Source organism: Streptomyces sp. NPDC102437, assembly GCF_044765565.1.
Classification (GTDB): Bacteria; Actinomycetota; Actinomycetes; order Streptomycetales; family Streptomycetaceae; genus Streptomyces.
The window spans coordinates 56163-113477 of record NZ_JBIWKI010000011.1 but is presented as its reverse complement, the minus strand read 5'-3'; the positions used below and the strand labels follow the sequence as shown (position 1 = coordinate 113477).

Here is a 57315-nt window from a genome sequence, read left to right as displayed (position 1 = left end):
TGCTGTTCATCGCCGCCTTCCAGGCCTTCGACGAGTTCTACAACCTGTTCAACAGCGGCCTCTCCGGAACGGGCACCGCCCCCGTACAGACACCGCTGGTCCACCTCTACAACACCGCCATGGGCAGCCAGAACTACGGCATGGGCTCGGCCGGAGCCTTCGTCCTCACCGCCCTCATCGTCGGAGTGACCCTGCTTCAGGGCCGGTTCGCCGGCTTCGGCCGGAGCGGAGAATGAGACGCGCATGATCACCCTCCCCGGACTGTCCCGATCCGCGCGCCTCCTCGTACGCGCTCTGTTCGTCGGCCTCCTCACCACGGCCTTCCTCGCGCCCTTCTACCTCATGCTCCGCAACGCGCTCATGGACTCGCAGAGCCTGACATCGCCGGAGTGGACGTGGTGGCCCTCGACGATGCACTTCGAGAACTTCACCGCTCTCTTCGCCGACCCCACCGTCTCCATGGGCAGGGCCCTCGGCAACTCCCTGCTCATCGCTGCCGTCACCGCGCCCGTCTCCACCCTTCTCGCCTCCGCCGCGGGCTACGCCCTGGCCCGGATCCCCGTCCCGGGACGCGGCGTGGTGCTCGCCCTGATCGTGGCCACCCTGATGATCCCCGGCTCGGTCACCTTCGTGCCGACGTTCGTCGTCGTCGGCTCCATGGGGGGTGTCAACACCCTGTGGGGCATCATCGTGCCCGGTCTCTTCAACCCGTTCGCGGTCCTGCTCTTCCGCAACTTCTACCTCCAGTTCCCCAGCGAGATCGAGGAGGCCGGCCGGCTCGACGGCCTCGGCTGGCTCGGCCTGTACCGCCGGGTCGCCCTGCCGAGTTCCGGAGCCATGCTGGCCTCGCTCGGTGCGCTGTCCTTCATCGACAGCTGGAACTCCTTTCTGTGGCCGCTGGTCATCGGACAGGACCCGTCCGCCTGGACCGCGCAGATCGCGCTGTCCACCTTCCTCACCTCGCAGACCATCAATCTGCCCGGACTCTTCGCCGGTGCCGTCGTCACCATCACGCCCCTGGTCGTCATGTTCCTCGTCGCCCAGCGGTACATCGTCGAAGGCATCGCCACCAGCGGCCTCAAGGGCTGACCCCACACCGCACCTCCCTGCACCACGCACAAGGCAGACGCACGCACCCCCACCCGTAAGGAGCCCCCGTGACACCCCGCTTCACCTTGCTCCGACGCGCGACCGCAGGCCTCGTCACCTCGTCCGCGCTCGTCCTCGCCACCCTCACCCCCCACACCGCCGCGGCGGACACGGGGACGGCGCCGCCCCCGGCCCTCACCGGCGCGCAACTCGCCGCCTCATGGACCGCCCCGCTGTCGACCCGGGACCGGTACGTCGTCGACGCCGACGGCGACCGGTTCAAGCTCAAGTCAGGAAACTGGGCCGGCGCGCAGGGCACCTGGCAGGGCAGCGGCGACGTAGGGGACGTCGCCAACCACCAGGCGAGGCAGATGTCGAACAACATTCCGCTCGGCCTGGACCGGAAGCCGATGGCCCAGATCCTGGCCGATTTCCACGCCCTGGGCCTCAACAGCATCCGGCTGCCCTTCGCCAATGCGCTGATCCACGACACGAGCGTCGTCCCGGACTCGGCCGTCGCCGCCAACCCGCAGCTCAAGGGCAAGACCCCGCTGCAGGTGCTCGACGCCGTCGTCGGGGCCCTGTCCACGGACGGCTTCGCCGTCATCCTCAACAACCACACCACCAGCTACCGCTTCTGCTGCGGCCTGGACGGCAACGAGCGCTGGAACAGCGGCCAGTCGACCCAGCAGTGGATCGACGACTGGGTGTTCCTGGCCAAGCGCTACCAGGCCGACAAGCGGGTCGTCGGAGCCGACCTGCGCAACGAGGTCCGCCGCGACACCTGGGACGATGCCAACTGGGGCTGGGGCGACGACCACGACCTCAACAAGGCACTGGAAGAGGCCGGCAACAAGATCCTGCAGGCCAACCCGGACATGCTCGTCATCATGGAGGGCATCAACTGGCAGGGAATACCCACCGATCTGACCCCCCACGGCCGCCCGACGCTCACCCCGGTCGCCACCCTGTCCAACACCCTGATCCGCTCCGACAAACTCGTCTACGCCGCCCACTTCTACGGCTACACGGGCCCGAACCACACCGGCGCCACCGGCACGGGCGAGACACACGACCCGCGCTACGAGGAGCTCACCCCCGCACAGCTCGCCCAGGTCGTCGACGACCAGGCCCTGTTCGTCACCCGGTCCGGCCAGCACTTCACCGCACCGGTGTGGATCAGCGAGTTCGGCGCCGCCGGGCGTGGAGAGACCGACGCCAAGGAACGCGCCTGGTTCACCAACTTCACCGACATCATGGTGAAGAACGACACCGACTTCGCCATCTGGCCCCTCGTCGGCTGGACCGACATGAACGGCACACCGCAGGACAACTGGGCCATGGTCAACTACAGCGCGAACGGCACCCGGCTCGGCGTCATGGACGCGGGCGACTGGCGCGCCACCGACTGGAACAAGCTCGTCAACGCCCCCGGCCGCACCGGCCGGGTCGCCCCGACGCCGCGTTGGAACATGCTCGACCTCGACCACGCCGACTACAACGTCTCCGCCACCATGCTCGCGAAGCCGGACTGGTCGCCGGGCAACCGCAAGGCCAACTGCCCGGACGGTCAGCGCGTGACCGGGATGGCCCGGAGCAGCAGCCGAGGACTGTGCACCGACGCCGGGCAGCCGGCGAAGGCGAGCGGCCCCTGGACCGTCGTAACCGACGAGCGGTACGTCACCGGCGGCGACTGGGCGAGCGGCTACAACAAGCTCCAGTGCCCCGGCAACACCTTCGCCGTCGGCTACAGCGTGAGCGGCAACGCCATGGCGGCCCTCCTGTGCGCACCCGCGACCGCCGCCCTTCCCACCACCGGCCGCGCCCTCTGGTTCGACGGCGGCGACAACCGGCCCGCCACCGGAGGCTCGAGGGCCAGCGACTGGGCACCGGGTTACTACAAGGGCCAGTGCCGCGACAACGAGTACCTCGCCGGCGTCGCCTACACCTGGAAGTGGAACCACGGCGGCGTACCCGACGCCCTGCTGTGCCGCCCGCTCGCCTGAGCCTCCCATCGACTTCAGGCCCATCAACGACCGACCTCCGAGCGATTCCGGCCGCCCGACTCCGGACGGCCGGCCCGGCCCGTACCGTCTCCCGGCCCGTACCGTCTGCGTGCCTTCCGCGTGTCAGGGCCCCTCCGTCCGGCACAGGCGCCGCCGACACGGACAGCCTGTACATTCCCGTACCCCTCACCCCGACCCCCGCCCAGGTCAGCAGGAGAGCCCCGTGCCCACCGAACTCCAAGCGGTCCTTTTCGACATGGACGGCACCATCGTCGACACCGAGCGACTCTGGCGACAGGCGGTCGAGGAGGAGGCCCTCGGTCTGGGACTCGTCCTCACGGACGCGGACCTCCCGTTCGTTCTCGGCCGGGCGGTCGAGGACTGCGCAGAGCACCTGGCCGCCCGCGCAGCCGGCCGCGTCCGGTCGGCGCAGCTCGGCGACTCCCTCGAACAGCGCTTCACGGAACTCGTACGCCGACAGGTCGCCCCCATGCCGGGGGCTGTCGAACTCGTCGCAGCGGTCCACGCCGCAGGGGTGCCGATGGCGCTGGTCTCCGCCTCGCCGAGGCCGGTGGTGAACACAGTCCTCGACGTCATCGGGCGGAACCGGTTCGTCACTTCCGTCGCCGCGGGGGAGACCCCCCGCACCAAGCCGTCTCCCGACCCGTACCGGGCGGCCCTGGCCACTCTCGGTGCCGCTCCGGCCCGCTGCGTCGCGGTCGAGGACTCCCCGGCCGGCGTTGCTTCCGCGGAGGCGGCCGACTGCGCGGTCCTGGCGGTGCCCTCGCTGACCGACATTCCCGTGGCACCGGGCAGGACGGTCGTGCGCACGCTGTCGGACGTGGATGTCGCCCTGCTCAGGGCGATGGTGGCGGGGCGATGACGCAAGGGTGGGTCCGGGCGGCAGGCGAGCGGGTCCTACTCCCCGAGCCGAGGATCGGTACAACGCACTGAGCGACCACTTCAAGAACCCTTTCCGGATGCCTGGCCCACGATCCAGTAGTCCGCCCACGCGAGACGCACCCGGGGTCGGACGGGGAGGGACTGCTCACGCGACGTATCCGGCCGCAGATGCCCGCGGCTGTCGGTTCGGTCGCACGACGGCCGTTGTATCAGCCACCGCGACGGGACGGTCGAGGAAGCGCTCTTCTCGGCGACTTGCCGATCCAACGGTCAGAGTTCCGCGTCGAGGACGGCCGGCCACGCCGTGCCTTCCACGCTCCCGTCGGGCCGGGGCAGCGCCATCTCCGCCCAGATGACCTTTCCTCGGGGGGGGTAACGGGTGCCCCAGCGCTCGGCCAGTTGTCCGACGAGGAACAGGCCGCGGCCCCCTTCGTCCATCGCGGCGGCATCGCACAGATGGGGCGAGGTGCTGCTGCCGTCGGCCACCTCACAGGTCAGGGTGCGATCGAGCAGCAGGCGTACGGTGACCGGTGCGGAGCCGTAGCGGATGGCGTTGGTGATCAACTCGCTGAGCACCAGTTCCGTGGCGAACACGAGCTCGGACAGACCCCAGTCGTCGAGCTTCTCGGCCACGACAGCACGCATTCCCGCCACGGCAGCGGGATCGAACGGTACGTCCCAGTCGGCGACACGGTCGGGCGGGATCGCCCGCGTCCGGGCGATGAGCAGTGCCACATCGTCCTTCGGCCGATCCGGCAGGAGCGCGTCGAGGACCGCCTGGCAGCTCTCCTCCGGCGACCGGTCGGGGTGGCACGCCAGGGTCTCACGCAGCAGCTCGATCCCCACGTCGATGTCCCGGGTGCGGTCCTCGATGAGCCCATCGGTGTAGAGGATGAACTGCGTGCCTTCCGCCACTTCCAGTTCCGCCGTCTCGAACGGCATACCGCCCAGGCCCAGGGGCGGGCCGGCCGGCAGGTCGGGGAACGACACACTGCCGTCGGGCCTGACCAGTGCGGGCAGGGGATGCCCCGCCCGAGCCATGGTGCAGTGGCGGGAGACGGGATCGTAGATCGCGTACAGGCAGGTGGCTCCGATGATCCCCGCGTCGGCACCGGACTCCGTCTCCTCCTGGTCGATGCGGCCGATCAGGTCGTCGAGGTGGCGGAGGATCTCGTCGGGTGGCAGATCGAGTGTGGAGAAGTTGTGCACGGCCGTGCGCAGCCGTCCCATGGTTGCGGCCGCGTGCAGGCCGTGGCCGACGACATCCCCGACGACCAGCGCCACCCGGCTGCCCGGGAGCGGGATCACGTCGAACCAGTCGCCGCTCACCCCGGAGAATGCGGGCAGGTAGCGATGAGCGACGTCGAGCGCGCTCTGTTCGGGCAGGGCCCGCGGGAGCAGGCTGCGTTGCAGAGTCATGGCCATGGCGTGCTCACGGGTGTAGCGGCGGGCGTTGTCGATGCTGACGGCCGCCCGTGCGACGAGTTCTTCGGCCAGGGACAGGTCGTCCTCCTCGAACGGCTGGGGCTTCTCGGAGCGCCAGAAGTTGGCCATGCCCAGGATGACGCCCCGTGCCTGGAGGGGCACCGTGATGAGCGAATGGATGCCGTAATCGACGATCCTCCGTGTTCGCTCCGGGTCCTGGGCGAGCCAGCCGGGAGCGTCGGACAGGTCGGGCACCAGCTCCGGTCGGCCTGAGGCGAAGGCCCCTGCCTGTGGCGTGGAGGGGAGAAAGCTGATCAGCTGACCGAGTTCGTACAGGGGATGGTCGTCCTGGATGCCGCATACAGCGGTGCGGCGCATGCCCGTTTCTGTGTCCGTACCGGTCGGCTCGTCCCCGTGGAGGACCGGTTCGGCCAGATCGACGGTTGCGAAGTCGGCGAGCCGGGGAACCGCGACCTCGGTCAGTTCCTCGGCCGTGCGCACCACATCGAGCGTGGTACCGATGCCGAGACCGGCGTCGTACAGCAGGCGCAGCCGCTCGCGGGCGTTCTCCGCCCTGCCGGACAGTGCCCGCAGCTCTGTGGAGTCACGCAAGGTCACGACTGTCCCCCGGGGCCCACCGCTGCGCCCCGTCGGCCGCTGGTTCACCGCGAGCAGTCGGCTCCCCACGAGGTGCACTTCGTCCGTGGCCGCGCGCCCCGAGTTCAGCAGCTCCACCATGCCGTGATCAAGGCTGGACAAGTCCGGGACGCGTCGTCCCTCGGCGTCGAGCGGCAGATCCAGCAGCCGTCTGGCCTCGTCGTTGGCCAGCAGCAGTCGACCGCCTACGCCGACGATGAGTACGCCTTCGCGCACGGCGTGCAGCACCGCGTCGTGATGCTCGTACATGCGATTCATCTCAGCAGGGCCCAGACGGTGGGTCTGCCGCCGCAGCCGCCCGGTCACCAGGGCCGTCCCGCTCGTGGCCACTCCGAGCGCAACCGCTCCTGCGCCGAGGATGATCGGCATCTGCCGGGCCACCACGCCGGTCACGCTCTTGATCTTCATGCCGGCAGCCACCAGGGCGACGACCTTCGCATGATCGTGTACGGGGACGACAGCCTGCACCTCGCGGCCGAGCGGGCCGTTGACTTTCTCGGTGTACACGTGTCCGGCCAGTGCCGGCGCGAGGGTGGCGACGGCCTTCTTCCCGATCAGCTCCGGACGGGGGTGCGTGTAGCGGATCCCGTTCGTGTCCATCACCACGATGAAGTCGACGCCCGCCGCCTTCCGCCCCGCCTCGGTGAGCGGCTGGAGCACCCTGGAAGGATCAGGAGACTTCAGAGCGGTCAGGAGGCCCGGTGAATGAGCGAAAGCCTGCGCGACGGCGACAGAGCGCTTTCTCGCCTCCGTACTGCTGTCGTGCCGGGCCTGCACTACGAGCGCCAGCACCGAAGCGGCCACTAGGAGGACGACCACGACCACCTGCAGGGCGAAGACCTGGCCTGCGAGGCTCCGGGGGTACTTGCCCGTGAGTGACCGCATTTGAGCGCTCCGGAATCGGCCGAAACGACTAACCCAGTGCCCTTTGTAACACCGTGAGGTCGAAGGTGCGTGCGGTCGGGGCTCGCTCGGAGGCGGTACCGCGCGGTGGCCCGACGACAATCCGGCAGCAGTGGAACAGGATCGGCGCCAGGACGGTACGGATACGGCGTGCGGCCGCGGTGCTCCGTTCCGCGGTGAGCGTTTGCCGTACCTGTCGGCCGGCGCGAGGCTGGGAACATGGTTGGTGTGCCGGCTTCGGAAGTGCTGACCGGGTGGGCCGTGGAGAGCCCTGGTCCGATCCAGGATGGCCCGCTGGTGCGTGTGAGGCGAGCGGTGGCCTCGCCGGGGCCGGGTGAATTGTTGCTGAGGGTGGAGGCGTGCGGTGTGTGCCGTACTGATCTGCACCTTGCCGAGGGCGACTTGCGCCCGCACCGGGCGTCGACCGTTCCGGGCCATGAGATCGTCGGCCGGGTGGCTGCCGTCGGCGAGTCCGTCACGGGGTTCCGGGTCGGTGACCGGGCCGGTGGGGCGTGGTTGCGCAGTACCTGCGGCCACTGCCGCTACTGCCGGGCCGGTCGCGAGAACCTCTGCCCGGCTTCCCTTTACACCGGCTGGGACTCGGACGGCGGGTTCGCCGACGTCGCTCTCGTACCGGCCGACTATGCCTACCGGCTTCCGGAGGATCAGGATGCCGTGCTGCTGGCGCCGCTGCTGTGCGCCGGGATCATCGGCTACCGCGCCCTGCGCCGCAGCGCCCTGCCACCGGGCGGCCGGCTCGGGGTCTACGGTTTCGGGGCCTCGGCGCATCTGGCGGCGCAGGTCGCCCTGGCCGAAGGAGCGAGGGTGCATGTGCTGACCCGTTCGGCCCGGGCCCGTGAACTCGCTGCCGGTCTGGGGGCCTCCTCCGTGGGCGGCGCCTACGACCGTCCGCCCGAGCCACTGGATTCGGCGATCCTGTTCGCGCCGGTCGGTGATCTGGTGCCCGTGGCGCTGGAGGCGCTGGACCGGTCGGGAACGCTCGCCGTCGCGGGCATCCACCTCACCGACATCCCCGTGCTCGATTACCGGCGCCACCTCTTCGAGGAGCGGAACCTGCGCAGCGTCACCTCCAACACCCGGCAGGACGGCCGTGACTTCCTGGATACGGCCGCACGGATCGGCATGCGGGTCACCGCCAGTCCGTATCCGCTGGGCCGCGCGGACCAGGCGCTGAGTGATCTGGCCGCCGACCGGGTCAACGGCGCCGCCGTCCTCGTCCCTGGGCCTCGTTCCCGGCCGAGGCCATGGGCCGATCGGTACCTCTCCGGCACGGCTGCTGGGCGGACAGGCATTCGAACCGGTCGAGGCGAATTCGATGAGCGGCCGGCGTGGCGCCGGCCGCTCATACAGAGACAGCCACCAGGAAGACTTCGCCGGACTGCCGGGCGCTGCGCCGGGGTGAGTCACGAAGAACCCGATGGGTCCCGCCGAGTGCATGCACGGGCCGAAGGCAACGGCCATGACCATCGCACGGAGATCACGCACGCCGATGCGACCCGCATCCCAGGGAACGAGACGCTGGAGGACACGGCGCGTTGCATGAGTGGGCAGAGCGATCACCATTGACGCCGGGGCCAACACGGATGAAGTTCTGCGGGCGATGGAGGAGCACAGGATCCGGCGACTGCCGGTCGTCGAGAACCATCGCCCGGTCGCACCTCACGGCCGCTGCCCGACGGCTGCGTGGCGGACGCCGAGGGTTGGACGTGTCCGGAGAACACAGGCCGGCCAACTGCGTCAGGAATCGATGGAGTCGTCGGCCGTCAGCCCGGAGCGTTGTGGATGCCGATGCGCGGTTCAGAGGAAGAGAGGCCCAGGTCGGCGCGTCGCCGCTCCTCGAGGAACTCGATGCACCGGGCCTGCTCGTCGGTGATCACATCGCACACCCAGTCCCAGTGCAGTGCCACCCGGTCGCCTGCGGAGAGACCGTCGAGCAGTGTCAGTCCACCGGCCGAGCAGCGTACGGTCTCCTCCTGCCACGCGCCGTCGGTCAGCCCCGCACCGTCCCAGCGCAGCGGGCGTGACCGCACGGTCGCGATGTCTCTGTCGGCGGCTAGGACCACTCCCGTACGGACGCGGCACCGGTCGAGCACGGACAGGGCGGTCGGATGGCCCATCGATCGCAGCATCGGGGCCCACGGATACACCTCGAACACCTGGAAGCTGTGATGGGCCAGGGCGCGCCGCCCGGCGTCGCGCCAGGTGCCGCCGAGCTGCCCCCGGAACCGGTCGGTCATGCGCTCCACCAGAGCGGCGGGATCGGCACGGTCCAGCAGTTCGTTGCCGATCCAGTACGCCTCGACCACCCGCACGTCCAGCGGGTCCGCCAGGCCGGCCGTCTCCGCGAGGAACTGGAGATAGCACCAGGCCCCCTCGAACTGCCGGGCGCGCCGCTCGATGTCGGCGGTCGCGTCACGGCGCAGGAGCCCCGCCGCGTCGGCCGGGCCGCAGTAGCCGAGCTCGTTGGGCGGATAGGCGTATCGGGCGAACAGCAGGGCACCCTCGGCACTCACTCAGCAGATCCTCGGTAGTTGTTCGCCGATCGGCAGCCCGATCACCCGGCTCCCGCCCAGCCCCGTCCTCGCCACGACCATCCCGGCGTGATCCGGAACGCAGCTGCCGATCCGGCAGGCGGACCTGCCCAGGGGATGGGCCCGCATGGCGGCCAGCACCCGGTCCGCGTCCTCGGCCGGGACGATCGCGATCAGTTTGCCCTCGTTGGCCACCTGGAGCGGGTCGAGCCCGAGCAGGCTGCACGCGTCGCGCACTGCGGACGGCACCGGAATCAGCCGCTCGACCAGTTCGATGCCCACGTCCGAGGCGCGGGCGATCTCGTTCAGCGAAGCCGAGACACCCCCGCGCGTGGGGTCCCGGAGCACATGGAGGTCGCTACCGGTGGCGAGCATGGCGGCGACCAGTCCGTGCAGCGCGGCGGTGTCGCTCTCCACCGGCGTACCGAATTCGAGGCCCTCCCGGCAGCTCATCACGGCCACACCGTGCACACCGATGTCGCCGCTGACGAGCACCGCGTCGCCGGGGAACGCCCGGCGGGCGTGGATGTCGACACCGGCAGCGATCACGCCGATACCCGAGGTGTTGAGGTAGACGCCGTCACCACTGCCGTGCTCCACGACTTTCGTGTCCCCGGTGACCAGGCGTACGCCGGCGTCCTCGGCGGCCCGGCCCACGGCCTGTGCGATCCGGCCGAGGTCGCTCAGCGCGGTGCCCTCCGCGAGGATGAAGGCGGTGGACAGGAACAGGGGCGTCGCCCCCGACATGGCCAGGTCGTTGACCGTGCCGTTCACCGCCAGGTCACCGATCGAACCGCCGGGGAAGAACATCGGCTTGACCACGAACGAGTCCGTGGAGAAGGCGAGGCGGGTGCCGGAGCCGACCGTCAGGACGGCCGAGTCCCCGAGGTCGGCGGCGGCCGCGTCACCGTACGCGGGCAGGAACAGGTGCTCGATCAGCTCACCGGACATCGCACCGCCGCCCCCGTGACCCATGACGACGGACGGGATGTCCCGCAGCGGGACCGGGCAGGCCCACCCCTCGAAGTCGAGCCCGGGCACGTCGTTCACCACGGCGGTCATGTCCTGCATCGCGTCAGTCACTTCGCATCGACCAGTTCCAGGCGGCGGTGGGTGTAGTACGCGGCACACGCGCCCTCGGACGAGACCATGGTCGCGCCGAGCGGATTCCGCGGCGTGCACTCCTTGCCGAACGCCTCGCACAGATGCGGTTTGATCAGCCCCTGAAGGACCTCGCCCGAACGGCAGAGCGACGACTCGGCGGTGTGGATGTCCGTCACGTCGAACCGCTGCTCAGCGTCGAACGCCCGGTACTTCCGGGAGAGTTGCCAGCCGCTGCGGGGAATCGCGCCGATGCCGCGCCAGGTCCGGTCGGTCACCTCGAACACATCGGCGAGCATCTCCATGGCGGGCACATTGCCCTCCTCGCGCACGGCCCTGGGGTAGGCGTTCTCCACTTCGTACCGGCCCGCCTCCAGCTGGACGACGGTCCGGCGGACCCCTTCGAGGATGTCCAGCGGCTCGAAGCCGGTCACCACGATCGGCACCTTGTACTTCCGGGCCAGCGCCGGGTACTCGGCCGTCCCCATCACACTGCATACGTGGCCTGCGGCGAGGAAAGCCTGCACCCGGCACGTCGAGGACTCCATGATCGCGGCGATCGCGGGCGGCACCAGCACATGGGACACCAGCAGGGAGAAGTTCCGCACCCCGAGCCGCTGGGCCTGATACACCGTCATGGCGTTCGCGGGGGCGGTGGTCTCGAACCCGATCCCGAAGAAGACGACTTCGCGGTCAGGGTTCTCCCGGGCGATCTTCAGCGCGTCGAGGGGCGAGTACACCACTCGTACGTCGCCGCCGGCGCTCCGGATGGAGAAGAGGTCCTGGCCGCTGCCGGGCACGCGCAGCATGTCGCCGAACGAGCAGAAGATGACGCCGGGGCGGGCGGCGATCGCCAGCGCCCGGTCGATGGTCTCCAGCGGGGTGACGCAGACCGGACACCCCGGCCCGTGGATCATCTCCACACCGGCCGGCAGCAGTTGGTCGATGCCATGCCGGATGATGGAGTGGGTCTGGCCGCCGCAGACCTCCATCAGGGCCCAGTTCCGCGTGGTGGCCGCGTGGATCTGGTCGATCAGTTTCTTCGCGAGATCGGGGTCACTGAACTCTTCGAGATACTTCACCGGCCGACTCCTTCGGGAGACGCACCCTGCTGGGCTGCGCGTTCGAAACCGTCTCCGAACTCCTCGGCCAGAATGCCGAGCCGCTCGAAGTCGGCAAGGGTGTCCAGCGCCGACCGTTCGTCGAGGCGCTGGATGGCGAAACCGACGTGCACGATGACGTATTCGCCGACGGTCGCATCGGGGATGTACTGGAGGCACACCTCCTTGCGCACCCCGCCGAAATCGACCTCGGCCATCACGGTGCCGTCGACTTCGGCGGTACTGAGGACACGCCCCGGAACAGCCAGACACATGGTCCCTCTCCTCTGTGGATCCCTCTTGAGGTACGTCGGTACGGTCGTGCGGCGGCGTCAGCCCGAGGCGGCGATCATGAGCTGACCGAGGGCGATCCCACCGTCGTTCGGGGGGAGCAGACGCGGCCGCAGGACGGTGAAGCCCCGCTCGGTCAGACGGCGTTGCGTCGCTTCGAGCAGTACGGCGTTCTGGAAGACGCCGCCGCCCAGCGCCACGGTGGAGAGTCCGGTGCGCGTGCGGCAGTAGTCGGCGAGGCGGGCGGTCAGAGCGGCGAGGGCAGTGTGGAAACGCACGGCGATCAGCTCGGCCGGAACGCCGGCCCGTACGTCGGACACCACGGCCCGGACGACGGGACCCGGATCCGCGACGGCGGGTTCCTCCCCTTTCCCGGGCCGGATACCGAAGCGGTAGCCGCCCTCCGCTGCCCCGGCACGGGCCAGCCCTTCCAGTTCCATCGCCGCCTCCGCCTCGTACGCCACCACGTGCCGGACGCCGGCCAGGGACGCGACCGCGTCGAAGAGCCGGCCCACGCCCGACGTGGGCACGCAGCCGAATCCGGTGGCGAACTGATGGGCCAGCACGTCGCGTTCGGCGGGCGGGCAGGCACGGATCGCGGGCATGTCGTCGTCCCAGGGGATGCCGGCCGCGTGCAGATGCGCGAGGGCCATCCGGTACGGCCGCAGCACGCTCGCGTCGCCCCCGGCCAGCGGTACGTAACCCAGGTGCGCGGCCCTGCTGAACGACGCGTAGCCGGCCACCAGGACCTCGCCGCCCCAGGCCGCCCCGTCGGCGCCGTGGCCGGTGCCGTCGAAGGCGACGCCGATCACTCGCTCGTCCGCGCCCATGCCGTGCTCCGCCATCACGGACGCGATGTGCGCGTGGTGGTGCTGCACGGTGCGCAGCGGCCGCCCGGCCGCGTGGGCGCGAGCCCAGTCGCCGGAGTGGTAGCCGGGGTGGCGGTCGGCCACCAGTCGGGTGGGCGCCACCCCGGTGAGGTTCTCCAGATGCTTCTCGGTCCGGGTCAGGGCGTCGACCGTGGACAGGTCGTCCATGTCGCCGATGTGCTGGCTCAGCCAGGCGCAGCGCCCCTCGGCCAGCGCACAGGTGTTCTTCAGGTCGGCTCCCACGGCGAGCGTCGGGGGCACGTCGAAGGGCAGCGCGATCGGTAGCGGGGCGTATCCGCGCGAGCGGCGCAGCGGCAGCTCGGCCCCGGCGGCCCAGCGGCTGACCGAGTCGTCGCACGGCACATGGATGCGCCGGTCGTGCCGCAGCCAGGCATCGACCAGCGGTGCCAGCACGGCCAGCGCGTCGCCGTCGTCGGTGACGATCGGCTCGCCCGACAGATTGGCCGACGTCATCACCAGTGCGTCCGGGCCCGGATCGTCGTCCCCGATACCGAAGAGCAGGACGTGCACCGGGGTGTACGGCAACAGCAGTCCGAGGTGGGGGCTGCCGGGTGCCACGGCGTCGGACACCCCGGCCCCGGGCCCGGCAGGGTGCCGGGGCAGGAGCACGATCGGGCGGCGGCCACCGGACAGGAGCTCCTCCTCGTCCGCCGTGACGGTCACCAGCCGCCGCGCGACGCCGAGGTCCGGCACCATCACCGCGAACGGCTTGCCACCGCGCCGCTTGCGCCGGCGCAGTTCGGCCACGGCCGCGTCGTCGCGGGCGTCGCACACCAGGTGGTAGCCGCCGAGTCCCTTGACCGCGATGATCCCGCCCTCGGCGAGGAGCTTGCGGGCCGTACGCAGAGCGTCCTCGTCACGGGACAGGGACACGCCTTCCCCGCCGACCAGTTCGAGCCGCGGTCCGCAGTCGGGGCAGGCGATCGGCTGGGCGTGGAAGCGCCGGTCGCGCGGGTCCTCGTACTCCGCTCGGCAGGCCCCGCACATCTCGAAGTCCGCCATCGTGGTGGCGGCCCGGTCGTACGGAAGGCCGGTGACGATCGTGAACCGGGGGCCGCAGTGCGTGCAGGTGATGAACGGGTGGCGGTAGCGCCGGTTCGACGGATCGCCCAGCTCCTCCAGGCAGTCCCGGCAGGTGGCGATGTCGGGCGAGACCAGCGTCCTGGCCCGGTCGGACGCGCTGGACCGCTCGATGGTGAAGCCCGTTCCGCCGCGGGTCGGCTGTTCGCTCGTGCGCACGTCCTCGACGACCGCGAGCGGTGGGGCGTCGGAGCGGAGACGGCGGCCGAACTCCTCCACGGCGCCGGCCGTCCCCTCGACCTCGGCGAGCACCCCGTCGCCGGTGTTCGTCACCGATCCCGTGAGCAGCAGCTCCGAGGCGGTGACATAGACGAAGGGCCGGAAGCCCACGCCCTGGACGACGCCGCGCACCTCGAATCTGCGCCGGATCCGCTGCTCCTGGCCGCGGCCCATCATCTCCAGTCCCGACAGGGCCTCCCGTGCCTTCGCCCGGTCGATGAGCTCGACGGCGAAGCCCATGTGGAGAAGCACCCAGTCGTCACGACCGGGCGCTTCGTCGAGCATGCCGATGTTGACGCGGCGCCTGGCGCCCTCCACGTCCACCAGAGCCAGCTGGCCCGCATACCCGTCCACGATCTCCACGACGCGGCCAGGAATGCCTAGGCACATGATCAGGGTCTCCAGGGTTCGGCGCTGTTCACGGACGCGGTCGGTACGGTCGGCACGAGCTGCCGGACCAGGGTGTGCACTGCCTGCATCGCCTCGGGCACCGCCCTGTCGACGGCTTCGCTGAGTCCGATGCCCTCCTCGACTCCGGCGGGCGTGCAGCCGACGAGGTGGGTGAGCGGAAGAGTACCGCCCAGTTGATCCAGATTTGCCAGCACGGCAACCGGATTCATGCCGTGTGGGTCGAATTCACCCGAACCGAGGTCCTCCACACCGATGCGGAGCACCGTCACCTCCCCGGGGGCGCCACCCCCCGGGCAGGCGTCGACCAGAACCAGTGCGTCGTACCCGCCCAGCAGGTCGTACGCGAGATGCATGCCGCGGATGCCGTAGTCCACCAGCCGGACCTGCGGGGGCATCCCGCCGTCGTGGGCCAGCCGGCGCACCACCTCCGGGCCGAATCCGTCGTCGCCGAGAAACAGATTGCCGATGCCCGCGACCAGCACCCGGCCGGCCGCGTCGGGTTCCTTCGTCATCCTCGGCTCAGCCGTCCCCGGACTGGAGGTCGGGCGATTCAGGGTCACGGGCCTTCTTCGGCTGTACGGAGGTGTCGGAGCGTTCGTCCGAGGTGCCGGAGGGGCGTTGGGCCGGGCCGCCCGACGGCCGGTCCGAGCCGGTACCGCGGGACCCCTTCGGGCCCCGTTCCTCCTGCGGCTCTTCCTCGATGCCGCTGTTCTTCTCCGGTGTGTCCGCCATGGGTGCTCCTCACTCATTTCACTCGGATCGGGATTCACATCGAACGGATGCGCAGGTAGCGGCGGATGTCGGGGATCGACCTGATCCCGACCGCCACGGCGACGAGCGCCATGGCCGCGGCCCCTCCGGCGGCGATGATTCCCAGGGTCTTCACGATCGGTTCTCCTCTCGGTGCTGCGCCGTCTCCTCGGCGCTCAGGGGTCTCAGCTCGTCGGGAGCGAAGTAGAAATAGCGGCCGTACCAGTCGTGCAGGTCCGACGCGGGGTCGTCGACGAGAACCAGGGCGATGTGCGTACCACCGTCCACGTCCGAGAGGACCGCGGTCACCCGGGCCACCCGGCCGGCGAAGAAAAGATCCTGGGCGTCTGCCCGCCGGGAGGGGTGGACGCGGACCAGGCTGTCCTTGGCCACCCGGACCCCGTCGATCACGACCGCGTCGCTCCCGGGCCGTACCGAGGCGTCGGCCGCGGGGTCCCACCACGGGGCCCCCGCGGTGTCGAAGGCGGCGGGCGTCACATCCCGGACATCGGCCGCCGGGCCCGCGGTAGCCGCGGGCTCCGGCGGGTGCGGGTCGCGCAGCAGGCCGTGCAGCCGTTGCAGGTCGGCGGGCGACATGCCGTCGCACCGGTCGATGATCTCCCGGGCCCGGGGATCGGTGGCCCTGGCCTCCGCCTTCTCCTCCTCCGTCATGGTCATCACGCGGAGCGTCAGGATCTCGTCGATCTCGGTCGAGTCGAACAGGGCGCCGGGGCTCTGCTCAGCGACCTCCGGGTAGTCGTACAGAATGATCGGCGCGCCGAGCAGGGTGTCCGTCGCCCCCTTCGGCCCGGCCAGCACGGGCCAGCACCTGCGCTGCCGGCAACGGCCGGCGGCCGCCGCCGCCCCGGCGGGCGGTTCGAGCAGCGAGACGAACTCGGCGTCGTGCGCCCGCAGCAGCAGATGCGCGCCGATCAGCGAGGACCGGATCGCGGCGTCCTTGGTGACCACCGGCTCCGGATGCTCGTTGCGTACCGTCACCGACAGTCGTACGTATCCGTCGTCGACGACGGCCCGCGTGCGGACCCGGACCGCCAGTGGCAGCCGCCGTCGCACGATCCGGCCCACCACCGCGCCCCGCGCGTCGGTCACCGGCTCGGTGTCCTCGCCGCCCGGGACCTCGTGGACGGCGTCCGCCGGCTCCCCCAACGGCAGGGCGGGCAGCACGACTTCACGCTCGACGGCCTCGTCCCAGGACATCACCGGCACCCCGTCGACGACGAGCTGCCCGACCGGCACGTCCACGCCGTCCTCGCCCGTGCCGCGCACCTCGCGGACCTGGAGCTGGAGGAAGCGAAGATGCACGGTGACGGCCGCCGGCCCGTCGTGCGGTGCCAGCAGGCACTGCGTCTCCATCTCCGGCTCCTCGCCGAAACTCGCCGCCGCGGCGTGCGGCGGACCGAGGACCCCGAACTGCCAGCGCGACCGGTTCTTGTGCGAGCTCGCCCGGTACGGGTACAGGAGGTACCCCTCGTACAGAACGGCGTCGGCGATCGAACGCACCTGGTCAAGACTCACGGGACCACCTCGTCGTGCTCGGCCAGGAGAGCCTGGACCGTCTCGTCCCAGCTGATCAGCCCGCGCCGGGCCCGGAAGTCCGCGAACCGTGCCAGCACCTCGTGGTCCAGCCGGATCCATCCGGTGTTCGGGTAGTGCGCCGCCATCATGCGCCGCCACACCTCGACCGGCATCGGATGCCGGGCCTCGCAGTCCCACGGCACCTGCTCGACCCCGAAGCCCTTGCTGCCGCGGGTGAAGACCGTGCCGGAGAACATCAGGGCGAGGGGCACCGAACCCTCGCCCAGGGCGTGCAGATAGCGGGAACCGATCACGTCGAAGTCGTAGGTGCAGGGCAGGGCGAGATCGACCTCGGTCGCACCGCTGAACCCCTGTACGGTGGTGTCGCAGCTCATCCACTGGAACGGCTTCAGCGTGTCCGTCCAGCGGTCCCGGCCACCGAACAGCGCCACCAGGCCGCTCTGTTCGGCCTCGTCGTAGTGGCGCCGCTGCGGTTCGATGCGGACCTGGCAGTGGAGTGCGATGGCGTGGATCCGCCGGCCCGTCCGTTCCTCGATCCGCAGCCGCGCGGTCAGCTGCGGGGTGGCCGCGTACGGCTCGGCGACGATGTCGAGCACGGAGAAAGCGAAGTCGTTCACGGCGCCCCGTTCCCTGCGGCGGGCCGACTGCGGTCCGCCACCCGTGCGAAGAAGCCGTCCATCGCGGCACGGACCTCGGGGCCGCCGTCGAACCCGTGCCACAGCGACCGCAGTTGCCCCACCAGCTCGTAACAGGCGTCGATCGGTACCAGATGGCACGAACCATCGCTCTGGGCCGTACGCCGGATCAGCAGCGCCTCCACGTCCGGACGGAGCACGGCGAGCTCCGGGCTCGCCTCGACGACGGCCGCCCAGGCATCCAGCGGCAGCTCCGACTCGGTGGCCCCGGCGGGCCCGGGGTAGAACGCGACCATCCGGTCCTGGACGGAGTTGCGGAACAGGAAGGCGAGCCCCACGGGAATCTGCAACTCGTCCCACGCCCGCCCGTCCACGGCCAGCCCGGCGAAGTGCAGATAGCGCTCCGGGACCGCCCGGTAGCGCAGCTCCGCGTTCTCGTCGGTGAACAGCAGATAGCAGGCCCGGCAGCCGCACATCAGGGCGCGGCTGTCGAGGTTCACCACATGGGGGTGGCTCTCGCCGATCGGTTCCGCGCACATCTCGCAGCGCTCACCGGCGGGCGGCCGCGGCCGGTTGCGCCTGAGCCGCAGCAGCGTGGAGGCCGGCGAGGCGGAACGGCCGGCGGCGATCACGGTGCCACCGCCGCGGGCACCGACACCGAGACCGCGGCACCGTCCGACAGCAGGGGCAGCGGGGCCAGGTGCGCTCCGTCCCCGTCGAGGCAGGCCCCGGCCCGCCGCACGTCGTAGTGCGCGCGGCACCCGGCGCAGCGCAGGATCGCGTCCCCGGACCGTCCGCCCAGCCGCCGTGCCAGCGTGGCCCCCTCGAACGGCCGCTCGCAGCGCGCACACCGGTCCTCGAAGGCAAAGAGATCCGCACCCACCCGGCAGGCCACCACCGGCATCCTGCCGACGCCGAACCGGGCCACGGTGCCGGGCTCCAGCCCCGACAGCTCCGGGACGACCTCCCACGACGCGCCGTCGTCGCCGGCCGTCCCGGACTCCGTGTGCAGCCGGGCGAACAGCGAGTCCACCGGTACCAGCGGCCCCGCCGCCCCGGCGTCCTCGCCGGCCGCGGTCTCGACCTCGATCGAGGTGATCTCCGGCGCCGCCGCCTCCACAGCGCCCTGCACGGCCAGCCTGAGCGTGACCGAGGACGACGGGCAGCCGTCACAACTGCCCAGCAGCCTCAACCGGACGGTTCCCTCGTCGGTGACGGCGAGCAACTCCACATCACCGCCGTGCGAACCCAGGTACGGTCGTACGCTCTCCAGCGCTCGCTCGACCCGGGTCTCCACGCTGTACGGATGCAGCCCGTGCACCAGCAGGACGACGGACACCAGCTCGTCTTCGGCCAGGGCGGCCAGGACGTCGTCGTCCAGCCGCCCCTGTTCGTGCACCAGGTCGAGCAGCCGTTCCAGCCCGGCACCGTAGAAGTCGGCGACGATCCGGACCAGTTCCTCGCTGCGCTCGCGGGCGACCGCGCCGCCCGAGCCGCTGGCGGCGATCAGGGTGTCGATGCGTTCACCGGTCGTCCGCCAGTCGGGCGCGGCGGGGGAATCCTCCCGCGCCATCACTCGCTGCCCGCGGACTGGGTGGGGGAGTGCAGGAGCTCCAGCTTCTTGCCCTCGCCGAGGTACATGTGCACACCGCAGGGCAGACAGGGGTCGAAGCTGCGCACCGTGCGCATGATGTCGATGCCCTTGAAGTGTTCCCGGTCGTTCTCCTCGAAGATCGGCTGGCCCTGCACGGCGTCCTCGTAGGGGCCGGGTGTGCCGTACGTGTCACGGGGGCTGGCGTTCCACGGAGTCGGCGGGTACGGGTGGTAGTTGGCGATCTTGCCGTCCCGGATCACCATGTGGTGGGAGAGGACACCGCGGACCGCTTCGGTGAACCCGCAGCCCACCCCCTCCTCGGGCACCTCGAACTTCTCCCAGGTCTTGCTGTTCCCGGCGCGGATCTCCACGAGAGCCTTCTCCGCGAAGTGAAGCGCGCAGGCGGCTGCGTAGGCCTGGAAGTAGCTGCGTGCCCGGTTGCGTTCGATGGTGTTGCTCCACTTGGGGACGTGCCACTCCAGCTCCACCGGCCCCTTGAGGGCGGTCTTGGGGAGGTTGATCTTCACGCTGTGGCCGGTGGCCCGGATGTAGCCGATGTCGACCAGACCGGCCAGCGCGGTGGTCCACAGCCGCGCGAGCGGCCCGCCGCCGGTGTCGAGCGCCAGGTAGTCCTTGCCGTCGAACCACCGAGGCGACATGACCCAGCTGTACTTGTCGTCCAGGTCCCGCTTCTGCGGCTGCGGGTTGGTGTGCTGGTTCCAGGGGTGGCGCCGGTCGACCGGATTGCCGAGCGGGTCGTGGGAGACGAAGGTCTCCTGCTCGTCCCAGTCGTTGTAGTAGGACGAACCGAGCAGGATCCGGATGCCGAGGTTGATCTTCACCAGGTCGGTGGTGACCAGCTTCCCGTCGACGACGATGCCGGGGGTGACATACATCTTCCGGCCCCAGTCGGTCATGTCCTTGTACTCGAAGTTGCAGTGCTCCGGGTCCTGGAAGGAGCCCCAGCACCCCAGCAGGATGCGGCGGTTGCCGACCTGCTCGTACCCCGGCAGGGCTTCGTAGAAGAAGTCGAAGAGGTCGTCGTGCATCGGCACGACCTTCTTCATGAACTCGACGTACCGCTGGAGACGGGTGATGTAGTCCGTCATCAGCTGGACGGTCGCCACGGTGCCGACCCCGCCGGGATAGAGCGTGGAGGGGTGCACGTGCCGGCCCTCCATCAGACAGAACATCTCCCGGGTCATCCGGCTGACCTGGAGGGCCTCGCGGTAGAACTCGCCGGTGAACGGGTTCAGCGACCGCATGATGTCGCCGATCGTCCGGTATCCGTGCGCGTCGGCGTGCGGGGAAGGGGTGCGGTTGGCCTGTTCCAGCACCCCGGGATTGGTCTCCGCGACCATCTTCTCGCAGTAGTCGACCCCGACCAGGTTCTCCTGGAAGATGTTGTGGTCGAACATGTACTCCGCGGCCTCGCCGAGATTCACGATCCATTCACCGAGGTGCGGCGGCTTCACGCCGTACGCCATGTTCTGCGTGTAACAGGAACACGTGGCGTGGTTGTCACCGCAGATCCCGCAGATGCGACTCGTGATGAAGTGCGCGTCGCGCGGGTCCTTTCCCTTCATGAAGATCGAATAGCCCCGGAAGATGGAACTGGTGCTGTGGCACTCGGCCACGACCTTCTGTTTGAAGTCGATCTTCGTGTAGATACCCAGGCTGCCGACGATCCGGGTAATGGGATCCCACGCCATTTCGACCAGGTCGTTCTTGCCCTGGCCGCCTTCGGCACTTTTGTGCTGCGTCGCGGTCATTGGCCGCCTCTTCTTTCTGTCCGTTTGCGGTGATGTACGAGGTCACTCACCAGGTGCGTGTGGCGCCGGTCGTGAGTTCCTCGCCGGGCCTACGCCATTTCGGTTCGCGGTCCAGGGTGTGGGTGGTGAGGTGGCGCAGGCGCCGAATCGTCGCCCCGTACGGCCCGACCGCGTTGGTCGAGAGCCGTCCGCCAGGGGGCTCGTCCATGAACGGCATGAACTTGTCCGGGAACCCGGGCATGGTGCAGCCGATACAGATGCCGCCGACGTTGGGGCAGCCGCCGATGCCGTTCATCCAGCCGCGCTTGGGCACGTTGCACTTGACCGCGGGGCCCCAGCAGCCCAGCTTGACGATGCACTTCGGCGAGCCGTACTCCGTCGCGAAGTCGGCCTGCTCGTAGTACCCGGCCCGGTCGCAGCCCTCATGGACCGTCGCCCCGAACAGCCACGTCGGCCGCAGCGCGTCGTCGAGCGGGATCATCGGTGCCTGGTCGGTGGCCATGTAGAGCAGGTAGGTGAGCGTCTCCGAGAGGTTGTCCGGCTGGATCGGGCACCCGGGCACGCACACGATCGGGATGCCGGCCTTGGACTTCCAGTCCCAGCCCAGGTAGTCGGGAACCCCCATTGCGCCGGTCGGGTTGCCCGCCATGGCATGGATGCCGCCGTACGTCGCGCAGGTGCCGGCCGCGACGATCGCGGTCGCCTTCGGAGCCAGCCGGTCGAGCCACTCGCTGGTCGTCACGGGCTGGCCGGTGGCGGGATCGTTGCCGAACCCGCACCAGTATCCGTCGTCGTGCAACCGCTCGTTGGGAATGGATCCCTCGATCACGAGAACAAACGGTTCCAGCTCTCCGCGATCGGCCTTGAAGAACCATTCGAGAAAATCGTCGGCGCCGCCGTTCGGACCGCATTCGAAATCGATGAGTGGCCAGTGGACGGCGACCCGCGGAAGTCCCGGCAGGGCGCCGAGCGCGATCTCCTCGATGCTCGGCTGTGTGGCGGCGGTCAGGGAGACGGAATCGCCGTCACAGCTCAGTCCTGCGTTGATCCACAGCACATGGATCAGTGTGTCCTCCGCCTTTACCGCTTCCTCTGTCGGCATGGCAGTGTCGCCTTTCAGGATGACGGCCTACCGGCCATCGGCCCCCACGGGTGGGTATGCGCACATTGCTACCATCACGCCTCGATTCGCGAGCACCGGCAACAGGGGAATTCGCCGCTCCGCCTGGTCACCGGGGCCCGAATGACGGCATGCGGTCGGCCGCTCGGGTGATCCGGGCGAGGGACGGGTCCCGTCGGACGGCGTCACGGTCCTCCCGTGGCCCTACGGTCGGAGCCACCCGCGGAAGGACGAGGCACCTGTGCACGAGCTGGCCATCACACAGAGCGTCGTCGACGCGGTGTGCGAACGCGCCGGGGGGCGTCCGGTCCGGTCGGTCCGCGTCCGCGTCGGCGTGCTCACGGCCGTGGTGCCCGACTCGATGCGGTTCTGCTTCGGCCTTGTCACAGAGGGAACGGCCGCCGAGGGCGCGCGGTTGGAGATCGACCAGCCGCCCGGCGCCGGCCGCTGCCGCACCTGTGCCGTCGCATTCACCCTGACCGACCTGATTCTGCTGTGTCCCTGCGGCAGCGCGGATGTGGAGATCACATCGGGACAGGAACTGCAGATCGTCTCCATGGAAGTGGGCTGAACCATGTGCGGTACCTGCGGCTGTGCCGAGGAGTCCGGCGGGACCAGGATCGTGATGCTGCGGGAGGATGATGCGCCGGACCACGGACATCCGCACCCGCACCCGCACCCTCGTCCGCACGAGGGTCGTCAGCCGGATGGAGCCGGTGGGACGGTCACCATCGAGCAGAAGGTACTCGCCAAGAACGACCTGCTCGCGGAGCGCAACCGGACGTGGATGACCGACCGGGGCGTCGTGGCCGTGAACATGATGAGCTCGCCGGGCGCGGGCAAGACCACCCTGCTGGAACGCACCGTCACCGACCTCGGCGGCCGCCGGCCGGTGGCCGTCGTCGAGGGCGACCAGGAGACCAGGCTCGACGCCGACCGGATCAGACGTACGGGCTGCGCCGTGGTGCAGGTGAACACGGGGGCGGGGTGCCACCTCGACGCGGAGATGATGCGGGACGCCCTCACGGCGCTGTCCCCGGCCGAGGGATCCCTGCTCATGGTGGAGAACGTCGGAAACCTGGTGTGCCCCGCCCTGTTCGACCTGGGGGAGCGCAGCAAGGTGGTGATCATCTCGGTCACCGAGGGCACGGACAAGCCGCTGAAGTACCCGTACATGTTCGCCGCCGCCGACCTGATCCTGATCAACAAGTCCGATCTCCTGCCCCATGTCGCCTTCGACGTCGAGCAGTGCGCGCACCACGCGCGCTCGGTGAATCCGGACGTGCGCGTGCTGACGGTCTCCGCGACCACAGGCGAGGGCCTGGCCCACTGGTACGACTGGCTGGCGGAGCAGCGGTAGCCGCTCCGCCGCCGCGCCGCGGTCAGCCCTGGGGGAACGGGAGCTGTGGGACCGCGGCGCCGGACGCCGGGCGCTCCTTGCGGACGAAGGCCCGGCGCAGCCGGTGGTACGGGTGGTGCGGGTCCGCGAAGATGCGGTGCATGCGGACGAGTTCGGCCTCCCGGTACGCGGCCAGGTCGACCCGGTCCCGCTCCTCCTTCTTCGCGTGGATCCGGGACTGGGTCGCCGGCAGGGCTGCCAGGCGGGTCGCCAGGGCGCCGACCTCCGAGTCGAACGACCGGGGTGCGCACGGGATCACCCTGTCGACCAGCCCGAGCCGGTGGGCCGCGGTGGAGCTGACCGGCAGGGCGTCCCGCATGAGCCGGTCGGCAGCCGGCGCCCCCACCCGCCGCGGCAGCGTGTACGTCCAGTACTCCGATCCGTAAAGCCCCATCAGGCGGTAATGCGGATTCAACACCGCTCCCGCCCTGCACCACACCTCGTCGGCGGCGAGGGCCAGCATCACCCCGCCCGCCGCGGCGTTTCCGGACAGGGCGGCGACGACGAGCCGGTCGGTGGTGGTCAGCACCGCTTCCACCAGATCGTCCATGGCGTTGATGTTGGCCCAGGACTCGGCGCCGGGATCGGCCGCCGCCTCGATCACGTTGAGGTGGATGCCGTTGGAGAAGAAGTCCCGGCCGCCGCCGACCACCAGCACCGAGGTGGGCCGGGAGCAGGCGAACCGGTAGGCGCGCAGCAGGCGTCGGCACTGCTCCGTGCTCATTGCGCCGCCACGGAACGAGAACGACAGAAAGCCGGTTCCGGCCTCTTCCCGGTAGCCGATCTCGGACCAGGTGTCGTCGTCCCCGGTCCGGTGCAGCGGAGCCGGCCGCTCGGGCACGGCGGACAGACGTCCGGCCAGCGCCGAGGTGGCGGGGAGCTTGAAGGTGGCCGGGCCGCCCGGCGCCCGCCGTGGCCGCAGCTCGGGGATCCACACCGCCCCGTCGGTGGTCGCCCGGCAGATCGCGCCGTCCCGGGTGGCCACCACATCCCCCGGACGCCCGCCCGGCCGGGAGTCGGGATACCCGCCGTGCAGGAACCACTCGCCGCCCAGCAACTCGTCGAGCACACCGGGCTGGGAGTCCGCCGCCCTGAGTTTGCGGACCACCGTCGCGGTGGAGTCCGACTGCCAGTCGATGCGACGCAGCGACTGGCGGAACAGGGGGCGGCAGCCCTCGCCGGTGCCGGGGGCCTGCGGCGCCGGGGTGTACGCCCCCGACGCGAAGCGTCCGACCGCCAGGAACACCGCCTCCACGGCGGCGTCCGAGATCTCGTTGCGGTACAGGTCGCTCTTGCCCACCGGGGGCAGCGGACAGGCCACGGACGCCCAGACGTCGCCCGCGTCCATCTCCGCGTTCGCCTGAAGCACGGTGACGCCCCAGCGGTCCGCTCCCTCGTGGACAGCCCAGTCCAGGGAGGAGGGCCCGCGGTCTCCGACCGGCCCCGGATGGACGACGAGACAGGTGTGGACCGACCAGACGTCCCTGGGGATCGCGGTCTTCAGGTACGGCGCCACGACAAGGTCCGGGCACTCCCGGCGGACGGCTTCGCGGACCGGGTCTTCGTCGTGCGCGAGCTGCACGGCAACCGAGTGCCCGTGGTCCCTCAGCTCCGCCTGGACACGTTGGGTAAGGCTGTTGAAGGCGCTTGCGACAAGCAGGATGTGCATGGCGATCTCCCGGTGGCTGCGGTCCGTCCTGATCGAGCGTGGATGTGGGCTCTTGCTCGGAGGGACTCACCCGGCGGGAACATGCCGGGAATTCACCCGAAGCGCACTGGGCGGACAGCGATCCGACGCACTGCTTCGCTCGCCGGATTCACAGCACCGGACCGCACCTCCTGCGGGTGAGGGCCGCCGCCGTGACAGCCGGTGGCGCGGACTCCGGCCGCGGGGGCGACCGCTCCTGCCCGCGGGCGCACAGGTGTGGTGAAGGCGGACCGGTCGCTCGATCTGCGAGACGGTGTCCTCACCCGCCATCAGCTCGGTCGCGTGGCGCGACGCCGAAACCGCGGCACAGGCCACCCGCTCCCGCCCCAGTGCGTGCAGCAGACGGACGGTACCTGGCGAGGCGGCGACGCCGTGCGCACGCACGCTCGCGGTGAGCAGCTCCTCCTTGCGGGCCGCGACGGCCCACACCGTGGCGGTGCCCGGCGCGTCGCCGGGATCGCCGAGCGGCAGGTCCAGCCCCCGGGAGGCGAGGAATCCGGCGGCTCCGTCCAGCCGTGACCGGCCGTCGACATGGTGGAGACAGTCGGCCACCGGATCGAACGCGCGCTGCCCGCCCGCGGCCGACAGACAGGCGTCGAAGGCACCCTGCCAGGCCACTGCGTGGTTCCTGGGCTTGGGCCGTCCGGCCCGTGCCGCCGGCCCGCCCGGTCCCTCCACCGCAGCCTTCCGCGCGCCTCGCGACGCGGTCCGGCCGGATCCCGAGGAGGGCCGAACGTTCCCCGTCCGGGCCGGACCGGCCCTCACCGGGGGCCTGCGCCGGTGCGACTGTGGGAACAGGCGCTCGCTCCATCAGGTGAACGGAAGGCGGCGGGGATGATGAAGCTGCCCCTGGTCGTGGGTGTGGACGGCACGGAGAGCAGTCTGAGGGCGCTCGACTGGGCCGCCGATGAGGCAGCCCTGCGAGGGCTGCCACTGCGGCTGGTGTGCGTGTCCAGGCCGGTGCGGTACGAGGGCGCCGCACTCGCACTCGCTCTGGGCCGCCCTTCGGAGCGGGCGCTCGCCGGCCGCGTTGCCGGATCCGCCGCCGAGCGGGTCCACCGCCGTCGTCCGGAGGTCGATGTCTCGGCCGAGGTGACGCCTGGGGACGCGGTGACAGCGCTGTTGCGGGAGGGGCGCCATGCCGAGGCGCTGATCACCGGGGAGCGAGGCCGTGGCGGGCCAGCCGGACTTCTGCTCGGCTCGGTCAGCCTGGCCGTGGCCGCGCGGGCCCCGTGTCCCGTCGTCGTCGTGCGCGGCGACAGGCCCGGAATCGAAGGCGGGCACGGGCGGATCCTCCTGGGTGTCGGGGATCCCGAGAAAGGACCGGCGGCGGTCCGGTTCGCCTTCCGCGAGGCCGGGGCGAGGGACTGCGAACTCGATGCCGTACACGCCTGGCACTGCTCCTCGCACGACCGCGCCGACCACCCGCGTACCGTCGACGAGCCGCACCTCTACTGCAAGGAACGTGCGGCGACCCTGATCGACGAGGCGGTGGCCGAGGCCGTGCGCGAGAACCCGACGGTCCGGCTGCGCTCGGCGGCGGTCGAGGGAAAGGCCGTGAGGGTACTGGTGCAACGCTCGGCCGCGGCGGACCTGGTCGTCGTAGGGGCACAGCACCGCACGGGCCACCTGGGACCTCGACTCGGCCGCGTCGCCCATGTCCTGCTCCACCACGCCGACTGCCCGGTGGCCGTCGTACCGCTTCCTGATCGGCCCGATACATGAACGCCTCTGACCAGCACCCCCGAAAGGCGAGTCACATGCATCACCGAACCGTTGCAGAGCTCATGACCCGGAACGTCGTGCGGGCGCGACGTGACCTGCCGTTCAAGGAGATCGTCGAACTGCTGGCGGAGAACGATGTCACCGCGCTGCCCGTGGTGGACGAACTGGACCGGCCCATGGGCGTCGTGTCCGAGGCCGACCTGCTGCGCAAGTCCGCCGACCTGACCGATCCGACCGGCCGGACACCGATCCCGCATCTGGAGGCGTGGGAGCGGGCCAAGGCCGAGGGGGCCAGGGCCGAGGAGCTGATGTCGGCTCCCGCGGTGTGCGCGCGGCCGGAGTGGACTGTTGTCGAGGCCGCCCGCCTCATGGAGGTGCAGGACGTGAAACGCCTTCCCGTCGTGGACGAGACGGACAAGCTGCTGGGCATCGTCAGCCGCAGAGACCTGCTACGGGTCTTTCTCCGCCACGATGATGCCATCCGTGAGGAGATCGACCGGGACGTGTTGCAGCAGACGATGGGCCTCGCTCCCTCGGCGGTGACGGCCGAGGTCCGGCAGGGGGAGGTGGTCCTCAGCGGATCCGTCGAGTTCAAGAGCCTGATTCCCGTCATCGAACGGCTGTGCAGGAGCGTCGACGGTGTGGTGTCCGTCGCCGAGCACCTGTCCTACCGGACCGACGACGTACCGAGTTCACCCGACGGCACGTGAGGGCACCTCGGCGCTCGGTGCCGCACTGGACTCTGAGCTGAGAACGGACATGGGGCGGGAGCTCCTCCGTGCATGGGTTCGCCCAGCGTGCGCCCGTTCTCGGCCGGTCGGGTCGGGTGCCGGCGCGTTCTTGGTGCCGCGTGCCGGTCTTTTCCCGAATTCTTGACGGTGACGGCCAGGACGGCGTCAGAGCTGCCCCGAACCAGGCGCTGGTGCGGAGGTGGTCCGCACCGTGTGGTGTCCCACGGCACGGGAGCGGCCCCGGGTTCCCTCTACGTCACCCGCTTTGCCCTGCCGTACTGCCCTGCGGCTAGTTTGTGTGCAGTACGGATACGCAGGCCCGTCGCGGCAGAGCCGCACGGGGGACGGGAGGCAGGGAAGAGTGTCGCTGCGGGGAGGTGACCCGGCCGAGATCGGCGGTTATCCGCTTGAGGCGCGCCTCGGCTCGGGTGGCATGGGCACGGTCTTTCTGGCCCGTACGAGCTCGGGGCGGCCTGTCGCGATCAAACTGATCCATCAGCAGTTCGCGGCGGACGACGAGTTCCGCATCCGCTTCCGGCAGGAGGTGGCCGCGGCGAGGCGGGTGAGCGGCGCGTTCACCGCCGCCGTGGTCGACGCCGCCCCTGAGGCCGAGCAGCCGTGGATGGCGACGACCTACATCGAGGGGCCCACGCTCGCCCAGCGCATCGCGGCGGATGGCCCGCTGAACGGAGCGGAGCTGCGGAGGCTCGGCATCGGGCTGGCGGAGGCGCTGCGCGACATCCACCGGGTGGGGGTCGTCCACCGTGACCTGAAGCCTTCGAACGTCGTGCTCTCCCCCGAGGGCCCGCGCGTCATCGACTTCGGCATTTCGCGCGCCGCGGACCAGCAGACGCTGACGATGACGGGGCGGGTCATCGGCACGCCGCCCTTCATGTCGCCGGAGCAGCTACAGGCACCGCGCGACGTGGGGCCGCGGTCCGACGTCTTCTCGCTGGGCACGCTGCTGGTGTACGCGGCGACGGGCCGCGGGCCCTTCGACGCGGACAGCCCGTACCTGACGGCGTACCAGGTGGTGCACGAGGAACCGTCGCTGGACGCCGTGCCGGAGGCCTTGCGCGCGGTCGTCGAGTCGTGCCTGGCCAAGGACGCCGAAGGGCGCCCCTCGGCGGGCGAACTCATGGTGCTCCTGCGGGACCTGCCGGCCGACCTCGGCGGGATCGATGCGCAGGGGAGCGGCGCCGGCCGCACCCGCGACATGATCACCCAGCATCACTTCGCGACGCCGGCCACCCCGGCACCGACCACCGCCCCGGCCGGTCCCGGCACGGGGAGCACCGGCACCATCGGCCGCCGTCTCCGTCGCCGATGGCGTCCCGTGCTCGCGGCCGCGGTCGCGGTGACGGCGATCGGCGGGGGAGTCGCCGCCCTGCAGGCGGGCGGCTTCGGGGGGAACGGCGGCGGCGACCCGGACGACACCATTGCGACGCCGGGTGCCTCGCTTCCGGACGGCTTCACGTCGTGGCGCACGACTGTGCGGGGCGGCAGCGAGGACACCCCCGACGAACTGCGTTGCGTCGCGCGCGGCGACGCGCTGTTCTGCGGGGGCGGAGGCGTGGTCGCGACCCGTATCAGGGCCTCGGACGGCTCGCGGGCGTGGACGGTGAAGAGTCCGGGCGTCCCCGTCCAGGGCATGCACATGGTGGGCGCCACCGACGACACTGTGCTCGGTTACCGCTTCGCCGCCCAGGGCGCCCCGCAAGGCGCTCTCGACGAGGTGGTGGCCATTGACGCGGACAGCGGCCGGGAGCTGTGGTCCGTGCCGTCCGGCGCCCAGTCGCAGGCCGTCACGGGCCGGACCCAGGACGCCGTTGTGGTCGGCTCCGCCGTTGTGACGGTCGACGCCTCCAACTCCCGCTTCGAGGCCCGGGACGCGCACAGCGGTACGGTCGCCTGGCGGACGCCGTTCCCCGCGGGGACGCAGTGCGCTCCCGTCCCTGTGGGCCCGCAGCTCCTCGCGATGTGCGCGACGGACGCGGAGGTGGATGGCCTGGAGGTGCGCCACTCCACCCTGTACCCGGTCGACCGCGCCTCGGGGACGCTGGGCAGGGCCATCGCGGTCGACGGTCCCGCCGTGCCGATGGGCGTCGCCGACGGCAGGCTCGTACTCCTCAAGGAGCACAAGGAGGGATGGGAACTGGCCGGCTACAACGCGGTGGCGCAGGTCGACCCGGCCTCGCGGAAGGTCACGTACTCCCGGCTTGCCAAGACGTACGAGGGGACGCCCGGCATGGCGGACGGCACCCTCTACGTGAGCGGCCAGACCGGTCTCATCACGGCGCTCGACCCCGCGACCGGCCGGAAGAAGTGGTCCCGGCAGACGAGCGTGGAGGGTGCGTCGGGTCCCGTGGCGGGAGACGGCTCGCTGTATTTCAGCTCGGCCACCGGCCGGGTGGTCGCGCTGTCACCGTCCGACGGCAAGCCACTGTGGACAACCGATCCGCAGGCCGATGGTCTGACGGGTGAGCTGGGCGCGAGCCCGCGCGTGACCGTCGCGGGGCGTGTGGTGATCGTGGCCGCGGCGAAGAACACCCTCTTCGCCTTCGACACGCAGAAGCCGCCGAAGTCGAGCTGACCTCGGCGGGGTTGCGGGGGAGGGCTCGTTCCGTCGGGACGGGCCCTCCCGGTCAGCAGGAGGTCAGACGCGGTCGGCCGCGATGAGCAGGTACTGGAAGGACCCGTCCCTGTAGGAGTTGATGAACGCGTCCTCGATTCCCGTGACCAGCGAAGACGTGGCCCTCAGCTCCCAGTAGGGCAGGGTGTCGGGGGTGAGGTCGACGACGGCCTGTGGCACGAGCCGATTGTCGGCCATGGCGCGCAGGTACTCCCGGCGCGAGTGGATGTTGCACTCGAAGTGCGCGTTGATCTGCGAGACCCACTTCGAGGGCTGGCCGTACCGGGGGTTCCAGCAGCCGGTGATGGTCACGTAGCGTCCGCCGACCGCGAGGACGCGGGAATGCTCGGCGAAGAGGTCGTGCAGATCGACATACATGCTCGACTCGTTGTTCCAGGAGGCCGCGGCCGACCCGGTCTCGAAGGGCATGGCGAGCATGTTGCAGACGCGTGCGCGGACGTGGTCCTGGAGGCGGAGTTCACGGGCACGGTTGTTGGCGAAGTCGGCTTGCCTGGCCGACAGCGTGACACCTTCGACCTTGCATCCGAAGCGCTGGTGCGCCATCACCATCGAGCCGCCGCGGCCACAGCCGGCGTCCACCAGGGTGTCGTCACGCCCGATGTCGCCGAGGTGCCCCAGGAGGAACTCCGCCTGCGCCGACTCCAGCCGGTGGAGTTCGGCGATGAGTTTCTTCTCGCTCTCGCTGTCCTCGGCGTCGCCGAGTGCGGAGCGGTCGACTTCACCGATGCCGTAGTGGTGGTGGTAGAGGCCGTCGACATCGCCGAGACGCAGGTTCACGGGCCTGGCCTCTCCGTCCCAGTAGCGGGCGATGTCGCTCTGGTAGGGCGTCGCCGGGCGGGGGATGCGCAGGGAGGCGGAGGCGGCGGTGATTTGGGTGTCGGTCACGATGATTCCATTCTCTTACCAGAAGTCGGGCAGGCTGTAGCGATAGGTGTTGGACTGGTGCCAGTTGTGGTTGCCGTCGACCCACGCGGCCACGCCCCGCAGGAAGCGCTGCACGTTCGGGGAGGGGCAGGCGGCGGTCAGGGCGGCGGCTTCGGCCTCGAAGTCGTGCATGAGGTCGTTGTGGACCTCGACCGACTTCAGATAGGCGTCCCGGTCGGAGAGGCCCTCACGTTCGGCGATCACGACGGGCAGGTTCAGGTGCCGGCCGGGAGCAGCGAGTTCCTTGGTGTACGAGTAGAGGTCGTTCACGATGGTCGTCGCGTTTCCCGCGAGGGCGATGACCCTCTGCATGCCAGGCTGGGCGTGCAGGTCCGCCGGCAGTTCGTAGCCGCCGACGGTGTCGGTGATGGTGGGGCAGGGACGGAAGTTGTTGAACTGGCGCATCGCCAGGTACTCCCATACCTCCGGAACGTGGTCCAGCTGGGCCCAGGCCGCTTCGGCGAGGTACCCCATGTGAAGCCGGGCCATGTCGTGCCGGAGCCGGTCCGCCTGGGACGGGCTCGCCGCTCGGACGAAATACTCCATCGCGGAGCGGTAGGCGCGCCGGGGCGCGTCCGCGTGGAGGGACTCGGCCCATTGCGGCTGGTACTCCTCAGTCGTGTGCAGGGGGTCGAGGGCGGTGTGCGCCAGCAGAAGGCGTTCGCCGAGGCCGATGGGCGAGCCCCCGTGGTCCTCGCAGTAGCAGTCGTCCACCGCGTTCTCGGCCACCATCAAGCGTGTGGCGACCATCAGGTGGTCGATGGTGGGCGCGTCCGGATGACAGCCGACCATGTAGCGGCCCACGGAGAATCCGTCGAACTGCTCCTCCCAGTCCTCGGGATACAAGGAGACCTCGTCCAGTGCCCAGGACTTGATCCTTCGGCTGACCTCCTCGACCCGCACCGGGTCGGGCTCGGGCACCGGGTGGTGGTAGAGGCCCGGGACCGGCGTGCCTTCCGTCGTATGCGCCGGCGGGGCCGAAGGCGGCGGCGGTTCCTCCCGCAGGCTCAGGCGCAGGCCCGCCGTGCCCAGACCACTGGGGCCGCGCAGGATCCGTTCCAGGCCGGTGCCCGGTGGGGGTACGTCGACTGCCGGGGTGTCGGGAGGAGGCGGGGCGGGCGCGGAAATCGCAGGTGCCGCGGGCAGGGAAGGCGTGGACGGCGGGCCGCCGGTGGCGTCCTTGACATCGCAGGCGCGGGCGGCTGCGGCGAGTACGTACGCACCGAAGCGGGAGGCGGCCTCGGGCAGGCTCGACTGTGGTGGTGGCAGCTCAGGCGTGGGCATCCGTGGCTCCTCGGTGGGGTGGGCGGCTGTCCTGTCCCGAAGACAGGGGTGGGGGCTGTCGCGAAGCCCTTCGGGCACGCGCGACTTCCCCGGGGCGTTCGGGGTGTCGCACCAGGCCCTTCGGACCGGGCCGCTACTTGGGCCAACGGGCGATCTGCACGTTCTCCAGCACGCCGACCGCGTCCGGCACGAGGATCGCGGCGGAGTAGTAGGTACTGACGAGGTAGGACATGATGGCCTTCTCGTCGATGCCCATGAAGCGGACCGACAGACCCGGTTCGTACTCGTCCGGCAGCCCGGTCTGGTGCAGACCGACGACGCCCTGGTTCTCCTCGCCGGTGCGCATGACAAGGATCGAGCTGGTCTTCTCCGATGTGACGGGGATCTTGTTGCACGGGAGGATCGGGACTCCGCGCCAGGCCGGGACCTGCTGGCCGCCGAGGTCGACGTGGTCCGGATAGATCCCACGTGAGTTGAACTCACGCCCGATCGCCGCGATCGTCCGGGGGTGCGCGAGGAAGAACTTGGAACCGCGGCGACGACAGAGCAGTTCGTCCATGTCGTCCGGCGTCGGCGGGCCGGAGTGTGTCTGGATGCGCTGCTTGAAGTCGGCGTTGTGGAGCAGGCCGAACTCCCGGTTGTTGATCAGCTCGTGCTCCTGGCGTTCGCGCAACGCCTCGACGGTGAGCCTGAGTTGCTCCTGGGTCTGGTTCATCGGCCCGTTGTAGAGGTCGGCGACCCTGGTGTGGATCCGCAGAACGGTCTGGGCGACCGAGAGTTCGTACTCGCGCGGACCGAGTTCGTAATCGACGAACGCGCCGGGCAACTCGTGCTCGCCGGTGTGGCCGGCCGACATCGCGATCTCCGCTTCACCGCGGTGGTTCTGCCGCCGGCGGGAGAGCGATGAGAACGCTTCGAGGTGGTCCCGGAGGCTCGGCGCCGTGGACAGCACGGCCGCGAAGTCGGCACGTGACAGCGTGAGCAGTGTGCCCGAGGTCTCGGCGGTGGCGGTCTGCTCCCACCGGGCGTCCCCGTCGAGGAGGACGTTCTCCCCGAATCGGTCCCCGTCGGCGAGTACGTCCAGGGCGACCTCGTCGTCGTAACTTCCCATGGAGGACTGCTTGATGCGGCCGTGGGCGATCAGGTGGAGCTTGTCCGCGGGCGTCCCGCGCTCGACCAGCGTCTCGCCGGCCCGGAAGTCGCGTTGGACGCACCGGTCGGCGATGGCCGTCAGCACCTCCGCGTCGTCGAAGCCGCGCAGCAGAGCCAGTTCACCGAGCTCACGGGGGATCACCCTGACGTCGGAGCCGTCCTGGACGAAGTCCACGCGCCCGTCGCCGACGGTGTAGGCCAGGCGACGGTTGACCCGGTAGGCCCCACCCCGGGCCTCCACCCACGGGAGCATCCGCAGCAGCCAGCGAGAGGTGATCTCCTGCATCTGCGGGGCGGATTTGGTCGTGGTGGCGAGGTTGCGGGCAGCCGCCGTGCCCAGGCTGGATTGCCGGGGCAACTCCAGTTGTGCTTCCGGGCTCGAGTCAGTGGTCATCGGGCGAGCTCTCCTTGATGAGGGCGTTGATGTGCGTATGCGGACGCCGCGGGGCAACAAGAGGGAAAAGGGGTATGTGAACGGGAATCCGTCCAGGTCCACAGGGACACTAATGGCCGCTTCGGCCTCCGGACCAAGGAAAGTTGCCGACATTAACTCGATACGATGATCGTGCTCGCGCGATGTTTGTCCGAGTATCAGCGAGATCCAGCCGCGATCGGCGGCGCGTCCCTGCGAGTGGCCGGTTCGGCTCCAGCGGTGTGGGGCCGACGAGTCAGGGCGGCAGGGGCGCCGGCGTCGACGGGCTGCGGCGCGGCGCCCCGCAACTTCCGGGCGAACCGCCGCGGACGGACCCGCTCAGCCAGCGGTGGAGCGACCCGCCCACGGACTCGAAAGGGGCTTGTCCGACGAGCAGCTACGAAGTGCGGCTGCGGGCAGGCGGGGAGGGTGTTCGGCATCCGGCCGCAACGGCCGGGACGCGGGTCCCGACGCGCGCAACCACGCGCGCAAGGACCCGCAAGGGGGCGCGGGACCAGGCCTGTTGCACCAAGCCGAAGAGGACGGTGCTCGGCCGTCCTTCAGCGCCCTGGAAGCCCCAGCGGTCGGGGCTACGGGCTCTGATAGGTTCCATTGTTCGATCCGCCGGCGATGATTTGAATCCGCCAGTGGTACTGGGGGAGGGGGCTCCGTGGGCCGAGTGCCGTCATGGCTGCGCAAGCCGTTGTTCATAGGGCTGCCGCTCGTGCTGCTCGTCACCGGGGTGGTGTTCTTCTCGGGCGGTGGCGGCCGGTCGGACGAGCGTGGCCATATGGCGGCGAACCGGGCGCAGTTGAAGCGTGCCTGTGCGGGGCTGCTGCCGTACGAGGAGCTGCGGGGCCTCGTGCCCGACGACGTCGCGGGCGAGGTGAGTCAGTACGGCACCGTGCTCGATCCCGGTGAGGACAGCCATTCCCTGGTGAACTGCTCCGTCACCTGGCCGGGGCACGGATCGGTGCGGGTGCGGGCCGTCGCGCTCATATCCGGGATGCCGGTGACATTGCGGGCCAAGGACATCCTGCCCGGCGTCGACAACGACGGGTACGAGGCGCCCGGACTCACCGGCCGGGTGGACGAGCGCGGGCGGACATGGGTCGTCGCCGAGTGCCCCGGCGGGCTGGCGGGGCGGGCCCGCGAGGTGTCGGGGATGTACGTCGCGGCCGATGTCGATCTGCCCGTTCCCGGCAAGGGGAAGCCGGCCGGGTATCTCTACGGCTTCCGTACCGCGGTCCAGGTCGCCAACGGGATCACCGCCGCGCAGAAGTGCGGCGGCTCCCCGCTGGAGCCGCCCACGCGGGTCCTCGACACGCACGAGGCCCATGTCACCCAGGACGCGGACGGCGGCAACATGGAGGTCGTGGGGGTCGACGAGCCGGGTCTGGGCGTGAAGAAGTGCCGCGGGGTCGGCAGGCGAGCGGGTTTCCCGGGCAAGTGGACCGCCGGCGGTGATCTGCAGGACTCACGGCTGGTGAGCGTCTGCACTGCCACCGTCCTGAACCGCGAGGACCCGATGGAAACGGATCCGACACCACCCGACGGTGCGGTCGTCGAGGTCTCGGCGGCGAGCTGGTCCGGGCCGCTCAGGGACCCGGTCGACGCCCAGTACGAACGCTCCGGTGACAGCTTCGGCTTCCGCGACGGGGAACGGACGAGGGACATCCCGGACTCGGGGTCGCGCGAACTCGCCCTGTGGGCAGGGTCGGAATGTGCCGCGGGCAGCACGTACCACCGGGTCACCGTCCGCATGGAGACAAACGACCTCAGTGCGTACACGCTCACTGAGGCTGAGCGGACCAAGTACTCCAAGGACGCCCGCAAGCTGATGGACAGCTATCTCGCCGACCCCGACGGCTGGCCCCGGCAGCAGGGGTGTCATGAATCCAGGATCCTGGGAGAGGTGGAGAGATGGCGGTGAGACGGAACGTCCTGCGGGCGGTCGTGGCCCTGGTCGTAGCGGCCGTCGTCGTCGCCGGGTATCTCCAGGTGCACGGCGACTTCCAGCGCTGGAGCGACGAGTCGGCGCTCGACGGAGCCTGCGACGGCCTGCTCGACCGGAACGTGGTGCGCGGCGTCCTCGGAGCGGGAGCCGTCGAGGTCGAGAACGAAAGACGTGGCACGGCCCTGGTGGGGTGTGAGGTGCACGTCTACGGTGGCGGCGCCGTCGAGATCAGCATCCTCGACACCTCACAGGCCGGACAGTACCCGGACTCCCTCTTCACGGGCTCTCAGGCAGTCTTCGCCGTGCCGGTCGGCCACGGGTGGTCAGGGCTCTTCGGAGCCGGACGGGAAGACGTCGCAAGGGCGGATCTCTTCAGTGCCACCGAGTACGAGGACGTGACCACGAGTCTGGCCCTGAAGTGCACCGGGACACGCAGTCCCAAGAGCTTGTACGTATCCGTCACGACAACCGGCGACGCGTCACTGGACGACCCGGCCGAAAGACCGGGGTTCACCAGGATCGCCACCTCCACCGCGTCCAGGGTCTCGAAGGCCCGGCACTGCGGAGCCGAGCTCGGGAAGCCCGTCAGCAGCCTCGGACTTCCGGTGATCCGGGACGAGTACGAACCGCTCGGCACTGCGCAGGGAACCTGCTCCGGGATTCCCGCCGCACACGGCATGGCGATCGCCACCGAGACGGCCCGCGGGGGCGCCCCGCACGAGACGTGCCGACTCGCTGACGCCGACCGCAGGCCCCGCTACGTGCTGGAAGCGGACTTCGGCCCCTATGCGCAACAGCAGTTGGTTCTCGCCGCGGAGGACTCGTACGAGGACACACCGAACGCCGACACCCCCGCGCACCAGCGCGACCCCGGCGGCCGGATGAGCTGGACATCGGCCAAGTGCCCCGACGGCCAGGCCCTGTTCACTCTGCAGCCGTCGGCCGAGAGGGGCGAGCGCCGCAAGTACCCCGGAAGCGACGCGGACCTTGCCTACGAACGTGCGGCACTGCGGGCCTTCGCCGAGCGCTCGGCGAAGGGCCACGGATGTTCCGCCCCGGCCACTCCGTGACATCGCGAGCAGCCGTCCACCGGACTCAGAGCCCGGTGACCCTGGCGCTCGCCGACACCTCGTAGACCAGGGTGACCGTGCGGCGGCCGCCGGGCGGGAGCGGGACGTCCCAGCGGGCGATGCCCTCGGCGTCGACCGCGTCGGGCGCCGGGGAGCACGAACCCTTCCGCAGCCGGATCTCCACCGCCGAGACCTCGGAGACCGGGACCCGCTCCCGAAGGACGACCATCCGCTCGTCGTGCTCCCCGGGGGCGGAGAACCGGGACAGGTGCAGCCGGACCTTGCGGGTGACCACGGTCCGCTGGGTGATCCCGGTGGAGTCGCGGGACTCCTCGGCACGCCGGACCACCCGGTAGTCGTCGCAGCTGCCGAAGGCCAGCTCGGCGGGTGCGCCGGGGGCGGTGAAGTCCAGCGTGCCGCGGCCGACGAAGCCGCTGCCGCGCACCAGGTCCACGGGCCCGGCGAGCAGCGCGTGGCCGGACAGGTTGTCGAACCGCACCACCTGGGTGACCAGTGGGGACAACTCCGGTGAGCAGGCGTACTCGCTGCGCGCGGCCGCGGTGAAGGCGGAGAGCGGCACCCGGTGGGCGCGGCCGTCACCGGGCACCGAGACCGGCGCGGGGGATCTCAGCACCCGCGCCTCGCCGCCGTCGTCCACTCCCGGCAGACCGAGCACCGGGGCCGGGCCGAGGACCCCGATCTCCTCCTCGCGCAGCTCGACGTCGATCGTGCGGCGCTCCGCCGCGGAGCGGTCCTTGAGGGTCAGCCGGTCCTCGTCCAGCCGTGGCGGATCGGTGGCCAGCGCCGACCGGGCCGTCGACAGTGTCAGCCGTACGTCCGACCAGTCCTCGCCGGTGCGCTGCCAGACCATCGCGTCGGTCTCCAGCGTCAGGGAGTCCCCGTCGAGCACGGCCCGGTAGGCGGGCCGCCACAGCGCACACGGGGTGAGGTGGCTCAGCCGCAGCCCGGCCGGCCCGGCGGCCACGGCCTCCACGGTCAGCTCGACATGGCCGACCAGTTCGGCCGGCTCCTCCTCGGCGAGCCGCATGGCCCGCTCGGCTGCCCCGAGTTCGCTGTTGAGGGCGGCCAACCGGGCGTCTGCGGAGCGGAGTTGCTCGCCGTGCTCGTCGCGTTCGGTGTCCACCCGGTCCAGTTCCCGGGCCCAGCGGGCCGCTTCGGTCTCCCCGGAGCCGGCGCCCTCGCCGATTTCCCGCAGCAGATCGGCGGTGAGGCGGCCGAGCAGGCCGAGCCGGGTCTTCAGCCGGTCTCGCCGCTGCTCCAGGGCCTGCCGCTCCTCTTCGAGGGCGTGTACGCGATGGCGCAGGGCGGAGTCGTCCTCCGTGGGCGGCAACGGCGCGCGCGGCGTCCAGCTGCGGACGATCCGTACGTCGAGGACGGTCGCGGGGTGGTCGGCGGTCAGCTCGGCATGCAGGGTCCGGTCGACCGCCAGCGCGCTGACCGGCCCGAGACGCAGCCGCTGGATCCCGGCCTCCAGATCGAGCACGACGGCGCGCTCGACGTGGGCGCGGTCCTCGAGACAGGTGACGGCGGTGACGGGGAGGGCGATCGGCTTCGGGGCCGTGGACATGTGGTGTGTCAGCTCCTGCGGTTGCCGCCGACCAGGGCCTTGCCGGTCGGGATGCGGATCTCGTAACCGCCGTCGAGGGCGGCGGTGGCGCCTGCGGGCAGGTCGAGCCACCAGACGCGGGTTCCCGGCGAGTGCCGGTCGGGCCCCGTGTCTTCCTCGGGTGCCGTCCAGTCGGCCCGTTCCTCGATCCGGACGTCCGGCTCGGAGGAGACCGGCACCCGTTCGTGGACCTCCACCGTGACGGGCCTCGCGAGCCCATTGGACAGTTCCACGTGGACGCGGTGGTCGAGCACGGTGGTGTTGTTGCGCAGGCCCGCGGTGGACTCGTGCACGTTGGTACGGCGGGTGACCCGGATGCCCTCGGCCGGCCCGAGCCCCACCCGGCGGACCCCGCCGGGGGCGAGCGTGGGCAGTGCGGCGGTCAGCAGGTAGTCGTCGTCGACGGTGATCTCCACCGGGCCGGCCAGCAGAGCCTGGTCGGTGGAGTTGGAGAGCACCAGCGTCGCGTACACGGTCTGCTCCACGGAGGGCGCACAGAGGTACTCGGTACGCAGACCGACCGGGATCTCGCCGACGGTGACGGTGTGCCAGGTGCCGTCCGACGGGATGTCGGCGCGGGTGGCGGCATCGAAGCGGTGGTCGAAGGAGCCCGCCGACTCGCGGGGACGTACTGCCTGACGGGGCAGCGGCAGCGCGGCGACCGCCTCGGCGCGGCGGCGGTACTCGGCCGCCACCGGGTCGAAGGGGGAGCCGGGAAACAGCCGGCCCCTGCGACCGCCCGTCTCCTCGGGGCCGCACAGGACGAGGCCGGCATAGTCGAGTTCGGCGCCGCTCGGCTGAGGCGGACCGGCTGCCGGTGCCGGTTGGGGCGGCGGCACGGCGCCGCCGGGTGCCGCGGGCGCCATGGTGGCGCCTGGGGCACCCGCGTAGGGCCCGCCACGGAAGGCGGCCGTGGGGGGAGCGCCGTACCCGCCGCTCGGCGGCGGGAACGCGGCCGGCGGAGCGCCGTAGCTCAGCGGGGCCTGGGCCGGGGTCGGTGCGGGCGGCGGGGGAGGCGGAGGTGGCAGAGCCGGCTCCGCCGCGGCCGCTGCGGGGGCGTAGCCGCCCACCGACGCCGCTGGTGCCGGGGCCGGGCCGGGACCTGCCGCGTCGTAGCCGGAGAACAGGTCGACGAGCCCGGCCGGGGGCTCGCGCCAGCCGGAGGGAGCGGGGGCGGCCTGGCTGCGTCCGATCCGCATCGAGCGGAGCCTCGGCAGGTCGGTGCGGCGCCGGAGATCAGCGGTGGCCAGGGCGATGCGGACACCGGTCCAGTCCTCGCCGGTCCGCTGGGCGACCGAGGCGCGCAGCATCAGCCTGCCGCTGCCGTCGCCCTGACGGTGACCGAGGCGGTAGGCCGGCACCCAGACGGCGCCCGGCACTCCGTACTCCAGCTCCACCGCCACCTCCGCGTCACCCGCGTCGCTGTCGGTGCCGGCGAGGGTGAGCACCGCGCAGACCGTGGTCTCCACGTGCGCCGACGGCGCGTCGGTGGAGGCCCGCGCGAGCCTGTCGGCGGCGCCGTCGAGCTCGTGCTCGACGGCGCGCAGCGCCTCCTCCAGCTCGACGAGCCGTTTGTGCAGCCCCGCCAGCCGCTCGTCCACGAAGCCGGCGAGCTCCAGCCAGGATTCGACCGGGGTGCGGCGGTGCGGATCGTCCCGCCTGCGGGGCGGCGGGACCGGGTGGAGAGCCCTGACCTCCTCGATCAGGCTCAGCTGCCGGTCCCGGCGTCCTTGCGCGGCAGCGTGCTCGTCGCTGAGCCGCTCGACCTCGCGCCGCAACTCGTCGGGGGCGCGCGAGCCGACCGGCTCGGCCTCGACCTCCACTCGGGCCTCGGTGACGCGCACACCGGGGGAGCCGAGGACACCGGCCCGCAGCGAGCCCGGGTCCAGCGAGCGGGGCAGCCCCGTCACCCGCACCCGGCCGTCGGGCGACACGCTGCCCCGGGCCAGGCGTCGGCAGATCGCGCCCTGCGCGTACACCACGACCGAATCGAGGGTCGAGCCCCACCGTTGTGCCGACTCATCCGTCATGTGCTCCGCCCCCAGCCGTGTCCATGCCGAACGCAGCTTACGCCGGGCCGGTCCGCGCGCCCGCGTCGAATCCGGCGGAAGGCATGGGTCAGTTCCCTTCGAAGACGGTCCGGGTGCTCGTGACGACGGCGCATCTGCCTGCCGCCCAGCGCAGGGCCATCGCGTGGTCCTCGGCGGAGAAGTCGGCCACCGTGTCGGCCACCACGAAGGCCCGGATGTTCTGCATCCGGGCCTTCGTACGCGGTCATGAGGACGCCGATGTGGGCGTGGACGCCGGTGATGACGACCTGGTCGCGGCCCTGTTCACGCAGGCGTTTCAGTAGGTCGTGCGGACGAAGCCGATGTACTTCCACTTGGTGAGCACCGTGTCGCCCTCGTCGGGTGCGACGGCCTCGGCGATCGCGGCGGAGTGCGGGTCGGCCGGCAGACCCGGACCTCAGAAGACCTGTTGCAGTCCGCGCTGTTCCGGGCTCCGGCCACCGGGCTGCGCGGTGTGGAGCACCGGGATGCCGAGTCGCGTCGCCGACTTCTTCAACTCCGCCACGTGCGAAAGCCCGGAAGCGGGCCACCCATCGATGCGCGCACTGCCGCGAGACTCCCAGCTCGTTGGCCCCATGCGCCACAGGACGCAGGTCCTGCACGACACGGCGTACCAGAAGGCATCTGCCGTGAAAGGTCAGCCGGGCATTGGCGTGGGCCATCAAGACCTCCGGTTGTGGTGAAGACAGGCATCTCCACTACGCCCGGAGGTCTCTTCTTGATCAACTACCGACGCGAGTCCCCAACCTCATGGCCGAGTACACCTAGGCGCTCTCGCCGCCCACCGACACCACGACGGCGGTCGTACGTCCCCCGGGCGCGTCATAAGTGACGGTCTCGCCGGCGCGACGGCCGAGCAGCGCGCTGCCGAGCGGGCTGTCCGAGGTGACCAGCGTCGGGTCCTGTGCGTCGGGGAACTCGCTGATCCGCATGGTCATCTCCGTGCCGTCAGCGAACCGCACCTTCACAGTGCTGCCCACGCCGACCGGTTCGGTCGAGGGCGGCCCCGCGACGTCCGCCTCGCGGAGCCGGCCGTCGATCTCCGCGATACGGGTGTCCAGACGGTCGAGATGCATGCCGCGCTGCAATTCGTCGGCCTCGTCCGCCCGGTCGCCCACCTGCTCCCCGCCGCGCAGCGTGGCGGCGACGGTGGCGCGCTCGGTGCGCAGGTCGGCGAGCTCCTGTTCCAGAGCCCTGCGGCCGGCAGCGCTCATGGGTTCGGGTCCACCGTTCATTCCTGCTCCCGTCGCACGGGCGGCACGGTCCAGCACCGCAGGTCATCAGTGATATTCGTAACATATCAGGCATATCTCCATGCTGCGGTGGTGAGTCCCACGCCGTGGAGGTGAGCCGGGAGCCGCCCGCCACTCACCCGATACGGCGGTGTCCCCCTCGAAGCGAGGAACGGATACCGGACTGCCCTTAGACTCCGCGAATGGCGAAGTACTTCGACGTGCACCCCGAGAATCCTCAGCGGCGCACCATCAGCAGCGTTGCCGACAGCATCCGGTCCGGTGCGCTCGTCGCGTACCCGACAGACTCCTGCTACGCACTGGGATGCCAACTGGGCAGCCGAGACGGGATCGGCAGGATCCGCTCGATCCGGAACCTCGACGACCGTCACCACTTCACGCTCGTCTGCCGGAACTTCGCCCAGCTGGGTCAGTTCGTGCAGGTCGACAACGATGTGTTCCGTGCGATCAAGGCGGCGACGCCCGGCAGTTACACCTTCATCCTCCCCGCCACGAAAGAGGTGCCGCGCCAGCTGCTGCACCCGAAGAAGAAGACGGTCGGCGTACGGATCCCCGACCATGTCGTCACTCAGGCGCTGCTCGCCGAACTCGGGGAACCGCTCCTGTCCAGCACCCTGCTCCTGCCCGACGAGGACGAGCCGTTGACACAGGGCTGGGAGATCAAGGAACGCCTCGATCACGTGGTGGACGCCGTCGTCGACTCGGGCGACTGCGGCACCGAGCCGACCACCGTCATCGACTTCTCCGGCGGCGAACCCGAGATCGTCCGCCGGGGCGCCGGTGACGTCACACGGTTCGAATAGCCGCCCCGGCCGGACACCGCGCCGCCCGCCCGGACGCCTCGTCGAAGCGCTTCAGCACCAGGCGTGCCACGTCGGGGTGCGCGCCGAGCGGGGCCGATACGAGGCAGCCGCCGGCTTCCTGCGCGCGGCGGGCGAAATGACCCGGGGCCATCAGATGGCGGGCCACCGCCACCCGGCGGTGACCCGCGGCCCGCAGGGCCCGTACCGCCTCGGCCGGTGACGGCGCGTTCGCGCAGAGGTAGGCGGCGACCACCGGGCGCCCGAGCCACTCCCGGAGCAGACCGGCCATCGTCTCGGTGTCCGCACGGGCCACCGGATCGGTGGACCCGGCGGCCGCCAGCACGACGGCGTCGGGCCCGGACGGTCCGTGGCCGCCCGCGCTCCGGCCCGCCTGCGAGAGTCGGCAGGCCTCCGCGAGCCGGTCGGCCAGGGCGGCGGCCAGCAACGGGTCCGGGCCGAGCGGCGCCGCCTGCCGGATGCCGGGGTGGGGCGCGGCGGCCCGGACGGCGGGCAGGTCCACCGTCACGTGGTAGCCGGTGTTCAGCAGCAGCGGGACCAGCACCACCGGACCACGACGGGCGGCGAGCACCTGGGCCGGCGTCGGCAGCGCGAGGTCCAGGAAGGACAGCTCGGCCGTCAGACCGGACCGCTGGGCACGCACCAGGTCGAGCAACGCCCGGTAGGCGGCGATGCCCGCCCGGTCACGGGTGCCGTGCGCCACGGCCAGCAGGGTCGGCGCCGCGGTCTCGTCCCTCATGCCGTCGCCAGGCTGTAGCCGCGTTTGGGGACCGTACGCACCAGCCGGGCATGTCCGTCCAGCGCCCCTCTCAGCCGGGCGACCGCCGCCTCCACCGCGTGCTCGTCGGCCTGGCCGGTGCCCCAGACGCGGCGCAGCAGTTCGGCCCGGCTGAGCACCCGCCCCGGCTGCTCGGCCAGCGCCCGCAGCACGGCCGCGAGCAGCGGCGGAAGCCGCACCGGCGGGTCGTCGTCGATCAGTACGGCATTGCCCTGGAGCACCAAGGTGCTGGGGCCGGCGCGTACTTCACGCCGGGCGTGCGCCGACAGTGCGGCCTCGACGGTCCGCACCATGGCACCGAGCCGCCCCCTCTCGGGGAAAAGCACGTCGACTTCGGCCTCCTCCAGCCGCCTGCCGCAGACCGGCCCCACACAGACCGGCAGCACGTCCTCCCGCAGTGCGGTCAACACCTCGTCGCCGAGCCGGAGTCCGGCCGCCGCAGCGAGGAAGGCGTCGATCGCGGGCGCGCTGGTGAAGGTGAGCGCGTGCAGTTCGCGACGGACCGTCTGCTCGACCAGCCGGCGCAGCGGCGACGGATCGGCCGGCGGGCCCCAGCGATAGACCGGGATCGGGATCACCTGGGCGCCCCGCTCGCGCAGCGCGGCGGAGAAGGCGTCCAGCGGCACTCCGTGCTCCTGCACGGCGATCCGTCTGCCGGGCAGTTCGCGCGCCAGCAGCCAGGTCAGCAGCGCGTCGGTGGTCTCGGTCACGGGGGAGTAGGTCTCGCTCAGGCCCCCGGCACGCACCGCACCGGTCGCCTTCGGACCGCGGGTGAGCACCACGGCCTCCCGGCACACCTCGGCCAGCCGCGCGCCGTACCCCCAGCCGTCGGCCGCGCTCAGCCAGCCGCGCCAGCCGACCCCGGTGGTCGCCACCACATAGTCGAGCGGCCCGGTCAGGCAGCGCGCGGTGGCCCGGCGCAGCGCCGCGTCGTCCTCCAGCGGGAGGATCCGCAGCGCGGGCGCCTCGACCACCGTGGCCCCGCGCCGGCGCAGCAGCGCGACGAGCTCCTCCCGCCGGCGCGCGGCGGTGACGCCGATGGTGAAGCCGACGAGCGGGCCCGCGGGCTGGGTGCTGTTCATGTTCTGAAGGTTCCGGCGGCGCTGTTTCGGTCACGTTGCACCCTCATCACGTCGTCGTAAGCGGGAGGCCTCCGAACGTTACGCGAGATTTCCGCCACATCACCCCGGGCCCGGCGGCCGGTGAAGGAGCCGTACCCCGGACGCAACAGGGCCGACCCGGTCGCGAAACAGCGGCCGCCGACGCTCGGGGCATGACGACGACCGACACCCACTGCCCGTACTGCTCGTTGCAGTGCGGCATGCGCCTGCGGGCGGCGCAGGACGGCGGCGAGGCGCAGGTACTGGAGCGCCCCGACTTCCCCGTCAACCGCGGCGCGCTCTGCGGAAAGGGCCGGTCGGCCACCGCGGTGCTCGGCGCCGGGGTCCGGCTGACCACGCCGCTGGTACGCGACGGGCGGGGCGGCGAGCTGCGCGAGGCCTCCTGGGGAGAGGCCCTCGACCGGGTGGCATCCGGACTGGCGGCGGCGGGCCTGCGCCACGGGCGGGACGCGGTCGGGGTCTTCGGCGGCGGCGGACTCACCAACGAGAAGGCCTACCTGCTCGGCAAGTTCGCCCGGGTGGTGCTCCGTACCCCGAACATCGACTACAACGGCCGGTTCTGCATGTCCTCGGCGGCCGCCGCGCACCGGATCGCCTTCGGGCTGGACCGCGGACTGCCCTTCCCGCTGGCCGACGTCGCCACGACGGGCTGCGTGATCCTGGTCGGCGCGAACCCGGCCGACACCATGCCACCCGCCCTGCGCCACTTCAGCGAACTGCGCGCCAACGGCGGCACCCTGATCGTGGTGGATCCGCGGCGCACCCGTACCGCCGAACAGGCCGACCTGCATCTGCAACCCGTCCCCGGCACCGATCTGGCGCTCGCGCTCGGCCTGCTGCATCTGGCGGTCGCCGACCGCAGGGTGGACGAGGCCTTCGTCGCCGAGCGCACCACCGGCTTCCAGGCGGCCCGCGCCGCGGCGATGGCGCACTGGCCGGAGCGGGTGGAAGCCATCACCGGCGTACCGGTGCACCAACTCCGCGAGGCCCTGCGGCTCTTCGCCGACGCCGCCACCGGCATGGTGCTCACCGCGCGCGGCCCCGAGCAGCACAGCAAGGGGACGGACACCGTCGGCGCCTGGATCAACCTCTGCCTGGCGCTCGGCAAGGCCGGCCGGCCCGGCTCCGGCTACGGCTGCCTCACCGGGCAGGGCAACGGACAGGGCGGGCGGGAGCACGGCCAGAAGGCCGACCAACTGCCCGGCTACCGCTCGATCGAGGACCCCGCAGCCCGCGCGCACATCGCGGACGTCTGGGGAGTGGACCCCGACGACCTGCCTGGCGTGGGCCGCTCGGCCTATGAACTGCTGGACGGCCTGGGCACGGCCGGCGGCGCGCGGGCACTGCTGGTGATGGGCTCCAACCCGGTGGTCTCCGCGCCGAACGCCGCCCACGTCACCGAGCGGCTCCGAGCCCTGGACTTCCTCGCGGTCAGCGACCTGGTGCTCTCCGAGACCGCGCACCTCGCCGATGTGGTGCTGCCCGCGGCGCAGTGGGCGGAGGAGACCGGCACGACCACCAACCTGGAGGGCCGGGTGATCCTGCGCCGCGCGGCACTGACCCCGCCGCCGGGCGTCCGCACCGACCTGCACGTACTGCGCGAACTGGCCGCCCGGCTCGGCGTGGCGGACGGCTTCCCCGAGCAGGCCGAGGACGCCTTCGAGGAGCTCCGCCGCGCCTCGGCCGGCGGTCCGGCCGACTACGCCGGGATCAGCTACCCGCGGATCCGGGCCGAGAACGGGGTCTTCTGGCCCTGCCCCGACACGGAGCACCCCGGCACGCCCCGGCTGTTCCTGGACCGCTTCGCCACCCCGGACGGACGGGCCCGCTTCGCACCCGTCACCCACCGCCCGGCCGCCGAGGAACCCGACCGGGAGTACCCGCTCCACCTCACGACCGGGCGGGTCCTCTCCCAGTACCAGAGCGGCGCCCAGACCCGCCGGGTGCCCGAGCTGAACCGGGCCGCGCCCGGCCCGTTCGTGGAGCTCCACCCGCAGCTGGCGGCGCGGCTCGGCGTGTCCGAGGGGGAACCGCTCAGGGTCACCAGCCGGCGCGGCCGTGCGGTCGCCCCCGCCCGGGTGACCGCGGAGATCCGGCCCGACACCGTCTTCATGCCGTTCCACTGGGCGGGCGCGGGGCGGGCCAACACCCTCACCAACCCGGTCCTGGACCCGGTCTCCAAGATGCCCGAGTTCAAGGTCTGCGCCGTGCGGGTGGAGCGGATCCGATGAGCCGCCGGATCGCGGTGGCCGGCGCCGGGATGGCGGCCGCCAGGTTCGCGCAGCAGTACCGGGCGCACGGCGGCGACGCGGAAGTGGTGCTGTACGGGGCCGAGCCGCGCGGCCCGTACAACCGGGTGCTGCTGGCCGATGTGCTGACCGGGCGTCACGACCCGGAGGCGATAGCGCTGCCCCACGGTGCCGGAACGATCGTGCGCAGCGGCTGCGAAGTGGTCGGCCTGGATCCGGCGGAACGCCGGCTGAGGCTGTCCGGGGGCGAATCGGCCGGCTACGACGAACTGGTCCTGGCCACCGGCGCCAACCCCGTACTGCCGCCCCTGCGCGGCCTGCACGAACCGGACGGGCACAAGGACGGGCAGAGGTACGGGCACAAGGGCCGGCTGAAGGAAGGAGTGCACGCCTTCCGTACCCTGGCCGACTGCGCCCGCCTCGCCGAGGAAGCCGCCGGAGCCGAACGCGCCGTGGTGATCGGCGGCGGGGTGCTCGGGGTGAGCGCCGCCCGCGCACTGGCCGCGCTCGGCCTTCCGGTGGAGATCGTCCACCAGGCCCCGTACCTGATCGAACGCCACCTCGACGAGCGGGCCGGGAACGCTCTGCGCGGCCACCTCGCCGCGCTCGGCGTGGAGACCTACCCGGACAACCGGGCCCGTGCCCTGCGCGGAGGAGCGCGCGTCACCGGGGTCGAACTGGCCGGCGGCCACCTGCTGGAAGCGGACCTGGTGGTGCTCGCCTGCGGGGTCCGCCCGCGCACCGGCCTGGCTGACGCGGCCGGGATCACGGTGCGCAAGGGCGTGGTGGTGGACGACCGGCTGGCGGCCTCCGAGTCCGGGGTGTACGCGATCGGCGACTGCGCCGAGCACCGGGGCACCGTCCACGGACTGGCCGGCCCCGCCTGGGAGCAGGCCGATCTGCTCGCGGCCCGGCTGGCGGGCGTGGGCGAGGACGTCCGATACACCGGCTCGCGCCCGATGACCCGGCTCACCGCGGGGGCCCTGGAGTACGCGGCCTTCGGTGAGGTGGGCGAGGACGTCCCCGGCACCGATGTGCTTCGCCTGTCCGACCCCACCCGTGGCTCGTACAAGAAGCTCGTGCTCCGCGACGACCGGCTCGTCGGCGGCATCCTGCTCGGCGATCTGGCCGCGGCCGGCGATCTGGCCCGTGCCTACGAGCGCGACGATCCGCTGCCCCAGGACCCCCTCGACCTGCTCACCACCACCCGATGACCCTCCGCAACGCCACCCGAGGAGACCGTCCGTGATCGAGAAATCCCTGGTCCTGGTCGGCCACGGCATGGTCGGACAGCGCTTCCTGGAAGCCCTGTTCGAGCAGCCGACGACCGCCGAGCAGACACACCGCTGGCGGGTCACCGTGCTCGCCGAGGAACCCCGCCCCGCCTATGACCGCGTGCATCTGACCAGCTGGTTCTCCGGTACATCGGCGGAGGAACTGAGCCTGTGCCCGCCCGGGTTCACCGAGCTGCACGGCATCGATCTGCGCCTGGCCGACCCGGCCACCGCCATCGACCGGGAAGCCCGCACCGTCACCACCCGAAGCGGCGACGTACTGCGCTACGACGCCCTGGTGCTGGCCACCGGCTCCTATCCGTTCGTGCCGCCGGTGCCCGGCCACGACGCCACCGGCTGCCATGTCTACCGGACCATCGAGGACCTGGAGGCGATCACCGCGAGCGCCGGGCACGCCACGGTAGGCGCGGTGGTCGGCGGCGGGCTCCTCGGCCTGGAGGCGGCCGGGGCGTTGCGGGCCATGGGCCTGGAGACCCACGTGGTGGAGTTCGCACCCCGGCTGATGGCCCTCCAGGTGGACGACGGAGGCGGCGCGGTGCTCCGGCGCAAGATCGAGGACCTCGGCGTCCATGTCCACACCGGGGCAGGCACGCAGCGGATCGACACCGACGAGCACGGCCGGGCCCGCACCATGGCGCTCTCCGACGGCACCGACCTCGCCGTCGACCTGGTGGTCTTCTCGGCCGGTGTGCGCCCGCGCGACCAGCTGGCCCGCGACTGCGGGCTGACGGTGGGCGAACGCGGCGGCATCGTGGTGGACGAGCACTGCCGCACTGCCGACCCGCACATCCGGGCGATCGGTGAGTGCGCGCTCGCCGCCGACGGCCGGGTCTACGGACTGGTCGCCCCCGGCTACGCGATGGCCGAAACGGTGGCCCGTGAACTCACCGGCATCGACGCCGAGTTCACCGGGGCCGACACCTCCACCAAGCTCAAGCTGCTCGGTGTGGACGTGGCCAGTTTCGGCGACGCGCTGGGCACCACCGAAGGCGCTCTGGAAGTGCTCTATGCCAACAGCAGGGCCGGAATCTACAAGAAGCTGGTGGTCGGCCCGGACGGCCGGCTGCTCGGCGGAGTGCTGGTCGGCGACGCCGACTCGTACGCCACGCTCCGCCCGCTCGCCGCAAGCCGCTCCCTGCTGCCGGCCCCGGCGGAACAGCTGCTGCTGCCGGCCGCCCCGGACGGCCGGGGGAGCGGCCCGTTGGTGCTGCCGGACGAGGCGGTGGTCTGCTCCTGCCACAACGTCAGCAAGGGGGCCGTCCGGGCGGCCGTGTCGGAACAGGGCATGCGTACCGTCCCCGAGGTCAAGAAGTGCACCAAGGCTGGTACTGGATGCGGCAGTTGCGTGAAACTGCTGGGCTCCATCGTGGCCGAGGAACTGGCGGCGGGCGGGCACGAGGTGGCCCGGGGCCTGTGCGAGCACTTCACCCACACCCGCGCGGAGCTCTACGAGATCGTCCGCGTCAAGGGCATCACCGGCTTCTCCCGGCTCATCGACGAACACGGCAACGGCGAGGGCTGCGACATCTGCAAACCGACCGTCGCCTCGATCCTGGCCGCCCTCGGCAACGGCCACGTCCTGGACGGCGAACAGGCCGCCCTCCAGGACACCAACGACCACTTCCTGGCCAACCTCCAGCGCAACGGCTCCTACTCCGTGGTGCCCCGGATCCCCGGCGGCGAGATCACCGCCGAAGGGCTCATCACCATCGGCGAGATCGCCCGCGACCACGGCCTCTACACCAAGATCACCGGCGGCCAGCGGATCGACCTGCTCGGCGCCACCGTCGACCAGCTGCCGGGGATCTGGCGTCGCCTGGTGGACGCCGGATTCGAGTCCGGCCACGCCTACGGAAAGGCCCTGCGCACGGTCAAGTCCTGTGTCGGGCAAGCCTGGTGCCGCTACGGCGTACAGGACTCGGTGGCCCTGGCGATCGAACTGGAACTGCGCTACCGGGGCCTGCGGGCACCGCACAAGCTCAAGTCCGCGGTGTCCGGCTGCGCCCGGGAGTGCGCGGAGGCGCAGAGCAAGGACTTCGGGGTGATCGCCACGTCGCAGGGGTGGAACCTCTACGTCGGCGGCAACGGCGGAACGACCCCGCGCCACGCCGATCTGCTGGCAGCCGGCCTGGACCACGACACCCTGATCCGCACCATCGACCGGTTCCTGATGTTCTACATCCGCACCGCCGACCGCCTGGAGCGCACCGCCCCCTGGCTGGAACGCCTGGAGGGCGGCCTCGACCACCTGCGCGCCGTCGTCCTGGACGACTCGCTCGGCATCTGCGCGGACCTCGACGAACTGATGGCACGGCACGTCGAGACGTACGAGGACGAGTGGGCGGCGACCCTCGCCGACCCAGAGCGGGTACGCCGCTTCGTCTCCTTCGCCAACGCCCCGGGAACACCCGACCCCACCGTGCGCTTCGTCCACGAACGCGACGGGATCCGGCCGGCCCGCCCCGACGAGGACGGGTTGCCCCTCACTCCGGCCCTGATCGCCGGCCCGGCCCTGGAGGTACGCACACGATGAACGCGACCACGCCCGACGCGAGCACCATCCCCGACGCGAACACCGAACCCGTGGTGGAGATCGACGAGGGGCGGACCTGGACCCCGGTATGCCGGTACCGGGACCTGGACCCGGGACGCGGGATCGCGGTGCTGGTGGGCCCGCGGGGCGACCAGGTCGCACTCTTCCGCGAGCGCGGCGGCACGGTGCACGCACTGGCCAACCGCGACCCGTTCAGCGGCGCCCACGTCATTTCCCGGGGGCTGCTCGGCAGCCGGCTCGGGGTGCCGGTGGTGATCTCGCCGATGCTCAAGCACGCCTTCGAGCTGCGCACCGGACGCTCTCTGGACGAGGCGCACACCCCCGACGGCACCCCCGCCGACCTGCGCGTCTGGCCCGTGCGCGTGGTCGCGCCCACCCTTGCGGAGGTGAGCCGATGAGCACCACCACCGCAGCCGTCACCACCGGCCGCACCGGCTCCCGGCGGATCGAGGACTGGGATCCCGAGGACAACGAATTCTGGACCCTGGCAGGCGCCCGGATCGCCCGGCGCAACCTGGCCTACTCGGTCCTGAGCGAACACATCGGCTTCTCGGTCTGGAGCCTGTGGTCGGTGCTGGTGCTCTTTCTCGGCCCGGATTACCACATCGACGCGGCCGGGAAGTTCACCCTCACCGCCCTGCCCACCGCACTCGGCTCGGTGCTGCGGATTCCGTACACCGTCGCCGTGGCACGGTTCGGCGGCCGCAACTGGACAGTGTTCAGCGCGCTGTTGCTGCTCGTGCCGACCGTCCTGGCCGGGATCGTGCTCAAACCCGGGGTCTCGTACGGCACGCTGCTCGCGGTGGCCGCCGTGGCCGGGGTCGGCGGCGGCAACTTCGCCTCCTCGATGGCCAACATCAACGCCTTCTACCCGCAGCGGCTCAAGGGCTGGGCGCTGGGGGTGAACGCCGGCGGCGGCAATCTCGGCGTGCCGGCCGTACAGCTGCTCGGCCTCCTGGTGCTGGCCACCGCGGGCGCCGGTCACCCGCGGCTGCTGATCCTCGTCTACCTGCCGCTGATCGTGCTGGCGGCGCTCGGCGCGGCGCTGAGGATGGACAACCTCGCCACCGCACGCGGTGAGCGCGGCGCCATGCGCGAGGCGCTGGGAAACACGCACGGCCGGGTGATGTCGCTGCTCTACATCGGTACCTTCGGCTCGTTCATCGGCTTCGGCTTCGCCTTCGGACAGGTCCTCCAGGTCCAATTCCACCAGCAGTTCGACACCCCGGCGAAGGCGGCGGCCCTCACCTTCCTCGGGCCGCTGCTCGGCTCGCTCTCCCGCCCGCTGGGCGGTCTCCTGGCGGACCGCTACGGCGGCGCCCGGGTCACCTTCTGGACCTTCGCCGCCATGGCACTGGGCGCGGGCACGGTGCTGGAGGCGTCACGGCAGCACTCCCTGGCACTGTTCCTCGGAGGGTTCGTCGCGCTCTTCGTCCTCAGCGGGGCGGGTAACGGCTCGACGTACAAGATGATCCCGGCGATCTTCCGGGCCACGGCGGGGGCGGAGATCGCGCAGGGCGTCCCGCAGGCCGAGGCCGAGCGACGCTCACGACGTCGGACCACGGCCCTGATCGGAGTGGCGGGGGCCATCGGTGCCTTCGGCGGGGTGCTGGTCAACCTGGCCTTCCGGCAGTCCTTCCTGGAGACGGGGAACGGGCAGGCGGCATATGTGGCGTTCCTCGGGTACTACGGTCTGTGCCTGGTGGTGACCTGGGCCTGCTGTCTGCGCCGGTCCGAGGGCCGGCTGCCCGGCGTGTGACCCCGGCCGCGCCGCCTCGGCGACGCGACCGAGGGGCCCTTGGCGCATACGGGGTGCGCCGCGCGATTGGAGGACGCCACGATCGTCCTCGGTGTCATTCTGCTGCTCATCGGCCTGCTGGCCGGAATCTCGATCCTGCGGACCATCGGGATCGTGCTCGTCGTGATCGGCGTCGTCCTGTGGATTCTGGGCGCCGTCGGACACGCGGTGGGCGGCCGGCGCCACTACTGGTATCGCTGCCGCGCCGACCGTCCGGGGCACTGGTCACAGCCCCGGCGCTGTCGGCTCCCTACGGACCGGGCGCGTGCTCAGGCCCGGAACGCCGCGGCGAACACGGCCGCCATCCGTGCCCAGGACGGCCGCTGAGCCAGCAGGGTGAGACGACGGCCCGTCAGAGCCGCGCTGCGCGCGGTGACGAACCACGGCGGCTTCGGGAACAGCGCGAGCTCGCCGCCCGCGACCGACCTCGGGAAGGGCCGGAACGGCCCCCGGACGACGGTGCGTTCCGGTGCGTCGATCAGCAGGGCGTTGTGCACGACGCCGATCCCGCTCCCGGCCTCCGTGACGGTGTGGCCGGGGAAGGCGCCCCACGGCGCCGTCGCTGTGAGGAAGCCGAGCGCCGTCCAGGCGTTGACGGCGACCGTCCCGTACCGCAGTTCCGCCACCGCACGGTCGAACGACCGGCCCAGGCGCTTCATGGTGGCCGGATCGATCACGATGTTCGCCCCGAGCGTGCCGAACAGGTCCCGGTTGGCCCGCTCGACGGCCCGGTCCAGGAATTCGGAACCCAGTCCGGGCAGCGTGAGGACACCGAGTACGGGCGCGAAGTACTCGGTCGTCTCCACGTCCGCCGGGCTCCGGTCGCCGCCGATCTCGACCAGCAGACGCGATCCCTCCGCCCCCTGCCACTCGGCCCCCGGATGGCTGCGCGCCGCGTCGGCCATCCGGTCCGTGCTGCCCGGATACCAGGCGGGCCGGTCCGGGGCAGTCCGCAGGGCGTCCCGGAGATGCCCGAGGAAGGCCTCGCGCTGAGGCCAGTCGCCGCTGACCACGACCACTTGCGAGGCGATGCAGTTGTGGCCGCTGTTGTGCAGCCGCTGGGTCGCGACGTGTTCGGCCTGGTAGCGGAGATCGGCAGCGCTCCACGTGCCCGGGACCACGATCACCGGGGAGACACCGCCGAGTTCGCTCGTCATGGGCTTGTCGAGCAGCGGGGTGCCGGCGGCCTTGTGGGCCCGGCCCTCCTCGCCCGGTCCGAAGGCGACGACGTCATGGGTGGCGAGAGCGCCGGTGATGTGGACGTGCGCGACGTCCGGATGGTGTGCGAGGTAGCCGCCGACGTCGCCCCCGCCGGTGACGATGCGCAGGACGCCGTGGTCGACGAGCGGTGCGAGCGCGCGCCGGAAGACCGGTTCGAGCTCGCCCAGCACCGGATTGAGCTTCAGCACGACGACCCGGTTGTGCGCGACCAGTTCGTACAGCACGTCGAGCGGTGCGATGGAGGTGATGTTGCCGGCGCCGAGGACGAGACCGATGCCCGAAGTGCGCTCCGGATGCAGCGCGCCGAGGCCCGCCCGGCGCCGCACGGTGTCCGCGTGGACCCGGGGCGGCATCCACACCTCCGCGCTGAAACCGTTCATGAGCAGCCGGTCCCGCACGGTGAGCGGCAGGACCGGCACGCTCACCCGGCCGCCCGGTGCCCGCCCGAACTTCGCACCGTCGAGCGGGCCGTGACCCGACGCGATGGTCCGGAGCGTGCGGGTGAGCGCGTCCAGGGAGTTCAGCAGCGCGTACGGACCGGAGAGCCACTCCTCACCGACGAGCGGCGAGTCGTCCGGCAGCAGCTTGATCCGGCTCGCCACCCGGACCCAGTTCTCGGCCTCGGCGCAGACCGCCGCATGGACCCGGCTCAGCAGGGCACCCCGCTCGGCCAGGGATGTCGCCCCCCAACGCCGTTCACCCTCCGCGAGTTCGGCCAGCATCGTGTCGAGGCCGGGTGCGTCCCCGGCCGTCGTCCCCGTGCTGCCTTCGGGTGCTGCGGCAGTCATGGTGCTCTCCCTCGGTCGCGACCGCACGGACAGGAGCCGTGCTGCGGAGTTGGTCCGTGGCACAAGGTTCTCCGGACCACACCAAGATGACGGAGATCCGAACGCCCCGCTATGGGCGGGCACCGCAAGATCCACCGAACTGCACTGTGTCGCCGCACAATTCAACCGTGGGCGGGTCGGGTACGGTGGCGGCATGCGTGACACCACGGGCTGCGGCCCCGTCTTCGCCGGGATCCTCGCTTCCATCGGTGAACTCACCGACGTGACCGTCCAGAAGATCGCCGCGGACGAGTCCTGCTACACCGGGAGTCCGCTCCCGCCCGCCCTCCTCCGCGACCTCGTCCACGACAACATCGAGGCCCTCCTGCACAAGGAGACCGGCGGTCCCGATGTCTGCGAGGAGACGGCCCGGCGGGCCGGGCGGATCAAGGCCGAGTACGGCGTCCCGCTCCCGGCGCTGCTGCACGCCTTCCGGCTCGGCGGCATGGAGATCTGGGAGCGGGCGATCGCCCGCGCCACGACCGGTGAGCAGGCCGACGCGCTGCTGCGCCGCTCCACACACTTCTGGGCCGTCCTGGACCGCTGCTCCACGGCCGCGACCGAGGCATACCGCGAGGTCGCCGACGACCGGGAACGGCAGGAGCAGGTGGCGCGACGGGTCACACTGCTCCGTGTCTTCGAGGGGTCCGACGACGTCCGGTTCGGCAGCGCCGCGGGCGTCCAACGAGCCCTGGGCCTGCCGGAACGGGCCTCGTTCCACGTCGTGGCCGGCGAGCTCGGGCGCAACGGCGAGGACCCGCTCCCCAAAGTCGCCGCCCGGCTGGCCGACGTCGATGTGACGTCCGTGTGGACCACCGAACTCGGCGAGCGGCTGGGCCTGGTCGCCCCGGCCGGCGAGGCCGGGACCGCCGCGGTGCTCAGGACCGTACGGCAGGCGGCCACCGCCCGGGTGGGCGTGAGCCGCCCGTTCACCACGCTCGCCGCGGCGCCGGAAGCGGTGCGCCAGGCACGGATCGCCCTGGAGTGCGTGGCCCCGGCGGGGACCGGCGTCCACTGCTACGGCAGCGCCCCGATCGACGCCCTCGTCGCGGCCCACGCCGAGTCCGCGGCCGAGCTCGGCGAGAACGTGCTCGGGCCGCTGCTCTCCGGCGACGGCGGCGATGTGGCCCTGCTCGACACCCTGGACGCGTGGTTCGCCGCGGACGGCTCGACCGCCGAGGCGGCACGCCGGCTCCACTGCCACCGCAACACGGTGCTGTACCGGATCGCCCGCATCACGGAGCTGACGGGCCGCGCTCCGACCCGCCCGGTCGACGCCGCCGAGCTCTATGTCGCCCTGCGGGCGCGGCGCCTGACCGGCGACACCCGGTAGCTCTCCGCGATGCACGGCCCGGCTACAGGCGCGGACCGCGCCCGGCGAACCGCCCCGACGGGCCGCCCGGAGCCCGTACCGAAGATGCTCACCAGCGGATTCCGTACGGTTCTGCCCAGTCGGCCGGCAGTGGCCGTACTGCTCGTCCCCCTCGCCGCGGCGGCCCAGGCGGTGGGGGTAGGAGCCACCGCGTTCCTCGGCGGAATCATGCTGGTCGCGGTGTTGCTGACACTCGCGGCCAGGGTGCCCCAACCGCTCAGGTACAGCGGCGTGAACGTACCGGGACGGGCCGGGGCGGGCCGGACGGCCCTGCGGCACCGGCGTACGTGAACGGCCGCGGCATCGGCGTCCGGGAATGACTTCGCGGCATCGGCGTACGGCAACGGCCGCGGCGGAACGGGTCCACCGCGGCCGTGCCGGTCGTCACCGACATCGATCAGACCTGGATCGGCCTGAATCAGCCCTGGAGTTCGCCGTCCCATGGTGTACCAAATGTATTCGGGTCAGCCGGCCGACAGGCGGGGGGCGGTGTCGCGCCGGCCCGCGAAGGCGAGCGGCAGCGTGGCGAGGCAGAGCGCTGCCGTGGCCAGGAACGCCAGGGAGAACGAGGCCCCCGTCGCCAGGTAGCCGACGAGGAGAGCTCCCACTCCCGTGCCGCCGTCGAATCCGATGTTCCACACGGCGCTCGCGACGCCGCTGGACCGGCTGTCCACGGCGGCGAAGGCGTCGACCAGAGTCAGGTTCTGGAGCCCGCCGTAGCTGACCCCGACCAGGGCCATCCCGGCGAGCAGCGGCACCAGGGCGGTCGCCTCCGGAGTGGCCACCGCCCAGGCCGTCAGGGCCAGTCCGGTCGCCGTGGCGATCACGAGCGGCCAGCGGAACGGCTCTGTCCCGTACCGGTCGGCCAGTGCGCCGAACCGCCAGCGTGAGACGGCCGCCGTCCCCGTCAGGAGCAGCAGCCCGGCCATCGTCGCGGTGGAGTCGCCGCTCATCTGCGGGGCGAAGGTGATCAGGGCGCCGCCGGCCGTGGTGACGCCGAGCAGGAGCAGCATCGGCCGCAGCAGCGGAAGGTACACGGCGCGCCTGTCCGGCACGGCGTCCCGGGCGGGCGCGCTCTCGGCCCCGGCCGGGCGCCCGTCCAGCCGGCGGGCCAGCCGGAGCGCGGGCACCGCGCCGAGCAGGGGCAGCGCGCCGATGGCGAACACGACCCCGAACCCCAGGTTCTGCGCGGCCCACGGCGCGGTCGACACCAGGACGAACTGGGGCCCCGCGATCGCCAGACCGTACGCGCCGATCGCC

The 57315-nt window shown here is 71.4% G+C and carries 48 protein-coding genes and 3 pseudogenes (2 of these 51 running past the window's edge); 22 read left to right on the top strand and 29 right to left on the bottom strand.

All coding sequences use genetic code 11. The features are described from left to right. From ACIRJP_RS16400 to ACIRJP_RS16385, 4 genes are all read left to right on the top strand, one after another. Positions 1-236, top strand: partial view of a carbohydrate ABC transporter permease gene (locus tag ACIRJP_RS16400; protein WP_404173718.1) — the end only. The gene continues 757 nt to the left of window position 1, outside the view; only the last 236 of its 993 coding nucleotides appear in the window; its start codon lies off the left edge, out of view; it ends in the stop codon at positions 234-236. Positions 237-243: 7 nt separating this feature from the next. Then, positions 244-1089 carry a carbohydrate ABC transporter permease gene (locus tag ACIRJP_RS16395; RefSeq protein ID WP_404173715.1) on the top strand — a complete coding sequence of 282 codons (846 nt, stop codon included), beginning with the start codon at positions 244-246 and terminating at the stop codon, positions 1087-1089. Between the two features lie 68 nt (positions 1090-1157). Then, entirely contained in the window at positions 1158-3095 is a 1938-nt protein-coding gene (locus tag ACIRJP_RS16390) for a glycoside hydrolase family 5 protein (RefSeq protein ID WP_404173712.1), read from the top strand. A gap of 223 nt (positions 3096-3318) precedes the next feature. Beyond that, positions 3319-3978 carry an HAD family hydrolase gene (locus ACIRJP_RS16385; RefSeq protein WP_404173709.1) on the top strand — a complete coding sequence of 220 codons (660 nt, stop codon included), beginning with the start codon at positions 3319-3321 and terminating at the stop codon, positions 3976-3978. A 290-nt stretch (positions 3979-4268) separates the two neighbouring features. Here ACIRJP_RS16385 and ACIRJP_RS16380 read toward each other — a convergent pair whose 3' ends face one another. Beyond that, positions 4269-6965, bottom strand: a complete 2697-nt coding sequence (locus ACIRJP_RS16380; protein ID WP_404173706.1) for a SpoIIE family protein phosphatase — start codon at positions 6963-6965, stop codon at positions 4269-4271. A gap of 237 nt (positions 6966-7202) precedes the next feature. On the opposite strand from ACIRJP_RS16380, the gene ACIRJP_RS16375 reads away from it, so the two are divergent. Continuing rightward, positions 7203-8570: a zinc-binding alcohol dehydrogenase family protein gene (locus tag ACIRJP_RS16375; protein ID WP_404173703.1), complete on the top strand. Its 1368-nt coding sequence runs from the start codon at positions 7203-7205 to the stop codon at positions 8568-8570. 34 nt (positions 8571-8604) lie between these two features. Then, positions 8605-8877 carry a hypothetical protein gene (locus ACIRJP_RS16370; RefSeq protein WP_404174062.1) on the top strand — a complete coding sequence of 91 codons (273 nt, stop codon included), beginning with the start codon at positions 8605-8607 and terminating at the stop codon, positions 8875-8877. Here ACIRJP_RS16370 and ACIRJP_RS16365 read toward each other — a convergent pair. The 14 genes from ACIRJP_RS16365 to ACIRJP_RS16300 are packed head-to-tail and all read right to left on the bottom strand — an operon-like array spanning position 8768 to position 22037. Continuing rightward, positions 8768-9517, bottom strand: a complete 750-nt coding sequence (locus ACIRJP_RS16365) for a DUF6390 family protein (protein WP_404173700.1) — start codon at positions 9515-9517, stop codon at positions 8768-8770. The two genes, ACIRJP_RS16370 and ACIRJP_RS16365, sit on opposite strands and share 110 nt — an antisense overlap. Further along, positions 9518-10597 (bottom strand): hydrogenase expression/formation protein HypE, encoded by a 1080-nt coding sequence (hypE, locus tag ACIRJP_RS16360; protein ID WP_404174059.1) that lies wholly within the window; start codon positions 10595-10597, stop codon positions 9518-9520. It abuts the gene before it with no gap. A 17-nt stretch (positions 10598-10614) separates the two neighbouring features. Next, on the bottom strand, positions 10615-11718 hold the full coding sequence (gene hypD, locus ACIRJP_RS16355) for a hydrogenase formation protein HypD (RefSeq protein ID WP_404173697.1): 1104 nt from the start codon (positions 11716-11718) through the stop codon (positions 10615-10617). Then, positions 11715-12011 (bottom strand): HypC/HybG/HupF family hydrogenase formation chaperone, encoded by a 297-nt coding sequence (locus ACIRJP_RS16350; protein ID WP_266692350.1) that lies wholly within the window; start codon positions 12009-12011, stop codon positions 11715-11717. The genes hypD and ACIRJP_RS16350 overlap by 4 nt, the downstream gene beginning before the upstream one ends. 57 nt (positions 12012-12068) lie before the next feature. Then, positions 12069-14606, bottom strand: a complete 2538-nt coding sequence (gene hypF, locus ACIRJP_RS16345) for a carbamoyltransferase HypF (protein WP_404173694.1) — start codon at positions 14604-14606, stop codon at positions 12069-12071. A 2-nt stretch (positions 14607-14608) separates the two neighbouring features. Then, positions 14609-15139 carry a hydrogenase maturation protease gene (locus tag ACIRJP_RS16340; RefSeq protein WP_404173691.1) on the bottom strand — a complete coding sequence of 177 codons (531 nt, stop codon included), beginning with the start codon at positions 15137-15139 and terminating at the stop codon, positions 14609-14611. Positions 15140-15146: 7 nt separating this feature from the next. Beyond that, positions 15147-15359 carry a hypothetical protein gene (locus ACIRJP_RS16335; RefSeq protein WP_404173688.1) on the bottom strand — a complete coding sequence of 71 codons (213 nt, stop codon included), beginning with the start codon at positions 15357-15359 and terminating at the stop codon, positions 15147-15149. Positions 15360-15393: 34 nt separating this feature from the next. Then, entirely contained in the window at positions 15394-15513 is a 120-nt protein-coding gene (locus tag ACIRJP_RS16330) for a DUF6893 family small protein (RefSeq protein WP_404173686.1), read from the bottom strand. Next, positions 15510-16913: a hypothetical protein gene (locus ACIRJP_RS16325; RefSeq protein ID WP_404173683.1), complete on the bottom strand. Its 1404-nt coding sequence runs from the start codon at positions 16911-16913 to the stop codon at positions 15510-15512. Before ACIRJP_RS16325 ends, ACIRJP_RS16330 begins: the two co-directional genes overlap by 4 nt. Next, complete coding sequence (locus ACIRJP_RS16320) at positions 16910-17551, bottom strand: DUF6084 family protein (protein ID WP_404173680.1); 642 nt, start codon at positions 17549-17551, stop codon at positions 16910-16912. Before ACIRJP_RS16320 ends, ACIRJP_RS16325 begins: the two co-directional genes overlap by 4 nt. Beyond that, on the bottom strand, positions 17548-18201 hold the full coding sequence (locus tag ACIRJP_RS16315) for a DUF5947 family protein (protein ID WP_404173677.1): 654 nt from the start codon (positions 18199-18201) through the stop codon (positions 17548-17550). The genes ACIRJP_RS16320 and ACIRJP_RS16315 overlap by 4 nt, the downstream gene beginning before the upstream one ends. Next, the gene (locus tag ACIRJP_RS16310; RefSeq protein WP_404173674.1) at positions 18198-19142 is read right to left on the bottom strand and encodes a NifU family protein; all 945 of its coding nucleotides are present in this window, start codon (positions 19140-19142) and stop codon (positions 18198-18200) included. The genes ACIRJP_RS16315 and ACIRJP_RS16310 overlap by 4 nt, the downstream gene beginning before the upstream one ends. Further along, positions 19142-20935 (bottom strand): nickel-dependent hydrogenase large subunit, encoded by a 1794-nt coding sequence (locus tag ACIRJP_RS16305; protein ID WP_404173671.1) that lies wholly within the window; start codon positions 20933-20935, stop codon positions 19142-19144. The genes ACIRJP_RS16310 and ACIRJP_RS16305 overlap by 1 nt, the downstream gene beginning before the upstream one ends. A 46-nt stretch (positions 20936-20981) precedes the next feature. After that, positions 20982-22037 carry a hydrogenase expression protein HypE gene (locus ACIRJP_RS16300; RefSeq protein WP_404173668.1) on the bottom strand — a complete coding sequence of 352 codons (1056 nt, stop codon included), beginning with the start codon at positions 22035-22037 and terminating at the stop codon, positions 20982-20984. Positions 22038-22296: 259 nt separating this feature from the next. Between ACIRJP_RS16300 and ACIRJP_RS16295 the strand changes: the two genes are divergently transcribed. Together ACIRJP_RS16295 and hypB are read left to right on the top strand one after the other, a co-directional pair. Continuing rightward, the gene (locus tag ACIRJP_RS16295; RefSeq protein ID WP_404173665.1) at positions 22297-22626 is read left to right on the top strand and encodes a hydrogenase maturation nickel metallochaperone HypA; all 330 of its coding nucleotides are present in this window, start codon (positions 22297-22299) and stop codon (positions 22624-22626) included. 3 nt (positions 22627-22629) lie between these two features. After that, positions 22630-23415 carry a hydrogenase nickel incorporation protein HypB gene (gene hypB, locus ACIRJP_RS16290; RefSeq protein WP_404173662.1) on the top strand — a complete coding sequence of 262 codons (786 nt, stop codon included), beginning with the start codon at positions 22630-22632 and terminating at the stop codon, positions 23413-23415. A gap of 22 nt (positions 23416-23437) precedes the next feature. On the opposite strand, the gene ACIRJP_RS16285 is transcribed toward hypB, so the two are convergent. Both ACIRJP_RS16285 and ACIRJP_RS16280 read right to left on the bottom strand, forming a co-directional pair. Further along, on the bottom strand, positions 23438-25123 hold the full coding sequence (locus ACIRJP_RS16285; protein WP_404173659.1) for a hydrogenase maturation protein: 1686 nt from the start codon (positions 25121-25123) through the stop codon (positions 23438-23440). A 66-nt stretch (positions 25124-25189) separates the two neighbouring features. Next, positions 25190-25780, bottom strand: a complete 591-nt coding sequence (locus ACIRJP_RS16280; RefSeq protein ID WP_404173656.1) for a hypothetical protein — start codon at positions 25778-25780, stop codon at positions 25190-25192. A gap of 219 nt (positions 25781-25999) precedes the next feature. Between ACIRJP_RS16280 and ACIRJP_RS16275 the strand changes: the two genes are divergently transcribed. From ACIRJP_RS16275 to ACIRJP_RS16265, 3 genes are all read left to right on the top strand, one after another. Next, the gene (locus tag ACIRJP_RS16275) at positions 26000-26887 is read left to right on the top strand and encodes a universal stress protein (protein ID WP_404174056.1); all 888 of its coding nucleotides are present in this window, start codon (positions 26000-26002) and stop codon (positions 26885-26887) included. 35 nt (positions 26888-26922) lie between these two features. After that, complete coding sequence (locus tag ACIRJP_RS16270) at positions 26923-27597, top strand: CBS domain-containing protein (RefSeq protein ID WP_404173653.1); 675 nt, start codon at positions 26923-26925, stop codon at positions 27595-27597. Between the two features lie 382 nt (positions 27598-27979). Further along, the gene (locus ACIRJP_RS16265) at positions 27980-30211 is read left to right on the top strand and encodes a PQQ-binding-like beta-propeller repeat protein (RefSeq protein WP_404173650.1); all 2232 of its coding nucleotides are present in this window, start codon (positions 27980-27982) and stop codon (positions 30209-30211) included. Between the two features lie 63 nt (positions 30212-30274). Here ACIRJP_RS16265 and ACIRJP_RS16260 read toward each other — a convergent pair whose 3' ends face one another. The 3 genes from ACIRJP_RS16260 to ACIRJP_RS16250 form a co-directional block, all read right to left on the bottom strand. Further along, a complete protein-coding gene (locus tag ACIRJP_RS16260; RefSeq protein ID WP_404173647.1) occupies positions 30275-31156 on the bottom strand; it encodes a geranyl diphosphate 2-C-methyltransferase in 882 nt (293 codons plus the stop codon). A 15-nt stretch (positions 31157-31171) separates the two neighbouring features. Continuing rightward, positions 31172-32479: a family 2 encapsulin nanocompartment cargo protein terpene cyclase gene (locus ACIRJP_RS16255; protein ID WP_404173644.1), complete on the bottom strand. Its 1308-nt coding sequence runs from the start codon at positions 32477-32479 to the stop codon at positions 31172-31174. 133 nt (positions 32480-32612) lie between these two features. Beyond that, entirely contained in the window at positions 32613-34025 is a 1413-nt protein-coding gene (locus tag ACIRJP_RS16250; RefSeq protein ID WP_404173641.1) for a family 2B encapsulin nanocompartment shell protein, read from the bottom strand. Between the two features lie 688 nt (positions 34026-34713). Between ACIRJP_RS16250 and ACIRJP_RS16245 the strand changes: the two genes are divergently transcribed. Then, complete coding sequence (locus tag ACIRJP_RS16245) at positions 34714-35976, top strand: hypothetical protein (protein ID WP_404173638.1); 1263 nt, start codon at positions 34714-34716, stop codon at positions 35974-35976. Continuing rightward, positions 35973-37070, top strand: coding sequence for a hypothetical protein (locus tag ACIRJP_RS16240; protein WP_404173635.1), 1098 nt, complete (start codon positions 35973-35975; stop codon positions 37068-37070). The genes ACIRJP_RS16245 and ACIRJP_RS16240 overlap by 4 nt, the downstream gene beginning before the upstream one ends. Before the next feature lie 25 nt (positions 37071-37095). On the opposite strand, the gene ACIRJP_RS16235 is transcribed toward ACIRJP_RS16240, so the two are convergent. From ACIRJP_RS16235 to ACIRJP_RS16215, 5 genes and pseudogenes are all read right to left on the bottom strand, one after another. Continuing rightward, positions 37096-38658 carry a mucoidy inhibitor MuiA family protein gene (locus ACIRJP_RS16235; protein WP_404173632.1) on the bottom strand — a complete coding sequence of 521 codons (1563 nt, stop codon included), beginning with the start codon at positions 38656-38658 and terminating at the stop codon, positions 37096-37098. A gap of 8 nt (positions 38659-38666) precedes the next feature. Beyond that, positions 38667-40727: a DUF4139 domain-containing protein gene (locus ACIRJP_RS16230; RefSeq protein WP_404173629.1), complete on the bottom strand. Its 2061-nt coding sequence runs from the start codon at positions 40725-40727 to the stop codon at positions 38667-38669. Between the two features lie 88 nt (positions 40728-40815). After that, a pseudogene (locus ACIRJP_RS16225) lies at positions 40816-41280 on the bottom strand (isochorismatase family protein); the annotation flags it as partial. Next, a pseudogene (locus tag ACIRJP_RS16220) lies at positions 41279-41428 on the bottom strand (leucine zipper domain-containing protein); the annotation flags it as partial. The pseudogenes ACIRJP_RS16225 and ACIRJP_RS16220, both read right to left, overlap by 2 nt. 102 nt (positions 41429-41530) lie before the next feature. Continuing rightward, positions 41531-42001 (bottom strand): GreA/GreB family elongation factor, encoded by a 471-nt coding sequence (locus tag ACIRJP_RS16215; RefSeq protein ID WP_404173626.1) that lies wholly within the window; start codon positions 41999-42001, stop codon positions 41531-41533. A 200-nt stretch (positions 42002-42201) separates the two neighbouring features. Between ACIRJP_RS16215 and ACIRJP_RS16210 the strand changes: the two genes are divergently transcribed. Beyond that, on the top strand, positions 42202-42822 hold the full coding sequence (locus tag ACIRJP_RS16210; protein WP_266735141.1) for an L-threonylcarbamoyladenylate synthase: 621 nt from the start codon (positions 42202-42204) through the stop codon (positions 42820-42822). Here the strand turns inward: ACIRJP_RS16210 and ACIRJP_RS16205 are convergent. Then, positions 42806-43579, bottom strand: a complete 774-nt coding sequence (locus ACIRJP_RS16205) for a sirohydrochlorin chelatase (RefSeq protein ID WP_404173622.1) — start codon at positions 43577-43579, stop codon at positions 42806-42808. The two genes, ACIRJP_RS16210 and ACIRJP_RS16205, sit on opposite strands and share 17 nt — an antisense overlap. Further along, complete coding sequence (locus ACIRJP_RS16200; RefSeq protein WP_404173619.1) at positions 43576-44700, bottom strand: uroporphyrinogen-III synthase; 1125 nt, start codon at positions 44698-44700, stop codon at positions 43576-43578. Before ACIRJP_RS16200 ends, ACIRJP_RS16205 begins: the two co-directional genes overlap by 4 nt. Before the next feature lie 191 nt (positions 44701-44891). Here ACIRJP_RS16200 and ACIRJP_RS16195 point away from each other — a divergent pair, with 191 nt between their 5' ends. The 6 genes and pseudogenes from ACIRJP_RS16195 to ACIRJP_RS16170 all read left to right on the top strand — a co-directional run. Further along, positions 44892-46970, top strand: coding sequence for a molybdopterin oxidoreductase family protein (locus tag ACIRJP_RS16195; RefSeq protein WP_404173617.1), 2079 nt, complete (start codon positions 44892-44894; stop codon positions 46968-46970). Beyond that, positions 46967-48202, top strand: coding sequence for an NAD(P)/FAD-dependent oxidoreductase (locus ACIRJP_RS16190; RefSeq protein WP_404173614.1), 1236 nt, complete (start codon positions 46967-46969; stop codon positions 48200-48202). The genes ACIRJP_RS16195 and ACIRJP_RS16190 overlap by 4 nt, the downstream gene beginning before the upstream one ends. Before the next feature lie 31 nt (positions 48203-48233). After that, on the top strand, positions 48234-50816 hold the full coding sequence (nirB, locus tag ACIRJP_RS16185) for a nitrite reductase large subunit NirB (protein ID WP_404173611.1): 2583 nt from the start codon (positions 48234-48236) through the stop codon (positions 50814-50816). Beyond that, on the top strand, positions 50813-51235 hold the full coding sequence (locus ACIRJP_RS16180) for a nitrite reductase (NAD(P)H) small subunit (RefSeq protein WP_404173608.1): 423 nt from the start codon (positions 50813-50815) through the stop codon (positions 51233-51235). The genes nirB and ACIRJP_RS16180 overlap by 4 nt, the downstream gene beginning before the upstream one ends. After that, positions 51232-52596 (top strand): nitrate/nitrite transporter, encoded by a 1365-nt coding sequence (locus tag ACIRJP_RS16175; protein ID WP_404173605.1) that lies wholly within the window; start codon positions 51232-51234, stop codon positions 52594-52596. Before ACIRJP_RS16180 ends, ACIRJP_RS16175 begins: the two co-directional genes overlap by 4 nt. Positions 52597-52677: 81 nt before the next feature. Further along, a pseudogene (locus ACIRJP_RS16170) lies at positions 52678-52827 on the top strand (DUF6131 family protein); the annotation flags it as partial. A 77-nt stretch (positions 52828-52904) separates the two neighbouring features. On the opposite strand, the gene ACIRJP_RS16165 reads toward ACIRJP_RS16170, so the two are convergent. After that, positions 52905-54644 (bottom strand): aldehyde dehydrogenase family protein, encoded by a 1740-nt coding sequence (locus ACIRJP_RS16165; RefSeq protein ID WP_404173602.1) that lies wholly within the window; start codon positions 54642-54644, stop codon positions 52905-52907. A 193-nt stretch (positions 54645-54837) separates the two neighbouring features. On the opposite strand from ACIRJP_RS16165, the gene ACIRJP_RS16160 reads away from it, so the two are divergent. Continuing rightward, complete coding sequence (locus ACIRJP_RS16160; protein WP_404173599.1) at positions 54838-56016, top strand: PucR family transcriptional regulator; 1179 nt, start codon at positions 54838-54840, stop codon at positions 56014-56016. An 84-nt stretch (positions 56017-56100) separates the two neighbouring features. Beyond that, positions 56101-56346, top strand: coding sequence for a hypothetical protein (locus tag ACIRJP_RS16155; RefSeq protein ID WP_404173596.1), 246 nt, complete (start codon positions 56101-56103; stop codon positions 56344-56346). A 173-nt stretch (positions 56347-56519) separates the two neighbouring features. On the opposite strand, the gene ACIRJP_RS16150 is transcribed toward ACIRJP_RS16155, so the two are convergent. Continuing rightward, positions 56520-57315, bottom strand: partial view of an MFS transporter gene (locus ACIRJP_RS16150; RefSeq protein WP_404173593.1) — the 3' portion only. The gene runs 425 nt beyond the window's last position; 796 of the gene's 1221 nt are visible here — the last part of the coding sequence; the start codon falls outside the window, past its right edge; the stop codon is at positions 56520-56522.

What these genes read in the sequence shown, in the direction of transcription:
- ACIRJP_RS16395 (WP_404173715.1), top strand. Translation starts at nt 244, where the DNA reads ATGATCACCCTCCCCGGACTGTCCCGATCCGCGCGCCTCCTCGTACGC.
- ACIRJP_RS16380 (WP_404173706.1), bottom strand. Translation starts at nt 6,965, where the DNA reads ATGCGGTCACTCACGGGCAAGTACCCCCGGAGCCTCGCAGGCCAGGTC.
- ACIRJP_RS16375 (WP_404173703.1), top strand. Translation starts at nt 7,203, where the DNA reads ATGGTTGGTGTGCCGGCTTCGGAAGTGCTGACCGGGTGGGCCGTGGAG.
- ACIRJP_RS16370 (WP_404174062.1), top strand. Translation starts at nt 8,605, where the DNA reads ATGGAGGAGCACAGGATCCGGCGACTGCCGGTCGTCGAGAACCATCGC.
- hypE (WP_404174059.1), bottom strand. Translation starts at nt 10,597, where the DNA reads ATGACCGCCGTGGTGAACGACGTGCCCGGGCTCGACTTCGAGGGGTGG.
- ACIRJP_RS16350 (WP_266692350.1), bottom strand. Translation starts at nt 12,011, where the DNA reads ATGTGTCTGGCTGTTCCGGGGCGTGTCCTCAGTACCGCCGAAGTCGAC.
- hypF (WP_404173694.1), bottom strand. Translation starts at nt 14,606, where the DNA reads ATGTGCCTAGGCATTCCTGGCCGCGTCGTGGAGATCGTGGACGGGTAT.
- ACIRJP_RS16340 (WP_404173691.1), bottom strand. Translation starts at nt 15,139, where the DNA reads ATGACGAAGGAACCCGACGCGGCCGGCCGGGTGCTGGTCGCGGGCATC.
- ACIRJP_RS16335 (WP_404173688.1), bottom strand. Translation starts at nt 15,359, where the DNA reads ATGGCGGACACACCGGAGAAGAACAGCGGCATCGAGGAAGAGCCGCAG.
- ACIRJP_RS16310 (WP_404173674.1), bottom strand. Translation starts at nt 19,142, where the DNA reads ATGGCGCGGGAGGATTCCCCCGCCGCGCCCGACTGGCGGACGACCGGT.
- ACIRJP_RS16305 (WP_404173671.1), bottom strand. Translation starts at nt 20,935, where the DNA reads ATGACCGCGACGCAGCACAAAAGTGCCGAAGGCGGCCAGGGCAAGAAC.
- ACIRJP_RS16300 (WP_404173668.1), bottom strand. Translation starts at nt 22,037, where the DNA reads ATGCCGACAGAGGAAGCGGTAAAGGCGGAGGACACACTGATCCATGTG.
- hypB (WP_404173662.1), top strand. Translation starts at nt 22,630, where the DNA reads ATGTGCGGTACCTGCGGCTGTGCCGAGGAGTCCGGCGGGACCAGGATC.
- ACIRJP_RS16285 (WP_404173659.1), bottom strand. Translation starts at nt 25,123, where the DNA reads ATGCACATCCTGCTTGTCGCAAGCGCCTTCAACAGCCTTACCCAACGT.
- ACIRJP_RS16275 (WP_404174056.1), top strand. Translation starts at nt 26,000, where the DNA reads ATGAAGCTGCCCCTGGTCGTGGGTGTGGACGGCACGGAGAGCAGTCTG.
- ACIRJP_RS16270 (WP_404173653.1), top strand. Translation starts at nt 26,923, where the DNA reads ATGCATCACCGAACCGTTGCAGAGCTCATGACCCGGAACGTCGTGCGG.
- ACIRJP_RS16255 (WP_404173644.1), bottom strand. Translation starts at nt 32,479, where the DNA reads ATGCCCACGCCTGAGCTGCCACCACCACAGTCGAGCCTGCCCGAGGCC.
- ACIRJP_RS16250 (WP_404173641.1), bottom strand. Translation starts at nt 34,025, where the DNA reads ATGACCACTGACTCGAGCCCGGAAGCACAACTGGAGTTGCCCCGGCAA.
- ACIRJP_RS16235 (WP_404173632.1), bottom strand. Translation starts at nt 38,658, where the DNA reads ATGTCCACGGCCCCGAAGCCGATCGCCCTCCCCGTCACCGCCGTCACC.
- ACIRJP_RS16230 (WP_404173629.1), bottom strand. Translation starts at nt 40,727, where the DNA reads ATGACGGATGAGTCGGCACAACGGTGGGGCTCGACCCTCGATTCGGTC.
- ACIRJP_RS16215 (WP_404173626.1), bottom strand. Translation starts at nt 42,001, where the DNA reads ATGAACGGTGGACCCGAACCCATGAGCGCTGCCGGCCGCAGGGCTCTG.
- ACIRJP_RS16210 (WP_266735141.1), top strand. Translation starts at nt 42,202, where the DNA reads ATGGCGAAGTACTTCGACGTGCACCCCGAGAATCCTCAGCGGCGCACC.
- ACIRJP_RS16205 (WP_404173622.1), bottom strand. Translation starts at nt 43,579, where the DNA reads ATGAGGGACGAGACCGCGGCGCCGACCCTGCTGGCCGTGGCGCACGGC.
- ACIRJP_RS16200 (WP_404173619.1), bottom strand. Translation starts at nt 44,700, where the DNA reads ATGAACAGCACCCAGCCCGCGGGCCCGCTCGTCGGCTTCACCATCGGC.
- ACIRJP_RS16195 (WP_404173617.1), top strand. Translation starts at nt 44,892, where the DNA reads ATGACGACGACCGACACCCACTGCCCGTACTGCTCGTTGCAGTGCGGC.
- ACIRJP_RS16190 (WP_404173614.1), top strand. Translation starts at nt 46,967, where the DNA reads ATGAGCCGCCGGATCGCGGTGGCCGGCGCCGGGATGGCGGCCGCCAGG.
- ACIRJP_RS16180 (WP_404173608.1), top strand. Translation starts at nt 50,813, where the DNA reads ATGAACGCGACCACGCCCGACGCGAGCACCATCCCCGACGCGAACACC.
- ACIRJP_RS16175 (WP_404173605.1), top strand. Translation starts at nt 51,232, where the DNA reads ATGAGCACCACCACCGCAGCCGTCACCACCGGCCGCACCGGCTCCCGG.
- ACIRJP_RS16165 (WP_404173602.1), bottom strand. Translation starts at nt 54,644, where the DNA reads ATGACTGCCGCAGCACCCGAAGGCAGCACGGGGACGACGGCCGGGGAC.
- ACIRJP_RS16160 (WP_404173599.1), top strand. Translation starts at nt 54,838, where the DNA reads ATGCGTGACACCACGGGCTGCGGCCCCGTCTTCGCCGGGATCCTCGCT.
- ACIRJP_RS16155 (WP_404173596.1), top strand. Translation starts at nt 56,101, where the DNA reads ATGCTCACCAGCGGATTCCGTACGGTTCTGCCCAGTCGGCCGGCAGTG.